Genomic DNA, 56,426 nt, shown 5'->3' on the forward strand with positions numbered 1-56,426 from the left:
CGGGTGCGCGCGATCGTGCTGGCGATCTTCACCGCGGAAGCCGCGGTGCTCGACGATCCCGCGCCATCGGCGTTCGTCGATTCGATCGCGGACGGCCGCATCCTGTTCAACTGCTTCGCGCACGTCGAGACACCGCGGGCCGCCTATCCGACGCGGTCGAGCGTGTTCATGGCGCTGCTGGGGCGGTTCCACGACGAGGGGATCGACATCGGCACGGTGCCGCAGCGGCTGGAGATGGTCGCGGCAGCGCCACGCGACGGGGCACGCGGGCCGGAAAGGGGTGACGCGCGCGATTGATCGGGTAAACAGGCGGCAAAAGAGGGGATTGCTCGATGACCTACCGTGCCGCCACCGCCATCGCCTTGTGCCTGATGGCGGGCCAGCTCTCGGCGCAGATTGCGCCGGCCCAAAATCCGATCGAGCAGACGCAGGCGCCCGAGAACCAGATCACGCAGCCCAACCCCGAGGTCGTCACCGAACGCCCGCCGGTCGCGCCGCCCGCGACGCCGGCGCCGAACGCCAATGCACGCACGGTCGCGGCGACGACGCCGGCCAAGCCCGCGAAGTGGGATGTCAACGCCCCGCCGGGGATGCGGACGCGCGAGGTGGCGATCAACACCGATAATGGCAGCTGGATGAACGTCGACGTCTCGCCCGACGGCCGGTTGATCGCGTTCGACATGCTGGGCGACATCTATACGATGGGAATCGCCGGCGGCACGCCGACGCGGATCGCGCAAGGGTTGGCGTACGAGCATCAGCCGCGCTTCTCGCCCGACGGGCGGCGGATCGCGTTCACCTCCGATCGCGGCGGCGGCGACAACATCTGGGTGATGAACGTCGACGGCAGCGACAAGCGCCAGGTGACGAAGGAGGATTTCCGCCTGCTCAACCAGCCGTCGTGGAGCCCCGACGGACGTTTCATCGCGGCAAAGAAGCATTTCACGACCGGCCGCTCGCTCGGCACCGGCGAGGTGTGGCTGTACCATGTCTCCGGGGGCGGCGGCGTGCAGCTGGTCAAGCGCAAGAGCGAGCAGCTGCAAAAGGAACTGGGCGAGCCGATCTACGCGCCCGACGGCAAGAGCATCTTCTACACGCGCAACGTCACGCCGGGTCCGATCTTCGAATATGCGCAGAATTCGCGTACCGACCTATTTAACATCGAGCGTTACGACATCGACAGCGGTGAGGTGACCACCGCGGTGTCGGGGGTCGGCGGATCGGTGCGCCCGACGCCGTCGCGCGACGGCAAGCGGATCGCGTTCGTGCGGCGCGAGAACAACAAGACCAAGCTGTGGGTCAAGGACCTGTCCACCGGGGTCGAGCGCGTCGTCTACGGTGACCTCGACCGCGACGTGCAGGAAACCTGGGCGGTGACGGGCGTGTACCCCAACATGGCGTGGACGCCCGACAATGCCGCGATCCTGATCTGGGCGGACGGGCATATCCAGCGCGTCGCGGTCGATGGCTCCGGCGCGCGCGTGGTGCCGTTCCGGGTTAACGACACGCGCGTGGTGATCGACGCGACGCACCCGCAGGTCGAGGTCTCTCCCGATCGTATCAAGACGAAGATGCCGCGCTGGGCGAGCGTGTCGCCCGACGGGCGTCAGGTGGTGTTCGAGACGCTGGGCAAATTGTACGTCAAGCCGATGGCGGGCGGTGCGGCGCGGCGGCTGACGCGCGCGACCGACGAGCTGGAGCTCTGGCCGAGCTGGTCGCGGGACGGGCGGCAGATCGTGTTCGTCGGCTGGACCGATGCGGGGCTGGGGCAGATCAAGACGGTCGCGGCGGGGGGCGGCTCGGCCAAGGTCGTGACGAATGCGGCGGGGCTGTATCGCCGTCCGCATTTCTCGCCCGACGCCAAGGTGATCGTGTTCGAGCAGGGCGAGGGCGGCGGGCTGACCGCGTCGCGGGGGGCCGGCGGATCGGGCGCGTACCGCGTCGCGGCGACGGGCGGCGCGCCGGTCAGGATCGCGGAAGGCGCGGCCGAGCCGCAGTTCGGCGACCGGAACGACCGCGTGTTCCTGCTGACGAGCGAGAAGGACAAGCGCCAGCTCGTCAGCACCGACCTGAACGGCGAAGCCAAGCGAGTCCATGCGCAGGGCGAGCTGGTCAGCGATTATCAGGTGTCGCCGACGGGCGAGTTCGTCGCGTTCAAGCAGAATTACCAAGCGTTCGTGATGCCGCTGATGCCCGGCACGCAGGGGGTCGAAACCGACAAGAAGGCCGGGCCGCTGCCCGTCACGCAGGTGAGCGCGGACGGTGCCGACTTCATCAACTGGTCGAACGACGGGCAGGCGCTGCACTGGAGCACCGGGCCGACGCTCTACACCGCGCAGGTCAACGCGTTGTTCCAGCAGGCACCGGCGGGCGAGAACGCGCCGAAGTTCGCTACACCCCGCACCGGCGTGTCGCTGTCGATGGACGTGCCCGCGGCGAAGCCGACGGGGACGGTCGCGCTGACCGGCGCGAGCGTGGTGACGATGGCGCGCGCCGATGGCGGGATCATCGACGATGCGACGATCCTGATCCGCGGCGACCGCATCGTCGCGGTCGGCCCGCGTGCCTCGGTCACGATTCCCGCCGGCACCAAGACGATCGACGTCGCGGGCAAGACGATCATCCCCGGGCTGGTCGACGCGCACGCGCACGGCCCGCAGGGCGACGACGAGCTGGTGCCGCAGCAGAACTGGAACGCGATGGCGAACCTCGCGCTCGGCACCACGACGATCCACGATCCGTCGTCGCGTTCGGCCGAGATCTTCCCCGCGGCCGAGATGCAGCGTGCGGGGCTGATCCTGGCACCGCGCATCTTCTCCACCGGCGAGATCATTTACGGCGCGAAATCGCCCGACGTGTACGCGGAGATCAACAGCTACGATGACGCACTCGCCGACGTGCGGCGGTTGAAGGCGCAGGGCGCGCACAGCGTCAAGAACTACAACCAGCCACGGCGCGAGCAGCGCCAGATGGTCGTCGCCGCCGCGCAGACCGAGGGGATGGAGGTCGTGCCCGAGGGCGGGTCGCTGTTCACGCAGGACGTGACGCTGATCCAGGACGGCAATTCGACCGTCGAGCACAACATTCCGCTGGAGCATTTCTACGACGATCTGGTTCAGTTATGGACGCAGACCAAGACCAACTACACGCCGACGCTGGTCGTCACCTATGGCGGGCCGGCGGGCGATCCGTACTGGCGCGCGCATACCGACGTGTGGCGTCACCCGATCCTGTCGCGCCACGCACCGCAAGCGCTGCTCGCGGCGCAGAACGCGCGGCGCGAACTGGCGCCCGAAGAGGATTACGTCGACGGCGAGAGCGCGCGCGAGGCAAAGAAGCTCGCCGACAAGGGCGTGCAGGTGTCGATCGGCGCGCACGGGCAGCAGGCGGGGCTGGGCGCGCACTGGGAAATGTGGAGCTTTGCCAAGGGCGGCTGGTCGCCGATCGAGGCATTGCGCGCGGGCACGATCATGCCGGCGACGTCGCTCGGATATCAGAAGGACGTCGGCTCGCTCGAGCCGGGCAAGCTCGCCGATCTGGTGGTGCTCGACGCCGATCCAACGGTGAACATCCGCAACACCGACAAGGTGAACCGCGTGATGCTGGGCGGGCATCTGTACGACGCCGCGACGCTCAACGAGGTCGAGACGGGCAACCGCCAGCGGATGCCCTACTGGTTCGAGGGTGCGAATGGCGGCGGCGGTACTGGCACGCGGATGACCACCGGCCACGGTTACGGCGACGCGGATCAGGATTGATCTGACGCGCGGGCGACGGATCTGCTAGGGGCACGCGCGAGCCAGCGTGCCCCCAAGTGGATGAGAATGACCGAGACTTCGCCTCCGCCGCCGATCCTCGTCGCGGCGCTGTATCAATTTACGCACTTCGACGACGTGGCCGCGGTGAAAGCTGCGCTGCTGCCGGTGTGCGAGGAAGCGGGAGTGCAAGGCTCGCTGCTGCTGGCACACGAAGGCGTCAACGGAACGATCGCGGGCAACGACGACGGGATCGCGGCGGTGCTGGCGCACCTGCGCACGCTGCCGGGATGTGCGGCGCTGGAGGTCAAATATTCGCGCACCGACGCGATGCCGTTCGGGCGGATGAAGGTGCGGTTGAAGCGCGAGATCGTGACGATGGGGCAGCCCGACCTCGATCCGGTAGACGGCGTCGGTGCCTATGTCGCGCCGGAGGACTGGAACGCGCTGATCGACGATCCCGACACGATCCTGATCGATACGCGCAACGATTACGAGGTTGCGCTGGGCACCTTCGCGGGGGCGATCGATCCGGGCACGCGCAGCTTCCGCGACTTTCCGGCGTGGTTTCGCGAACGACGCGATGCGTTGCTGGAGGAGGGGCGCGCGCCCAAAATTGCGATGTTCTGCACCGGCGGCATCCGATGCGAGAAGGCGACCGCATTCGTGCGCGCCGAGGGGATCGAGGACGTATTTCACCTGAAGGGCGGCATCCTCAACTATCTGGAGCAGGTGCCCGAGGCCGAGACGCGCTGGCAGGGCGAGTGTTTCGTGTTCGACGAGCGGGTGAGCGTGACGCATGACCTGACGCCAACGCACCGCGCGATGTGCAAGCGGTGCCAGCGGCCGCTGAATGACGAGCGCGGGTGCGGGTGTGCGGTTGAAGCGAAGCGGGACGGGTGGGCCTGACGGCGTCATCCCGGCCTTGAGCCGCGATCTCGCTTCTTCGCCCGCTGACTGGAAGCTAGATTCCGGATCAAGTCCCGGGTGACGGGGAATAATTGGGCAGGCGAAGGGTGCCTTCCGCGCCCACCCACCCCCAATCCCTCCCTTACGGGGAGGGGAAAGGCTGGGGCTTGCGTTCGGCTATCTGGCACTACGAATCCCTTCCCTGACGAGGGAGCGGCTGGCGTAAGACGACGCGGTTCAGCGACAACCAACCCACTCCCTTCCAAGAGGACATAAGCTCAGACGCCCGCGCTGGCGGCCGGGCGCTCGCGCATTGCCTCGATCCAGCGCGTAAGGTGGATGTGTTCTGGCGCGGGGGCGAATTTCACCATGCGCGCGAAGTCGAGGCCGGTGTAGGCGACCACGTCGGCGATGGTGACGCGGTCGGCGGCGATGAAAGGGCTTTCGGCCAAACGCCGGTCGAACACCTTTAATGCGCGCGTCGCTGCGGCAGTGTTGGTGTCCGCAATCGCCGCCACCTGCGTCTCGATCGCGGCGAGCGCGGGGTGGCCGTGGCGGACCGACATCATCAGCGGCGTCGCGAGCAGCATCTCGGCGCGGCGCATCCACATCTCGATCACCGCGATCTCCAGCGGATCGCGGCCGAACAGATTGGGCTCGGGATAGACGCTCTCGAGGTAGCGGCAGATCGCGATCGATTCGGTGATCGTCGTGTCGGCGTCGATCTCGAGCGCGGGGACGTTGGCGAGGCCGGCGCGCGCGAGATAATCGGGGGTGCGGTGCTCGCCCTTGAAGATATCGGTTTGTACGATCTCGATATCCTCGATGCCCTTTTCCGCCATCACCCAGCGCACACGGCGCGGATTGGGCGCGCGGCGGCTGTCGTAGAGGCGCATCATGCCTGCGCGTCCTTGTTTTCGGGCGCGATCTTGTCCTGCGTCTTGGTGTCGAAATCGCTCGCGTCGTGGCGTTCGTAAAGCTGGCTGGCGGGGTCGCCCATCACGCGGTTGACCATGCGGCCGCGTTTGACCGCGGGACGCTCCGCAATCTGGTCAGTCCAGCGCAGCACGTTCTTGTATTCGTGCACCTGGAGGAAGGTGCCGGCCTCGTAGACGAGCCCCTTCACCAGCGCACCGTACCATGGCCAGATCGCCATGTCGGCGATCGTGTAATCGGCACCGGCGATATATTCGCTCTCGCCCAGACGGCGATCGAGCACGTCGAGCTGGCGCTTCACCTCCATCGCGTAGCGGTCGATCGCGTACTCAATCTTGGTCGGGGCGTAGGCGTAGAAGTGGCCGAAGCCGCCACCCAGCAGCGGGCCTGCGCCCATCTGCCAGAACAGCCACGACAGGCATTCCGCGCGCGCGGCGGGTTCGCTGGGGAGAAAGGCACCGAACTTCTCGGCGAGGTACACGAGGATCGAGCCCGATTCGAACACGCGAACGGGCGTATCGCCGCTGTGGTCGACCAGAGCGGGGATCTTGGAATTGGGGTTGGCGGCGACGAATCCGCTGGAGAATTGGTCGCCCTCGTTGATGCGGATCAGCCAGGCGTCATATTCCGCACCGCTGTGCCCGGCGGCGAGCAATTCCTCGAGCATCACCGTCACCTTCACCCCGTTGGGCGTGGCGAGCGAGTAGAGTTGCAGCGGGTGACGCCCGACCGGCAGCTCCTTGTCGTGCGTCGCGCCCGCGGTCGGGCGGTTGATGTTGGCGAAGCGCCCGCCGTTGTCCTTGTTCCAGATCCAGATCTCGGGCGGGGTGTAGGTGTCGGTCACGGCTGCATCCTCTCAGACGACGATCGCCCGAGACTAGCGCCGCGTGCGACGCGGGTCCAATCGCCCCGCGTCGAACCGATCTCGCCGCACGCGGTCGCGCGTCAGGCGGCGATGGCCTCGAGTTGCTCGTTCAGTTCGAGCCAGCTCTGCTCCGACGCGTCGATCTGTTCCTGCACGCTCGCGCGGCGTTTCATCAGTTCGGTCATGCTGAGCTTGGCGAGCGGGCCTTGCGCGGTCGAGGGATCGAACATCGCGCGGTCGAGCGCGCTCCGCTGCTCGGTCAGTTTCGCGAGCGCGGCCTCGGCATCGCGGGCCTGCTTACGCAAAGCCTTGTCCTGTTCGCGCTGTTCGGCCTGCTTGCGCGCGTCGGCCTTCGCCTTGGCCTTCGATTGCTTGCCCGAGCCGTCGCCCGAGAGGATCAGCTTGATGTAATCCTCGATCGCGCCGTCGAAGTCGCGCGCGGTGCCCCCATCGACCAGCACGAGCCGGTCGGCGGTCATCTCGAGCATGTGGCGGTCGTGGCTGACGATGACGACCGCGCCGGTGTAGCCGTTCAGCGCCTGGATCAGCGCCTCGCGCGCGTCGACGTCGAGGTGGTTGGTCGGCTCGTCGAGGATCAGGAGGTGCGGCGCGTCGCGGGTGATGAGCGCGAGCGCGAGCCGCGCGCGCTCGCCGCCCGACAATTTGCCGACCTTGGTGATCGCCTTGTCGCCCTGGAACCCGAAGCGGCCGAGCTGCGCGCGCACCGCCGACGGCGACGAGCCCTCCATCAGCGATGACATGTGCTGGAGCGGGGTTTCGTCGCGGTCGAGTTCCTCGACCTGATACTGGGTGAAATAGCCGACGCGCATCTTGCCGCTCGCCTGCATCGCCCCCTCCATCGGGGTGAGTTGCGCGGCGAGCAGTCGGGCGAGCGTCGTCTTGCCGTTGCCGTTGCGTCCGAGCAGCGCGACGCGCTCGTCGGGGTCGATGCGCAGGTTCAACCGCTTGAGGATCGGCGTCTCGCCATAGCCGACGGTGGCGAGGTCGAGCGTGATGAGCGGCGGGCGCAGCGCGGTCGGATCCGGGAAGTCGAACGACAAGGACGGATCGTCCATCACCTCGGCGATCGGTTGCATCCGCGCCAGCGCCTTGACGCGCGACTGCGCCTGTTTCGCGGTCGAGGCACGCGCGGAGTTGCGCGCGACGAACTCCTTCAGCTTCTCTCGCTCGGCCATCTGCTTCTCGCGCGCGGCGGCTTGCTGTGCCTGCCGCTCGGCACGCTGGCGCTCGAACGCGTCATAGCCGCCGGGGTAGAGCGTCAGCTTGCCGCGGTCGAGGTGGAGGATGTGGTCGACGACGTTGTTGAGGAAATCGCGCTCGTGGCTGACGACGACGATCGTCGCCTGATAGGATTTGAGGAAATCCTCCAGCCACAACACCGCTTCGAGATCGAGGTGGTTCGACGGCTCGTCGAGCAGCAGCAGGTCGGGGGCGGAGAACAGCAAGGAGGCGAGCGCGACGCGCATCCGCCAGCCGCCCGAGAAGCTTTCGAGCGGGCGGTTCTGCATCTCCTCGTCGAAGCCGAGGCCGACGAGGATGCGCGAGGCGCGCGACGGCGCGGACCAGGCGTCGATCGCCATCAACCGCTCGTGGATGTCGCCGAGCCGGTCCATGTCCTCCATGTTCTCGCTCTCGGCGAGCAGCGCGGTACGCTCGACATCGGCGGCGAGCACCGTCTCGATCGGGGTGGAGTCGCCGCCGGGGGCCTCCTGTGCGATGTAGCCCAGGCGCGCGCCGCGCGGCATGTCGGCGCTGCCGGTGTCGGGCTCCAGCATCCCCGCGATCACGCGCACCAGCGTCGACTTGCCAGCACCATTGCGGCCGATCAGCCCGATACGCCCGCGCGGCGGCAGCGCGGCGGTGGCGCGATCAAGGATCGTCCGCCCGCCGAGGCGAACGGTGATGTCGGAAAGATTGAGCATGCGCGCGCGCTTAGCAGATGCAGCACGGGATTTCGAGCGCTTGCCGCCGGGTAGCCGACCGGTTGCCGGAGAGTCCGCGTTTACCTAGATGGGCTGGCATGTCAGGCTACGGCCCCCCCGAACGATTCAACGAAGAAGCCGCCACCTTCACGATCCGCGGCAGCGACGCGCCCGATCTGCAGGCGGGCGTGGCGGCAATCCGCAACGTGCTGAAAACGCTGCCGCTCAAGCCCGGCGTGTACCGGATGCAGGATGCCAAGGGCGAGGTGCTGTACGTCGGCAAGGCGCGCGCGCTGAAGAACCGCGTCGGCAATTACGTCCAGATCGAGCGGCTGTCGAAGCGCATCCAGCGGATGGTGTCGCAGACGCGGTCGATGACGATCGTCACGACCAACAACGAGGCCGAGGCGCTGCTGCTCGAGGCGCAACTGATCAAGCGCTATCGCCCGCCGTACAACGTGCTGCTGCGCGACGATAAGAGCTTCCCGTTCATCCTGCTGCGCGCCGACCACGATTTTCCGCGAGTGCAGAAGCATCGCGGGGCGCGGAAGGCGAAGGGCAATTACTACGGCCCGTTCGCGAGCGCGGGCAGCGTCAACAATACGCTCAACGCGTTGCAGAAGCTGTTCCTGCTGCGAAGCTGCACCGACGTCTTCTTCAAGACGCGCGACCGGCCGTGTCTGCTGTACCAGATCAAGCGCTGCTCGGCGCCGTGCGTCGGCCGCATCTCGCAACCCGACTACGACGAGCTGGTCGGCGACGCGAAGAAGTTCCTCGCCGGGAAAACCACCGACGTGCAGGCGAAGCTCGGCGCGCAGATGCAGGCCGCGGCGGAGAACATGGACTTCGAGCTCGCCGCGGTGCTGCGCGACCGGTTGAAGGCGCTGACCTTCATCCAGGGGACGCAGTTCATCAACGCCGAAGGCGTGGGGGACGCGGACATCTTCGCGCTGGCGTGCCTGGAGGGGGTGATCGGCATCCAGGCGTTCTTTATCCGCGGCGGGCAGAATTGGGGGCACCGCAGCTTTTTCCCGTCGCACACCGCCGAGGTGAGCGAGGAAGAGGTGCTGCAATTGTTCCTGATGCAATTCTACGAGGAGGTGCCGCCGGCGCGGACGATCTTCGTCGATCGCGAGTTGCCCGAGGCGCCGCTGCTGATGGAGGCCTTGACCGAGCAGGCGAAGCGCAAGGTTGAGATCACGGTGCCGCAGCGCGGCACGCGGCGGCGGTTGCTCGATCAGGCGACGCGCAACGCGAAGGAAGCACTGGAGCGGCGGCTGGCGGAGAGCACGACGCAGACGCGGCTCAACCGCGAAGTCGCCGACCTGTTCGAGCTCGCCGAGCCGCCCGAGCGGATCGAGGTGTACGACAACAGCCACATCCAGGGCACGAACGCGGTCGGCGCGATGGTGGTCGCGGGGCCGGAGGGGTTCCGCAAGGGCCAGTATCGCAAGTTCAACATCAAGCAGGCCGCGACCGACGACGATTTCGCGATGATGCGCGAGGTGCTGACCCGCCGCTTCTCGCGCGCGCTGGAGGAGGACCCGGATCGCGACTCCGGCGAATGGCCCGATCTGGTGCTGCTCGACGGCGGGCGCGGGCAGTTGAACGCGGCCAAGGCGGTGCTGGAGGATCTGGGCATCGAGGACGTGTGCCTGGTGGGTGTCGCCAAGGGGCCGCACCACGGGCGCGAGGGGCGCGAGGTGTTCCACCTGATGGACGGGCGCGAACTGACGCTGCCGGTGAACGCGCCGGTGCTGTTCTACCTGCAACGGTTGCGCGACGAGGTGCACCGCTACGTCATCGGCGCGCACCGCGCGAAGCGCGCGAAGGCGATCGGCGCCAGCCCGCTCGACGAGGTGCCGGGCATCGGGCCGGCGCGCAAAAAGGCGCTGTTAATGCATTTCGGCACCGGGCGCGCGGTCAGGAACGCGAGCCTCGAGGATCTGCAAAAAGCGCCGGGCGTATCGGCGAGCGTCGCGCAGACGGTGTACGACTTCTATCACGCGCATTGAGCGCGGAAACTGTAAATTCCGGTCGCTTGTCGGCGATCGCGCGTCCGCTAAGCTGAACCCGGGGATCATCGGGGGATCAGGGATGCGGCGCTCGCCGTTGTTGTTCGCGTTGTTGGGGTCGTGCGGGTTGTGCGTGGCGGGTGCCGCGCAGGCGGGCGACAAGCCGTTGTACCAACCTGCGCCGACGTGGATCGCGCCCGCGCCGTCGATCGACGCGACCAAACTGACCGATGCGTCGCCCGCGCTCGTCCTGCTCGACAGCCAGCAGCGCGTCGAGAACGGACAGGTGTGGTCGTATTTCGACACCGCGACGCGCGCCTCCTCGGCGCAGGCGCTGAGCGAGATCGGCGACGTGAAGCTGCAATGGCAGCCCGCGCAGGGTGACCTGGTCATCCACCGGGCCGAGATCATTCGCGGCGCGCAGCATATCGACCTGCTGGCCAACAAGCCGCCGTTCACCGTGCTGCGTCGCGAGGAGCAGCTCGATCAGCGTCAGCTCGACGGCGCATTGACCGCGATGATGAACGCCGAGGGGTTGAGCGTCGGCGACGTGCTGCACGTGTCCTTCTCGATGACGCGACGCGACCCGACGCTGAAGGGCGACGCGCAGTTGTTCGCCGGACTGCCGACCGCGCCGGCGCAGATCGGTTTCGGGCGCGTTCGGGTGGTGTGGCCGGAGACGACCGACCTCAAATGGCGCAGCTACGCCGATGGCGTGACCGCCAAACCGGTGACGAAGAATGGCTGGCGCGAGCTGACCGTGCCGTTACCGCTCGTTAAACAGCCCGAGGTGCCCGACGACGCGCCGGCGCGGTTTCGGAAGCTTCCGATGCTGGAGGCGACGACCTTCGCCGACTGGGCCGCGGTATCGAAGGTGATGGCGCCGCTGTACACGACCGATGGCGCGATCGCGCCGGGCAGTCCGCTCGCCGCCGAAGTGGCGCGGATCAAGGCGGCGCAGGCGCAACCGCTCGCGCGCGCGGCGCTCGCGCTGCAATCGGTGCAGGACAACATCCGCTACCTCGTGCTCGGGATGGACACGGGCAATTACGTGCCGCAGCCCGCGGCGCAGACGTGGGAGAAGCGATTCGGCGATTGCAAGGCGAAGACGCTGCTGCTGCTCGCGATGCTGCACGCGATGGATATCGAGGCCGAGCCGGTGCTGGCGAGCGCGCGGATGCCGGGTCTGGTCGCCGACCGGCTGGCAAGCGCGGGCGCGTTCGATCACGTGCTGGTTCGCGCGACCATCGACGGCGAGAGCCTATGGCTCGACGGTACCGCATCGGGCGCGCGTCTGGCCGACATTCGCGACACGCCCGCGCTCGGCACCGTGCTGCCGGTGCGTGCGAACGGCGCCACGTTGATGCCGATCGCGCTGCGCCCCGACGCGCGTCCGACGGTGACCGTGTCGGTCGATCTCGACGATCGCGGTGGTGTCGACACGCCGTCGATCGTCAAGGCCGAGGTGCAGCTGCGCAGCCACGGTGCCGACGCGATCGGTGCAGCGGCGGCGCAGGCGACCCCCGACCAGCGCCGCGAGATCGCGCAGCGCATCCTTTCGAGCCAGGCGGGGTCGGGCAGCTACGTCGACCCGAAGATCGTTTACGATCCCGCTGCGGGCATCGCGACGATCAGCGCCACGGGCATCGCGAGCACGCATTGGTCGCAGACGGAGCGGCGTTATCGCCTGCCGCTCGATACCGCGGTGGGCAAGCTGGATTTCACGCCCGATCGCGCGCGCACTGCCTGGTCGGCGGTTCCGGTGCAGCTGCCGGGGCCTGCCGCGATCGTGTATCGCACGACCTTCCACCTGCCCGATGGCGGGCGCGGCTATACGCTGGAAGGCGATCGCACGTTGCCCGCGACCCTGGCGGGCAAGCGTATGGCGCGCCGTGTCTCGATGAACGGCGATACGGTGGTGATCGAGGACCGCGTCGATGAACTGGGGGGCGAGATGGCAGCGGCGGACCTCCCCGCGATGCGCGCGGCACTGGCGCAGGCGCGCAGCCGTTCGCCGGTCGTGATCGCGCCGGCGGGCGTCGGCGGCCGCGCCTATTGGCAGGCCGCGCGTCTGGCAGGACTACACAAGCCCATCGACGCGATGTTCGCGCGCGTGATCGCGGCCGATCCCAAATCGACCGGCAATTACGCGTGGCGCGCGCGCTTTCACAATGGATCGGCCGACCGCGCAGCCGCGGCGGTGGATTATTCGGGCGCGATCGCGATCGAACCGAGCGTGGACCTCTATCTCGCCCGCGCCAACATGTATGAGGAGCTCGGGCAGGGCGCGAAGCAGCTTGCCGACATCGAGGCGGCGCGAAAGCTCGATCCCGAAAACGACGAGGCGCTGGGCGCGCTCGCCATCTATCAGGCGAAACACGGCCAGGGCAGCGCCGCGCTCGCGCTGATCGACGCGCGGCTCGACCGCGCGGGCAGCAAGGAGCGGCCCGACTGGCTGGTCGCCAAGGCCAACGCACAGTCGGATGCGGGGCAGAAGGAGGCGGCGCTCGCCACGCTCGACGGCGCGATCGGCGAGAAGCCCGGCAACCCGACGCTGCTCAACGCGCGCTGCTGGCAACGCGGTGTCGGCAATGTCGCGCTCGAGGCTGCGTTGAAGGATTGCACCCGGTCGATCGAACTGAGCGATTCGACCTACATGGCGCTCGATAGCCGCGCGCTGATCTATTACCGCATGGGCCGGTTCGACGACGCGCTCGCCGATCTGACCGCCGCGCTGGAGGCGGATCCCGACCTGTCGGCGAGCCGCTTCATGCGCGGGGTGGTGCTACACCGCACCGGCAAAATCGCGGAGGGCGACAAGGAACTGGCGCTCGCCCGGTTGATCGACCCGCAGGTTGATGCCGATTACGCACGCTGGGGGATCAAACCGTGACGGCAACGCCGCGGTAAGCCTTGCACGCTAGGAAGGCGGTCATGCCGGCCGTCTTCCTGACCATCGATACCGAATTCGCGTGGCGGCACCATGCCGCCGGGCTCGACGCGGCGACGATCCACGCACGATCGGTCGAGCCCGCGGGCGTGGGGCTGACGTGGCAGCTCGCGGTGCTGGCGCGGGCGGGCTTGAAGGCGACGTTCTTCGTCGATCCGCTGCCCGCGCTGATCTACGGCGAGGAATGGGCGCGGCGGATGGTCGAGCCAGTGCTGGCGGCCGGCCAGGAGGTGCAGCTCCACTGCCACCCGAACTGGATCGGCGCGGTGGCGGGCGACCGGGGCCTGGCGCATGGCGCGTTCGAGTTGATCGACCTGCCCGCCGACCGACAGCGCGCGGTGCTGTCCCGCGCGATCGACCTGCTGGTGGCGGCGGGCGCGCCGCGGCCGGTGGCGTTTCGCGCCGGCAGCTACTCGGCGAACGACGAAACCTTGTGTGCGCTCGCCGCGCTGGGGCTGGCGTATGACAGCAGCCACAACGGCGCGCACCATCCGTGGCCGAGCGCGATTCCGCTCGATCCGGCGCAGATCGCGCCCGTCGTGCGGCGCGGCGTAACCGAGGTGCCGGTGACGGTGATCGAGGACAAGCCCGGTTGCTGGCGAAACTTCCAGATCTGCGCGCTGTCGACGCGCGAAATGCGTGCGGCGATCGACCATGCGGTGGCGCAGGATCACGCCGCGGTGACGATCGTCGGGCACAGTTTCGAGCTCGCCAACCGCGCGGGCACTGCACCCAATCGCGTCCACGTCCACCGGTTCGAGGCACTCTGCGCGATGCTGGCCGAGCGGCGCGACGTGGCGCCGACGTGCCATTTCGCCGACCGCCCCGCGCTGCCGCTGGGGCAGCGCGACCGCCCGCTGGCGCCCGACGCGCTGCGGCTGCGCTGGCGACAGGCGGAGCAATTGTGGTCGACGCTGGTGGCGGAGCGCGCGGCGTGAGTTCGAGCGCGCTGAAGCTGCAGGTCGGCGCACGCACGCTGGTCAGTTTCCCGCGCCGGCTGGTGCGCGTGGCGTGGTCGCTGGAACAGGTGCTGGCGGTGCACGCGCCGGCGTTGCCCGCGTTGACGGAGGCGGATGACGGTTACCTCGTCACCTCGTTGCCCGAGGGGATCGCGCTCGACGCGGGCGGCCTGCGCTTCGTGCGGCAGCGTTACGTGCGCTATTACGTCGATCTCGCGGGCGGGCGGGAGGCTTGGGCGGCGGGGCTATCGGGGCAGGCGCGGTCGGGGTTGAAGCGCAAGGCGAAGAAGCTGGCGGCGGCGAACGGCGGCGTGCTCGACGTGCGGCGCTATCGCAGCGGGGTCGAGATGGCGGCGTTCCACCCGCTGGCGCGGCGCGTGTCGGCGACGACCTATCAGGAGCGGTTGCTGGGCGCCGGTCTGCCGGAGGATGCGGCGGGGCTGGTCGCGGCGGCGGCGGCGGACCGGGCGCGCGCGTGGCTGCTGTTCCTGGGCGACGCACCGATCGCCTATCTGTGGTGCGGCGCTGACGGCGACACGCTGCGTTACGATTACGTCGGGCACGATCCGGCCTATCAGGCGCTGTCACCGGGCAGTGTGTTGATGGGGGAGGCGCTGGGCGACCTGTTCGCCGATCGCTTCCGGTGGTTCGACTTCACCGAAGGCGAGGGACAGCACAAGCGAGGGCTGGCGAGCGGCGGCGTGGCGTGCCACGACGTGCTGCTGCTGCGCCCGACGATCGCCAATCGCGCGGCGGTGGCCGCGGTCGGCGGGTTCGATGCGGCGATGGTGATCGCGAAGAGGTGGAGCGAGACGCCGGCGTTGCGGGGGGTCGCGCAGCGGGTGCGGCGGGCGTGAGCGGCGGGGTACGGCGCTTGCGTCAACGACCGAGCAGGTGACCCGCGGGGCCTGCGACCCTATCTCTCGACCATGCACCTCGTCGCCGATGCCATTGTCCTGTCCGTGCGCGCGCACGGTGAGCATGGCGCGGTGGTGCGTGGCTTCACGCGGCAGGCGGGGGTGTGGCCGGGATACGTACGCGGCGGGCATTCGCGGCGGCTGCGCCCGATCCTGCAACCCGCCAATCTGGTGCGGGCCGAGTGGCGCGCGCGGACCGACGAGCAATTGCCTGCGCTGACCGTCGAGCTGATCCACAGCCGCGCGCCGCTCTACGCCGAGGCGCTGGCGGCGGCGGCGCTCGAATGGCTCGCCGCGCTGACCGCGGCGGCCCTGCCCGAAGCGCAGCCGTATCCGCGCGTGCACGATGCGCTGGCGGGCGCGCTCGACGCGGTCGAGGCAGCGCCGAGTGCCAAGGGCTGGGCGGGGGCGCTGGCGCGCTACGAGCTGCTGCTGCTCGCCGAATTGGGCTTCGGGCTCGATTTGTCGGCGTGCGTCGCGACCGGTCGGGTCGACGATCTCGCCTTCGTCAGCCCCAGGAGCGGCGCGGCGGTGAGCCGGGTGGCGGCGGAGGGGTATGAGGCCAGGCTGCTGCGGCTGCCCACGTTCCTGATCACCGGCGGCGCGGCGACGTGGGACGAGGTGACCGACGCGCTGGCGATCACCGGGCATTTCCTCGAACGCGACGTGCTGGTCGATCGGCGGCGCGAGACGCTGGCGGCGCGCGACCGGCTGGTCGACCGGCTGAAAAGGGCGGTTGCCTGAGCGGGGCGGACGCGCCATTCCGACGGGCATGAGCACGCCCCTGATCGCGATCCTGGCCGGCGACGGCATCGGCCCCGAAGTCACCGCCGAGGCGCGGCGCGTGCTGGAAGCGCTGGGGCTCGATCTCGCGTTCGAGGAAGCAGCGGTCGGCGGCGCGGCGTACCGCGCGAGCGGGCATCCGCTGCCGCCCGAGACGCTCGAGCTGGCCAAGCGCGCCGACGCGATCCTGTTCGGTGCGGTGGGCGATCCGGCGTTCGACGCGCTGGAGCGTGCGTTCCGGCCCGAGCAGGCGATCCTGGGTCTGCGCAAGGCGCTGGAGACGTTCGCCAACCTGCGGCCGGCGAAGATCTTTGCCGGGCTGGAGGATGCCTCGACGCTCAAGCCCGAGGTGGCGTGCGCGATCGACCTCGTCATCGTGCGCGAGCTGAACGGTGACGTCTATTTCGGCGACAAGGGCCGGCGGACGAATGCGGCGGGCCTGCGCGAGGGGCACGACCTGATGCGCTACGACGAGGACGAGGTGCGGCGGATCGCGCGCGTCGGATTCGAGACCGCGGCCAAGCGGCGCGGCAGGCTCTGCTCGGTCGACAAGGCCAACGTGCTCGAAACCTCGCAATTGTGGCGCGACGTGGTGGTGGAGGTTTCGGCGGACTACCCCCAGGTCGAACTCAGCCATATGTACGTCGACAATGCCGCGATGCAGCTGGTGCGTAATCCCGGCGCGTTTGACACGATCGTGACGGGAAATCTGTTCGGTGACATCCTGTCGGATCAGGCGAGCATGTGCGTCGGCTCGATCGGGATGCTGCCGTCCGCCTCGCTCGATGCGAGCGGCAAAGGATTGTACGAACCGATCCACGGTTCCGCGCCCGATATCGCGGGGCAGGGGAAGGCCAATCCGTGCGCGGCGATCCTGTCGGCGGCGATGATGCTGCGCCACTCGCTCGGCGAGCCAGCCGCCGCCGACCGGGTCGAGGCGGCGGTGGCGGCGGCGCTTCGGACCGGGGTGCGCACCCCCGACCTGGGCGGCGACGCGTCGACCGACGCGATGGGCGACGCGGTGGTGGCGGCGCTCTAGACCCAGCGCGCGAACCACGTCCACCGGCGGAAGGCGCCGGCGTCGGTCAACGGCTCGGCGCAGAGCACCGGCAGGAAGTACAGGAACAGCGCGAAACAGGCGAGCAGGTAGAGCTCGTCCCAGCCGCGCAAGGCGGCGCGCTCATGATCGAGCGCGACCGCGACCGCGACGACCAGGAAGATGCCGCTGGGATAATAATAATAATAGAAGCCGAGCGATTTCGGGATCAGCGCCCAGATCAAGAGGCTCGCGACCCACAGCATCGCGGGCGCGAGCAGGCGGGCGGAGCCGGTCTTGACCCACGCCCGGAATAGCACCGCGACCGCGACCAGCCCGCCCCACATGATCGCGGGGTTGCCGATCATCCAGATGCCGCGCTGGATGCCCGCGACGGGTTCGTAGAGGTACCAAATCGGGCGCTGCATCAGCGGCCAGGTCCACCAGTTCGACTGATAGGTGTGCGGCGGCAGGATCTGCGTCTGCCGCGCGTACATCTCGAGCTGGAACGGGAGCAACCGCGCGAGCGTGAGCGGGTCGCTCGCGTAGAAGAACGCCGGCGCGAAGGTGAGGAAATAGGTTCCGACCGAGACGAGGCCGAGCAGCGCGATCGCGACCGCGGGGTTCATGTCCGGCCAGCGATCCGGCCGGCGATGGCGCAGGCGGAGATAGGTCAGCGCGGCGAAGGCGACGTACGGCCCGGCAGTCCATTTGCACGCGGTGGCGAGCCCCAGCAGCGCGGCGCCCGCGCACCAGCGCACATAGCCCGGATGCCGCATCGACCAGGTCAGCACGACGATGCCCCACAGCAGAAACGCGGCGAGGAAGGTATCGAGCATCGCGATCCGCGCCTGCACCAGGATCGTAAACGACATCAGCGCGAGCGCACTGCCGATCAAGCTGGCGCGCAGGCGGCCGGTGAGGAGGTGGACGAGCGCGAACACGCCCGCGACCGTCGCTGAACCCGCGATCGTCGAGGCGAAGCGCCAGCCGAACGGTTCGTCGCCGAACCAGCGAAGCGACAGCGCGATCAATTCCTTGGCGAGCAACGGATGCTCGATGTTGGTCGGCCCCGACAGGTCGCGGATGGCGCGCGCGGCGGGGACGTAATGAACCTCGTCGAACACGAGCTTGTCCGGCACGCCCAGCCGGATCAGGAAGATCAGCTCGCTCAGCAGCGCGACGAGCGTGCCGACGATGAACGGGCGGGCGAACGGTCGCATGGTGTGGGGAGAGGCGGCCACACGGGCTCTCTCACCCGCCGCGCCGCCGGGGGCAAGCGGAAGCTTGGCGGGCCTGCACGAGCCGGGGGTTGAGAATGCCGCCTCGCACGGGCAAAGCATCGGCCATGAAGCGTCGCACCGGCCAGGACCGTTCGATCACCCAGAATTGGCGCCCCGCCACCCAGGCGATCCGCGGCGGCACCGCGCGGTCGGAATGGGGCGAGACGAGCGAGGCGTTGTTTCTCACCTCGGGCTATAGCTACGACCGGGCGGAGGACGCCGCGGCACGTTTCGCGGGCGAGCAGGCCGGCATGACCTATTCGCGGTTGCAGAACCCGACGGTCGAGATGCTGGAAGAACGCATCGCGCTGCTGGAGGGGGCGGAAGCGTGCCGGACGATGGCGACCGGCATGGCGGCGATGACCGCGGTGCTGCTGTGCCAGCTCGAACAGGGCGATCACGTGGTGGCGGGGCGCGCTGCGTTCGGGTCGTGCCGCTGGCTGACCGACACGCTGCTGCCGAAATTCGGCATTCAGACCACGATCGTCGACGCGCGCGACCCGCAGCAATTCGTCGACGCGGTGCGCCCCGAGACCAAGCTGTTCTTCTTCGAGACGCCCGCCAATCCGACGATGGACGTGGTCGACCTGCGCGCAGTTTGCGCGATCGCGCGCGAGCGCGGCATCCGCACCGTGGTCGACAATGCGTTCGCAACGCCCGCGCTGCAGCGCCCGATGGAGCTGGGGGCGGACATCACTGCCTACTCCGCGACCAAGATGATGGACGGGCAGGGTCGCGTGCTGGCGGGCGCGGTGTGCGGGACCGCCGATTTCATCAATAACACGCTGCTGCCGTTCACGCGCAACACCGGCCCGACGCTGTCGGCGTTCAACGCCTGGGTGGTGTTGAAGGGGCTGGAAACGCTCGACCTGCGGATCAGGCGGCAGTCGGCATCGTCGGTTGAGGTCGGTCGCTTCATGGAAAGCCGCGTGCCGCGCATCCTCCATCCAGGTCTCGCCAGCCACCCGCAGCACGAACTGGCGATGAGCCAGATGGAGGCGGCGGGGCCGATCTTCGCGTTCGAGGTCGAGGATCGCGCGCAGGCGCACGCGCTGCTCAATGCGCTGACGCTGATCGACATTTCAAACAACATCGGGGATTCGCGCTCGCTGATGACGCATCCGGCCTCCACCACGCATTACGGCGTCGCAGAGGACAAGCGGCTCGAGATGGGGGTGACCGAGGGTCTGATCCGGTTGAACGTCGGACTGGAAGACCCGCTCGACCTGATCGACGATCTCGACAAGGCGCTCGGCCAGGTCGGCCTGTGAAGTCGCTGTTCGACGTCGCCGAGACGACGCGCGGGGTGACGGTGCGCGTGTCGGTCAGCTACCTTGCCGAACAGTCGGAGCCGGCGCGCGGGCGGTGGTTCTGGGCCTATCACATCCGGATCGAGAACGAATTCCCGGGTTCGGTGCAGCTCCTCACGCGGCACTGGGTCATCACCGACGGCCGTGGGGCTCGCCACAGCGTCGAGGGCGAGGGCGTCGTCGGCGAGCAGCCGGTGATCGCGACCGGCGGCAGCTACGATTACGTGTCGGGCTGTCCGCTCTCCACCCCGACGGGGGCGATGCAGGGCAGCTACCGCATGGTCGACGAGGCGGGGGCGGTGTTCGACGTCGCGATCCCGAAGTTCGCGCTGCACGCGCCCAAGGTGGCGGGATGAAGCGGACGCACCTGCCGCTGAACGGTTTGCGCGTGCTCGACGCGGCGGCGCGGCACCTGTCGTTCACGCGCGCGGCGGACGAGCTCGCGGTGACCCCCGCCGCGGTCGGGCAGCAGGTCCGCGCGCTCGAGGATACGCTGGGCGTCGTCCTGTTCCGCCGCACGACCAAGGGGCTGGAGTTGACCGACGAGGGGGCGGCGGGGCTCGGCCCCTTGCGTGACGGTTTCCTCCACTTTGAGGAAGCGGTGCGCGCGATGCAGGCGGGGCAGTCGTCCAAGTCGTTGACGATCGCGGCGCCGCGCGACCTGACCGAGAAATGGCTGCTGCCGCGGCTCGCCGAGATCGCGAGCGGTGACCCCGATCTGCGTTTCTCGCTGGTGGTGGCGGACGAGGGGCTCGATTTTACCGAGGCGAACCTCGACCTCGCGATCCGTTGGGGCGAGGGGCCCGGCGCACACGAGGGCGAGGCGATCGAGAGTGATGGGCTGATCACGGTCGAGCGGCCGGGCGGCGGCGCGCAGACGCTGATCGCGTGGCCGGGATCGCCCAATGGGGAGACGACCCCGGTGGTGCGCGTCGGCGATGCCGGCCTCGCGATCGACGCCGCGGCGGCGGGGCTGGGGCGCGCGATCGTGCCCGAATTGCTCGCCGCGCGCGATTTGCGCGAGGGGCGCGTCGCGGTGGTCGGCGAAGCGCAGCCGTCGCGACTGGGTTACTGGCTGGTCGCGCCTACCCCGCAATGGCGGCAGCGCAAGGTGCAGGCGCTGGTCGAGGCGCTCGCGGGTTAGGCTGATGACACAGTCGGCGGGGTTAAGTTGACCGGATCGTCCCCATTGCGATCACCCCTTAGGGCTCGATTTGATCGATCGGGCTCGCGATGACAAAAGGGGTGGGGCGAGGTTAAACGCCCTAGCCCTTTCACTTCTTGCGCGCGCGTCGGGGCGGCTGCTTCCGCGGCTTCTTCCTCGTCGTGCTCTTCTTCGCCGGCCTCGGTCAGCGCCTCGCCGAGCGCCCTGAGCTTGTCCTGCGACTTGTCGGCCTTCCCGGCGATCTTGATCGTGGCGGCGCGCAGACGTTGGAGCAGCGCGTGGACGCGGTCCGCGTCAAACGAGGTCGGGCAGCGAAGTCTCGGTCAATTCTTGAGTTTCCATCCGCGCTTGAGCAGCGTGTAGCACAAGACGCCCATCACCACGTCGATCCCGAGGATCACTGCGCTGCCGAGCATCACGGGCGAATCGGCGGTCCCGAGAAAGCCATAGCGGAAGCCCGAAATGACGTAGAAGAACGGGTTGACGTGGCTGAACGCGCGGAAGGCGGGCGCGAGGTGATCGACCGAGTAGAACGTACCAGACAGAAGCGTCAGCGGCGCGATGACGAAGTTGGTCACCGCAGCGGCATGATCAAACTTCTCCGCCCAGATCGAGGTCAGCACGCCCGCGAGGCTAAGGAACAGCGCGCCGAGCAGTCCGAACCACAGGACGGCGAGCGGGTGCTGCGGCGTCACGTGGACGTCGGGCCACAGCGACATCGCCAGCCACACCGCGCCGCCGACACAGAAAGCGCGCGTCACCGCGCCACCGGTCAGCGCCGCGAGCAGTTCGGCGGTCGACAGCGGCGGTTGCAGATAGTCGACGATCGTCCCCTGGATCTTGCCGACGAGCAGCGAGAAGCTCGCATTGGCGAACGCATTCTGCATCATCCCCATGATGATCAGGCCGGGCGCGACGAAATCGGCGAAGGGCACCACGGTGCCGCCGACGCGCACCGGCGCGCGCGCGCCGTTCGCGACCGTGAAGATGACGAGGAACAGCAACGTCGTGATCGCGGGCGCCCACACGGTCTGGAGCTGCACCTTGAAGAAACGGCGCACCTCCTTCACATAGAGGGTTCTAAGGCCGCCCCAATTGACGTTCCGGATGACCGGGACGCCCGGTGCGTTCCTGACTGCCGATTGGACTTGGCCGATTGGGGGCTGGCTGCTCATCCCGCGTGCGGGTAAACGTTGCCGGTGCCGCCCGCAACTGGCACCGCTTGAGGAAACACACGAATGTCCTGGACCGACGAGCGCATCGACACGCTCAAGACCATGTGGGAAGCCGGCCAGACCGCCAGCCAGATCGCCGAGGCGCTGGGTGGCGTGAGCCGCAACGCCGTGATCGGCAAGGCGCACCGGCTGGGGCTGCAATCGCGTCCGTCGCCCGTGGTCAGCAAGGAAGAAGCGCGCGTACAGGCCGCCGCCGCAGCCGCGCAGGACGCGGCCCCGGTTGTCGAGGCGCCGACGCCCCACGTCGAAGAAGCACCCGCCGAGACGGTGGTGATCCCCGCGCCCGAGCCGGTTGTTGCGCCGGCTCCGCGCGAAGAAGTGGCGCCCGAGCCTGTCGCGGAGCAGATTGAGGAAGACGACGAGGATGAGGAAGCCGTGGTTGCGGCCGCTCCTGCCCCGCGCGAGCGTCCGGTCGAGTCGCAGCAGCCGATCCTCCGCTCGGTCGGCCCCGGCGGTTTCGTGCGGCAGGCGCCGGGCGAACAGCAGGCGCCAAGCACGCCCGCGCCGCCGCGCCGGCTGGTTCCCGCGCGTACCGCGCCCGAATATGCGGACAAGACCTCGCTGCTCGATCTGAGCGACAAGGTCTGCAAATGGCCGCTCGGTCATCCCGGCGAGCCTGACTTCCACTTCTGCGGCGAGAAGGTGAACCCCGGTTTTCCATATTGTGTGACGCATTGCGGCCATGCCTATCAGGCGCAGCTGCCGCGCCGCGATCGGCGCGCTGCGCCGCTTCCGTTCGGTGGTCCGCGGATGCGCTGAAGCGCGCACCATCATCCCGCCGCGGTAAGTCCGCGTAACACGAAGGGCCGGTCCGATCTGGATAGATCGATCGGCCCTTTGTCGCGTCAGAGATACGCGATTACCGTAACTTAGCGCCGCTTGGGTGCTTCCGATCATATACCAGGGGTGTGCAACACATGGCTTGAAAGGTCAGGTCATGGTCGGCTTCACATCTTCGCATTTCAATCGCGTCAGGCGGCTCGCCCGCGATATCCGCGGCGCGGCGCTGATCGAATTCGCGATCCTGCTGCCCGCGCTGCTCAGCCTCGTCATGGGGGTGCTGTGCTATGGCCAGTATATCTGGCTCGCGCACAGCGTGCAGGCGGCGGCGAACGACGCGGCGCGCGCGATCGTCGCGGGCGTGACCCCGGCGGAGCGACTGTCGCTCGCGCAAGCCGCGGTGGCGGTCGACATGGCGAGCGTGCCCGAGTTGCGGAGCAACCAGATCTCGGTCGCGATCGACGAAGCGAATGCGCGCGCGACGGTGCGGCTGCGCGTCGACGCGCGCGCGCTGACGCTGCTCTCGACCGGCATGGTGCCGCTGCCCGACCCGGTGATCGAGCGTCAGGCCGTCGCCGCGGTTAATGCGGCATGGTGATGCGCGGGCTATGGGGCGACGCGCGTGCCGGCGTCGGGGTGTTCGTCGCGCTCGCGATGCCGCTCCTCGCGGGGTTCGCCGCCTTCGCGGTCGACCTCGGCACGATCCAGCTGGACGCGCGACGATTGCAGGGGGTCGCGGATGCGGCGGCGCTCGCGGCGGCGAGCGATCCGGCGAGGGCGGACGCGGTGGCGCGCGGACTGGTCGCTGCCAGTTGGTCGGGTGCGTCGATCCTGCGGGTTGCCCCCGGGCGCTACCGTGCCGACCCCGCGGTCCCCGTCGCGCAGCGGTTCGTCGCCGACGCGTCGGGCGATGCCGCGCAAGTGCAGGTGTCCGCGCAGTCCCCCACCTTCTTCGCCAAGATATTCGGTATCCAGACGGTGCAGATCGTGCGGCAGGCGACCGCGCAGCGCCGCGCGGTGGCGAGCTTCTCGATCGGGTCGCGCTTGGTCGGGCTGGACGGCGGCGTGCTCAACGCTCTGCTCTCCGCGCTGACGGGTCGCACGGTGACGCTGGGCGTGCTCGATCAAAATGCGCTCGTCTCGTCCAACGTCGACCTCGTGCAACTGCTCGATCGCGTCCGCGTACGCGCGCGCCTCTCGACGTCCGATTACGCGACGCTGCTCTCGAGCGAGGTACAGGTCGGCGACGTGCTCGCCGCGCTGGGCGACACGCTCAACGCCAGCGGGCAGGGGGCCGCGGCAGGCGCGATCGGGCGGATCGGTGCGGCGGTCGGCGGGCAGATGATCAGGCTCGGCGCGCTGATCGACGCCGGGCCCCTCGCGCGGCAGGCGGGGGCGGGCGGGCTGAGCGCGCGCCTGCCCGTGCTGGCGTTCACGACCGCGGTGCTGGAGACGGGCGGGGCGCGGCGGCTGGCGCTCGATCTGGGTACGAGCGTGCCCGGTGTGGCGTCGCTCAAGCTGGTGGTGGCGATCGGGGAACGCGCGCAATCGTCACCGTGGCTCGCCATCAGCGACAAGGGGGAAACGATCGTCCGGACTGCGCAGGCGCGCATCTACGCGCGCGCGCGACTCGCCCCGACGCTGTTGCCGGGGCTGTCGAGTCTCGCGTCGGTCGATCTGCCGCTGTTCGTCGAGGCGGCGGGTGCCGAGGCGCGGCTGAAAAGCATCGATTGCGGCGCGACCCCGCGCAGTGTCACGCTGGAGGGGCGCGTCAGCCCGGTGCAGGCCGCGATCGGCAACGTCGACGAGGCGTCGCTGGGCGACTTCTCGCGCGCGGTGACACCATCGACCGCGCGCATCGTCGATACCTTGCTTGTCGACGTCACGGGAAGCAGCCGCGTGGCGCTGGGCGCTGCCGAGCCGTGGCAAGCGCGTCGGTTCACGCAGACGATGATCGATGCCGGCAGCACCGAAACGATCCGGTCGACCACGCCGGTGCAGGGTATTGCGGCCTCGCTGATCCAGCAAGCGACACTCAAGGGGTCGTTGATCGGGCTTTCGATCCCGATCGATCCGCTGCTGCGCGCCGTGGGGGCGTTGTTGTCGGGGGTGGCGGCGCCGATCGACGCGGTGCTGGCCGCCGTAACGGGGACGCTGGGTGTCGGGATCGGTGAAGGCGATCTGCAGGTCAACGGCCTGCGGTGCGGCAACGTCGTGCTGGTCGGGTGAGGGCCCGGGCCGACGCGCGAACGCCGGCCCGGTGATCGGTCAGAAGCGGAATGCCGCGGTGGCGCGCAGCGAGTGCCAGCGGAAGTTGTTGTCGCTGCGCGCGAAATCGGTGCCGCCCGTATTGGGCGCGAGGATGAACGGATTCGTCGCGGGCGTGGTGCCGGTCGAACCTGCGCGCACGCGGTAATCGCTGTCGTCATACTGGTGGAACAGATATTCGAGCCCGATCGAGAAGTTGTTCCCGATCCGCTGCTCGACGCCGCCGCCGCCCTGGATGCCGAACTGGTTGCGCTTGCCGCGCTGCGCGAACGAATTGGCAGTGTTGGTGGTGAAGAACTCGCGATCGATCCGCGCATAGCCGGGGCCGAACGTGCCGTAGAACAGCGTCGAATCGTTGGGCGTATAGCCGGCGCGCGCGCGGATGCCCGCTTCCCAGCTGATCTCGCGGTACATCACGTAATTGGCAGGCGTGGTCGAATAGGCCGAGACGCTGTCGTTGATCTCGGTCTTGCCGAATTCGCCGACGACGCCGACGACGAAGCGGCCCATCTGCTGGTCGGCGCCGATGCGACCATAATAGGACCAGCCGTCCTTGTCGTTGCGGCAACCGGTACCCGCGGCAACCGTCGGCGCGGCGGTCGCGGTGCGGCCCGGCGCGTTCACGCTTGTCGCGCGGCCGTTGCAGAAACCGGGCGAGAACGCGTTGGCGCCCGCCGCGGTCGTCACCGTGTCGCCGAAACGGCCGTCGAGGTTGCGATCGAACAGGATCGACGATCCGCGATCGTTGCCCTGTACGTCATACCCGCCTGCCACCCCGACGTAGACGCCGCTGAAACCGGTGGTGACCTCCTGTGCGGCCGCAGGCGTCGCGACCAGCGCCGCGGCGGCGCCGACGATGAGATTGATCTTCATTAAATCCTCCCGTGAACTTGGCCGCTGAACCACCCGATCCGGCATTATGTTGCGTGACGTTTGATTGCTGCGCTGTGCCCCTTCTGTTCACGGTCGCGCTGTCGTATACCGCGGCATGGCAGACGATCTCTTTGCATCCTCCACCGCGACTGCCGGCAGCTACGACGCGTCATCGATCGAGGTGCTCGAGGGGCTGGAGCCGGTACGCCGCCGCCCCGGCATGTACGTCGGCGGCACCGACGAGCGCGCGCTGCACCATCTGGCGGCGGAGGTGCTCGACAATGCGATGGACGAGGCGGTCGCGGGCCACGCGACGCGGATCGAGGTGACGCTGGAGCCGGGCAACCGGTTGACGATCACCGACAACGGCCGCGGCATCCCGGTCGACCCGCACCCGAAATTTCCCGACAAGTCGGCGCTGGAGGTGATCCTGTCGACGCTGCACTCGGGCGGCAAGTTCGCAGGGAAAGCCTATGCGACCAGCGGCGGTTTGCACGGCGTCGGCGTGTCGGTCGTAAACGCCTTGACGGCGGAAACGGTGGTCGAGGTCGCGCGCGAACGGCAATTGTACCGTCAGCGGTTCAGTCGCGGCCAGACGGTCGGCGCATTGGAGCACGTCGGTGCTGCACCCAACCGGCGCGGGACGAGCGTATCGTTCGTGCCCGACCACGAGATTTTCGGGCCCGAGCTGAGCTTCAAGCCGGCGCGGCTGTACAAGCTGGCGCGGTCGAAGGCGTATCTGTTCGCGGGCGTCGAAATCCGCTGGAAATGCGCGGCCTCACTGATCTCCGACGAGACGCCCGCGGAGGCGGTATTCCAGTTTCCGGGCGGGCTCGCCGATCACTTGCGCGAGCAGCTGGGCAGGCGTGAGTGCGCGACCGCGGACGCGTTCGCGGGCACGCAGGACTTCGCCGATGGCCCCGGCGGCATGAAGATGGGGAAGGTCGAATGGGCGGTCGCGTGGCCGCTGTGGAGCGACGGCAGCTACAGCTGGTATTGCAACACGATCCCGACCCCCGACGGCGGCACGCACGAACAGGGTTTGCGCCAGGCGCTGGTCCGCGGGCTGCGCCAGTTCGGTGAGCTGGTGAACAACAAGCGCGCCAAGGAGCTGACCGCGGACGACGTGATGGTCGGCAGCGAGCTGATGCTGTCGGTGTTCATCCGCGATCCGCAGTTCCAGAGCCAAACCAAGGACCGGCTGACCTCGCCCGAAGCCGCCGGGCTGGTCGAGAAGGCGGTCCGCGACCATTTCGACCATTGGTTGAGCCATAACATGGACCGCGGGCGCGCGCTGCTCGGCTACGTGCTCGAGCGGATGGACGAGCGGCTTCGGCGCAAGCAGGAGCGCGAGGTCAAACGCAAGACCGCGACCAGCGCGCGGAAACTGCGCCTGCCGGGCAAGCTGACCGACTGTTCGGCCGATGCGCCGGGCGGGACCGAATTATTCATCGTCGAGGGCGATTCGGCGGGCGGCAGCGCGAAACAGGCGCGCGACCGCAAGACGCAGGCGATCCTGCCGATCCGCGGCAAGATCCTGAACGTCGCGAGCGCGACCAGCGCGAAGATCCTCGCCAATCAGGAGATTGCCGACCTCGGCCTCGCGCTGGGTTGCGGGACGCGCAAGGACTGCGTCGCGGACAATCTGCGCTACGAGAAGGTCATCATCATGACCGACGCCGACGTCGACGGCGCGCATATCGCGACGTTGCTGATGACGTTCTTCTTTCAGGAGATGCCCGATATCGTACGGCGCGGACACCTCTATCTCGCGCAACCGCCGCTCTACCGGCTGACGCATGGCGCCAAGAGCCTGTACGCGCGCGACGATGCGCACCGTGCCGAATTGGAGCGGACCGCGTTCAAGGGCAAGAAGGTCGAGGTGGCGCGGTTCAAGGGGCTGGGCGAGATGAACCCGGGTCAGTTGCGCGAGACGACGATGGACCCTGGCTCCCGTTCGCTGATCCGCATCACGCTGCCGCAGGAATATGAGGAGCGCGCGGGCGTGAAGGATCTGGTTGACCGATTGATGGGGACCAATCCGGCACACCGGTTCGCCTTCATCCAGGAGAATGCGGCGCGGCTCGATGAGGAGGCGATCGACGCGTGAGCGCGGCGGGTTGTGGGACAGCTCGGTGAGGGCGGGGCGGCGTGGGCCGGTTGTGTGTCGCCAGCGGGCTTTGTAGTAGCCGCGAACGCGGTGCTGCTGCGGCCGGTGTTCCCGGTGCCCTGCACCGGCTGCTAGGAGCCGTCGAGTGAGCCTGTTGCTTTGGACCAGCGTGTCGGTCGCCGCGATGACGCCGGGCGCGTTCGAGACGGCATTGTTCGCCGACCAGCCCGTGATGGTCGAGGCGGCGGTCGCGCCCTCAGCCATGCCGATGCAGGCAGCCACGACCCCCGACGCGGTCGAACCCGAAATCGTGCCGCCGCCCGTCGTGCGCACGCTGCCCCAGACGACATCGTCCACGGCCCCGTCCACCAGCACGCCGGCGAGTAACGACATCGTCGTCACGGGGGAACGCCGCGGGATCGCACCCGACCCGTTCCGCTCGGTCAACGAAACCGCGTTCAAGGCGACGCAGGCGGTCGACGATGCGATCACCGCGCCGGTCGCGCGCGCGTACAAGAAGACGCTGCCGCGCGAGGTGCGCAACGGCATTCACAACTTCCTGTACAATTTCCGCGAGCCGGTGGTGTTCGTGAACTTCCTGCTCCAGCACAAGATCGGCAAGGCGGCGGAGACCTTCGCGCGTTTCGCGATCAACACGACCGCGGGCGTCGCGGGGCTGTTCGATGTCGCGAAGAAAAAACCGTTCAAGCTGCCGCGACGCAGCAACGGGTTCGCGAACACGCTGGGCTTCTACGGCGTGCCGAATGGGCCGTTCCTGTTCCTGCCGATCACCGGGCCGACGACGGTGCGCGACCTGTTCGGTGGCGCGATCGACCGGCTGATCCTGCCGTTCACCTACGGCAGCCGCGTCACCAAGCCCGAGGTGGTTGTGCCGTTCGCGGTGCTGAGCGTGCTCGATCACCGGTCCGAGTTCGACGACACGCTGAAGCAGCTGCACGACAAGACCGACGATCCGTACGGCAACACGCGCACCTTCTACCTGCAACGCCGCCAGGCCGAGATCGACGCGCTGAAGCGCGGCAAGCCGCTGGTCGGGGGAATGTCCGAGCCGCCGAAGGGCGGGGTCGACGAGCGCGGGCGTCCGCTGCCGGCGAAGCCGCCCGAAGCCGTGCCGTCGGAGACGCCGGGGGCGCAGCCCGTGACGGGCGGTGCGACCCCGAATGGTACGAGCGGCGCCGACAACGTCGTGCCCGCCCCGTCACCTGCGCCTAGTGCTTCGACTAATCCCGGTGACAAGACGACGGTTTCGACGCCGCAACTCGAGCTGGTCCCGGCAGGCTGATCGCGCGCCACCACCGTCTCTCCGGCTGAACGTAGGGTTCAGGCGAGCGCCTCGCGCTTCGTTCCCCGGTAGAGCCACCACACCAGCGCGACGAACAACACCGTCCCGCCCACCAGCGCGGCGTGGGTGAAGCCGGCGCCGACGACCGCGAGCGGTGCATCGCTGCCCGTCGCGGCGACGATGCCGGCGAACACGACCTGCCACAGCGACTCGCCGACAATCATGCCGGTGGCGACCAGCACGCCGAGGCGGCGCGCGAACTCGGCATCGCGGGTGCGATCGGCCCAGCGGTCATAGAGATGACCGACGACCGCGCCGATCGTGACGGGCAGGATCACCGCCATCGGCAGATAAATGCCGATCCCGATCGCGAGCGGGGGTAGCCTAAGCCGCCCGGCGCGCCCGAGCAGCGCATCCATCGCGATGAAGATCACGCCCGCGACCGCGCCCCAGCCGAGCATCGACCAGTTGAGATTGCCGCCGAGCACGCCCTGCGCCAGCGCCGAGATCAGCCCGGCCTGCGGTGCGGCGAGCGCGTTGGGGCCGGCACCGGGCGCGCCCGCGAAGCCGAACGCGGTCTGGAGCAGGTCGAGCACCGGCGCGATCACGATCGATCCGAACACGACGCCGATAATGAGCGCGACCTGCTGCTTCCACGGCGTCGCGCCGACCAGTTGCCCGGTCTTCAGATCCTGCAGGTTGTCGTTGGCGATCGTCGCGATGCCGAACACGATGCCGGTGACGATCAGCGCGTAGGCGACGAGCGCCTGCGTCTGTTCGGGTGCCACGTCGCGCCCGACCAGCCCGACGAGCAGCAGCGAGGCGGCAAGCACCGCGAGGATGCCGATCCCCGAAACCGGCGAATTCGACGCACCGATCAACCCCGCCATATAGCCCGTCACCGCGGCGATCATCAGCCCGACGACGACGACGAAGACGAGCGCCCCCGCGATCAGTAGCGCCGCCGACCCGGCGAGCGGCCCGCCCGCCAGCACGCTCCACAACAGCCACGCGATCGGCAGCAGGACCGCGAGCGCACCGCCTGCGACGATGCCGATCGGCAGATCGCGTTCCTCCAGCGCGAGCGTTTCGCCACCGGCACGCGCGGCGCTGGCGGCGAGTGCGCTGCGGATGCCGCCGACGACGGGCCCGGCGATCTTCAGCAGGGTCCAGATCGCGGCGACGCCGATCACGCCCGCGCCGAAGAAACGCACGTCCTGCCGGAAGATCGTGCTCGCCCATTCCTCAATGCCGAGCGTCGAGGGCGCCTGCGCGGTCAGGAACGGCAGCAGGATGAACCAGCCGGTGACGAGCCCGACCGCCTGCGCCAGGCCCACCGACAGGCCGACGAGGTGCCCGACGCCGAACAGTGCGAACGACAACCCGCCCGCGATCCCCGTCGCGCCCGCGCCGACACGGAACCAGGTCGCGGCCTCGGCGGCGGCGAGCTTCATCTGCGTCAGGATCGCGAACAGCGCCGAGACGACCGAGCCGCGCACGAGGACGCGCAAGCCCGCCTCGCTCTCCTTCGCCCCGACTTGCGTGTTCGATCCCGCCTGTAGCACCTCAGCCGCGGCGCGACCCTCGGGATAGGGCAGGTCGCCGCCGACGACGAGCGCGCGGCGCAGCGGCACCGAGAACATGACGCCCAGAATGCCGCCGGTCGCGGTGATCGCGCTCGTCGTCCAGAACGGGAAACCGCTCCACCAGCCGATCATGACGAGCCCGGGCAGCACGAACACGATCGCGGCGAGCGTGCCCGCGGCCGACGCGATCGTCTGAACGATGTTGTTCTCGAGCATGTTGCTGCCCGGCAGAAGCCGCAGCACCGCCATCGAGATTACCGCGGCGGGGATCGAGGTGGCGAAGGTCAACCCGACCTTCAGCCCCAGATACGCATTGGCGGCGGTGAAAAGCAGCGTGATAACGCCGCCCAGCACGATGCCGCGCAGCGTCAGTTCGGGGACGCCGGTATGGCCGGCGTCGTGGCCGGCTGGTTCGGTGGTCGGGGTGGCGCTGGTACGGGTCATGCCCCCGTCATCGCGGGCGAGGCGCCGCAATGCAACCGCGTGGGGCCACGGGCGGGACGATCATCCGCGGCAGTAATCGGCCTCGCTGACGGGTTCGAGCCACGTCACCGCGCTGCCGTCGACGCTTTCCTGCACCGCGATGTGCGACATCGCGCTGTCGGCGCTCGCACCGTGCCAGTGGCGTTCGTCGGGGGCGAAGCGGACGACGTCGCCGGCGCGGATCTCCTCGACCGGCGCCCCCTCGCGCTAACCCAGCCACGCCCGCAAGTGACGATCAACGTCTGGCCGAGCGGGTGCGTGTGCCAGTTGGTGCGCGCGGCGGGCTCAAAGGTGACGTGTGCGCCGGCGACCTGCGACGGCGGCTCGGCGGCGAACAACGGGTCGATGCGGACGGTGCCGGTGAACCAGTCGGCCGGCCCCTCCGTCGAAGGCTGCGTTCCGCTGCGGGTGATCTGCATAACCGTTCCTCCGGGGGTGACCGGCGACGAACGCTTGGGCGCCGCGAAGGTGCACGCGCTCGACACCCGCGCGGCGCTCGCTTAGTCGGCGGGACTGACAAGGGGCGTGGCAAAAGGGGCGAAGCGAATGGCGGATACGCTGAAAGTGGCGCTGGCGGGGCTGGGTACGGTCGGCGGTGGCGTGATCCGCCTGCTCGACGAGAACCGCGACCTGATCGCGCGCCGCGCCGGGCGGCCGATCGAGGTGGTCGCGGTATCGGCACGCGACCGCAGCAAGGACCGTGGCCTCGACCTGTCGCGCTTCGCCTGGGTCGACGACACGACGCAATTGGCCGGGACCGACGCCGACGTCGTGGTCGAGCTGGTCGGCGGGGCGGATGGTCCGGCACTGGCGCTCGCGCGCGCGACGCTGGCGGCGGGGAAGGGCTTCGTCACCGCGAACAAGGCGATGCTCGCGCATCACGGGCTCGAGCTAGGCGCGGCGGCGGAGCAGGCCGGCGTCGCGCTCAAGTTCGAGGCGGCGGTCGCGGGCGGCATCCCGGTCATCAAGGGCCTGCGCGAGGGCGCGGCGGCGAACGCGATCGGCCGCGTGACCGGTATCCTGAACGGCACGTGCAATTTCATCCTCAGCCGGATGGAAGCCGAGGGCCGCGACTTCGCCGACGTGCTCGCCGAGGCGCAGGCGCTGGGCTTCGCCGAGGCCGATCCGTCGTTCGACATCGACGGGGTCGATGCGGCGCACAAATTGTCGATTTTGGCGAGCATCGCGTTCGGCACCCGCCCGGCGTTCCCGGCGGTGGCGGTCAGCGGCATCCGCCACGTGCTCGCCGCCGACATCGCGGAGGCAGCGGCACTCGGTTACCGCGTGCGCCTCGTCGGGGTAGCCGAAGCGGGCGCTGACGGGCTGTTCCAGCGTGTCCACGCGCATCTGGTGCCCGCCGATCATCCGCTGGCGCACGTGACGGGCGCGACCAATGCAGTCGTCGCGGAAGGCAATTACGTCGGCCGCCTGCTGTTCCAGGGCGCGGGTGCCGGCGAGGGGCCGACCGCGAGCGCGGTGGTCGCCGACCTGATCGACATCGCGCGCGGCGAGTTCGGCCCCGCCTTCGCGATGCCGGTCGACGCGCTGGCCGCCGCTGAGGCTGCCGACAGCGGTGAGCGGCGCGGTCGCGCCTATCTGCGCTTCACGGTCGCCGACCGCGTCGGCGTGCTCGCCGAGATCGCGGCGGCGATGCGGGACGCAGGCGTGTCGATCGAGAGCCTGATCCAGCGCGGCGCCAACCCGGGCGGGGCGGTGCTGGTCGCGATCGTGACGCACGAGGGGCCGGAGCGCTGCGTGGCCGCGGCACTGGAGCGGTTGCGCGGATCGCAGAGCCTGGTCGGCGAACCGCTGTGGATGCACATCCTGGGATAAGGCAGATACGAAAAGGCCGCGGTGCCCCCCGGTGCCGCGGCCTTCGTGTCCGAAAACGCCGGAACAAACTGGTTCGTCAGGCGACCTCGGCCGCCAGCACCTCGTCGGGCTCGCGCAGCACGTAGCCGCGGCCCCACACGGTCTCGATATAATTCTCGCCGTCGCACGCCATGCTGAGCTTCTTGCGCAGCTTGCAGATGAATACGTCGATGATCTTGAGTTCGGGTTCGTCCATCCCGCCGTACAGGTGGTTGAGGAACATTTCCTTGGTCAGCGTCGTGCCCTTGCGCAGCGAGAGCAGCTCCAGCATCGCATACTCCTTGCCGGTCAGGTGCACCCGCGCGCCGTCGACCTCGACCGTCTTCGCGTCGAGATTGACCGCGAGCTTGCCGGTCTTGATCACCGACTGCGAATGGCCCTTCGAGCGGCGGACGACGGCGTGAATGCGCGCGATCAGTTCCTCGCGGTGGAACGGCTTGGTGACGTAATCGTCGGCGCCGAAGCCGAACGAGCGCACCTTCGAGTCCATCTCGTTGACGCCCGACAGGATCAGCACCGGGGTCGACACGCGCGCCACCCGCAGCTTCTTCAGCACGTCGTAGCCGTGCATGTCGGGCAGGTTGAGGTCGAGCAGGATGATGTCGTAATCGTACAGCTTGCCGAGGTCCAAGCCCTCCTCGCCGAGATCGGTCGAGTAGACGTTGAAGCCCTCGGTCGACAGCATCAGTTCGATTGCCTTGGCAGTGGTCGGCTCGTCTTCGATCAAGAGTACGCGCATCTGCTATTCCCCGGTTTCCCGACCTGCGGCTGCCCTGTTCGCTCGCGAGTCTGCCAGATAAATTAACTATCCGGGTTCTGAACGCAAAAGGTTAATTCCCACTTAAGCGCGCTCGTTCACTCATCTTTTTCACGCGGGCTCGCGAAACGCGGTTTGCCCATCGCGGTGAACAGCCGTCGCTCGCGCGTCGTGGGGATGTCCTCACCCAGCATCTCACGCAGGTAGAGGCTGCGCGTCAGCGTGAAGGCGACGACGAGGATACCGCCCGAGAAGAACAGGCCGAACAGGCCGAACACCGCGCCAGTCCCGATGATCGCGAACAGGCTGAGCGCGGGCGGGATCGAGATCACGCGGTTGGTGACGAAGGGGGTAACGAAATTGGTCTGCACCACGCGGACGATCGCGAACACGGCGAGCGCCCACAGCAATTGATCGGTGCCCGCGGTCGCGGCGAGACCGAGTGCAGGCAGCATCGCCCCGAGCGGCCCGACATAGGGAATGAATTCGCTGATCCCGGTCAGCAGCCCGAGCAGGGCGGGCGAGGGTACGCCCGCGATCCACAGGCCGATGCCGACCATCGCGCCCATCGCGGTCATCTGAATCAATTGTGCGCGCAGCCACAGCAGCAGCGTCGAGCCGACGTCGCCGAGCGCATCCTCGGCCGCGGCCCGCTTGGTCGGGGGCACAAGCAGCAGCGCGCCGCGCTCGTATATCTTGGGGTCGACCGCGAAGAAGATCGCGCCGAACAGCACCAGCACCGCGTTCAGCAGCAATTCGCCCGCCCCGCGCGCGAGGCTGCCGATGTCCTGCGCGACGCGGCTGCCCGCGAAGGCGGCGCGCGCGGCATCGGCGACCTTCGCGCCGACGGGCGACTGCGACATATAGTCCTGCAGCTTCTGCAGCAGCCCCGGCAGCGAGACGACAAGCGTGTTGACCTGCTGCCGGAACTCGACCCCGAACAGCCAGCCAAGCAACCCGAGGAAGCCGAGCACCGAGGCGACGCCGAACCCCAGCGCCACCTTTTTTCGCATGTGCAGGTGCGTTTCGTACAGTTCGGCGATCGCGTGAATGACGATCGCGATCAGCATCGACCCGAACGCGAGGATCAGCAGATGCCGGGCGAGATACAGCGCGGCGATGACCGAGATGATGGCGATCAGCCACAGCACGCGGCGGATGAAGCGCGCGTCGTCCGCGTCGGGGCTGAGACGGTTCACGCGGCGCGCTGTGGTCGTTGCATGTGCGGCACAACGTGCGTTGGCCAAAAAGGTGACGCGGCGTGAACGCGAAACGGATCAATCGCGCAGCAGCGCAAGCGCCCCGGCATCCCACGCCAGCATCGCCTGATAGCTTGCCGGCGCATGAGCCAACATCGCGCGCGCAAACACGCCCGGCAGGACGATGATGAGGGCCGTGACGCCCGCTATTGCTACGGCCCGCCGGCTGTTCTCGATCCGCGGCGCGACTAAAGCGGCGAGGCCGGTCGCGAGCATCGGCCAGAGATGGTAGCGCAGATCGGACGCGATCGACACGACAAGGAAGCTTGCCTCAAGCGCGATCGCCGAGGCGAGCAGCCCGAGTGCGAGGCGTCGCCGTGTCCGATCATCAGCCACGACCTCGGGCGCGGCGGCAATCGTCGCGACTAGCACCACGGCGGCGGCGAGCCATGCGATCGGCCAGCCAAGCGGCGTCTCGGCGACCACCGCCGCGACGCGCTGCCACTGCGCTGCGAGGTGGCCGGGGGACATGAGACCGAGATCGTTCGGCTCGTTGCCGGCCGGTGGCGCGGTGCCGGTCAGCCCGGCGGGCACCAGCCAGCGCTCGGTCATGTTCCAGTGCGACAGGCGCTGCTCTGCATAAGCGATCGGGTGGTGCAGCACCGCGCCGGCCAGCCGGACGTACAATCGTCCGCCCGGAAGCGCGCGGAGCGGCGCCATCACGCCGGCGCAGCGAGCCGGCTCGCCGAGCGGATCCCAGAAGAACGGCGATAGGCAGTGACGCTCGCGAAGCTGCGCGACTGCGTCGGGCGACAGTCCGGTCGACGCTGCCGCATCGCTGCGTGCGGCGATGCCGGCGAGATCGAACAGCGGCTGCGTCTTCTCGACCCCGCTCGCCGATGCGCCGAGCAGGCGATGATTGACCGCGCCCGACGTGGCGAGCACAGCGGCGATGACCGCAATCGCAACCGCTGCGCGCCGGACAATGCCGCCGGTCGGTAGCAGCGCTGCGATCAGCGGCGCGAGCGCGAAGACGGCGTTCGCACGCAGCAGCAGCGCGTAAAGGAACAGCGGCACCGCGATCGCCGCAGCGAGCAGCGGTACCGGGCGGCCGCGTAGCTGAAAGGCGGCGACGATCGCGAAGGCAGCGACGGCGGCCGCGATCATCTGCGCGTCCTTGAGCACGACAACCTGCCAGCCGAGGAACAAGGGCGACGCGCCGAGCGCGAGCACGCCTGCACGTCGCAGATTGCCATGCAGCGCGGCGGCGATCAGGCCGAGCCCGGTCCAGTAGAGCAACACCTGCGTGGTGAACATCGGCGCGGCGCCGGCGGCGAGGGGGTGCAGCCATGCCCACATCCACACCATGACGGGCGGGTGCCAGTCGTCGATCTGGCCCGACAGTACCTGGTTGAACTGCGCAACCGTGTCATATTGCGCGTAGCCGGGCGCGAACACCAAAAGCGTCGCGGCGGCGAGCATGCCTGCGACGATCAACGGCGTTCTGGACAGTCGGGGGGCGGGAACGGACGACATCACGCCGGATCATCATCGCTGCGTGCTGCAGCGTCCAGTACCACTCGACCAGACGCAAGGACGCGCACCCGCGTTGCGGCAGGTGCGCCCCAGAGTCAGATGTGGATCGGCCGATCGTAGGCGGCGAGGACGCTCTCGTGCATCATCTCGCTGAGCGTCGGGTGCGCGAACACCGTTTCCTGCAGCTCGGCCTCGGTGGTCTCGAGCTGGCGTGCGATGACATAGCCTTGGATCAGCTCGGTCACCTCCGCGCCGACCATGTGCGCGCCGAGCAGCTCGCCGGTCTTCGCATCGAACACCGTCTTAACGAAGCCGTCGGCCTCGCCGAGCGCGATCGCCTTGCCGTTGCCGATGAAGGGGAACTTGCCGACCTTCACGTCGTGGCCGGCTTCCTTTGCCTTCGCCTCGGTCAGCCCCACGCTCGCGACCTGCGGGCGCGAATAGGTGCAGCCGGGGATGTTCCACGTCTCGAACGGGTGCGGCTTCTCGCCCGCGATCGCCTCGACACAGACGATGCCCTCGTGGCTCGCCTTGTGCGCGAGCCACGGTGCGCCGGTCACGTCGCCGATCGCGTAGACGCCCTCGACGTTGGTGCGGCCGTAGCCATCGACCTTGATCTGGCCGCGCTCGGTCGCGACGCCGAGTTCCTCGAGCCCGATGTTCTCGGTGTTGGGGACGATGCCGATCGCGACGATGACGTGGCTGTAATCCTCCGCGGTCGACTTGCCGTCCTTCCCCTTGATCGTCGCCTTGACGCCGCTGGCCGACGTGTCGATCTTCTCGACGCCCGCGCCCGTCACGATGCGGATGCCTTCCTTGGTCAGCCGCTTCTCCATGAAGGCGCTGACCTCCTCGTCCTCTACGGGGAGGATGCGCGGCAGCATCTCGACCACGGTCACGTCGGCGCCCATGTCGTTGTAGAAGCTGGCGAACTCGATCCCGATCGCGCCCGACCCGATGACCAGCAGCTTGGTCGGCATGACCTCGGGCACCATCGCGTGACGGTAGGTCCAGATGCGCTTGCCGTCGGCCTTGGCGAACGGCAGGTCGCGCGCGCGCGCGCCGGTGGCGATCATGATGTGCGTCGCGGTCAGCTCGGTCGTCTTGTCGCCCTGCGTGACCGTCAGTTTGCCTTTTCCGGTCAGCTTGCCGACGCCCTCGTGGACGGCGATCTTGTGCTTCTTCATCAGGCCCTTGACGCCCGCGTTCAGCTGTCCCGCGACCTTGCGGCTGCGATCGACGATTTTGCCGAGGTCGAACCCGATATTGTCCGCCTTCAACCCGTAGTCGGCGGCGTGGGTCATGTAGTGATAGACCTCCGACGTGCGCAGCAGCGCCTTGGTCGGGATGCAGCCCCAGTTGAGGCAGATGCCGCCCAGCCGCTCGCGCTCGACGATCGCAACCTTCATGCCCAACTGGCTCGCGCGGATCGCGGACACGTAACCGCCCGGACCCGAGCCGAGTACGATGAGGTCGTATTGGTCAGCCATTTACGTCAACTCCCGGGCTTGTCGCCCTGTTCGCTCGCACCGCCCGTGCGAGCGATGCCGTTTGATCCGATATAGGTGCGTGCGGCGCGAGATCAGGCGTCCACGGGGCGCGGACGGCGGTCGCGGTCGATCGCGACGAAGGTGAAATGCGCCTCGGTCACCTTGCGCGTGGTTTCGCGGTGGCGGTCGCGCGCGTGCGCCTCGACCGCGATCGTCAGCGAGGTGCGCCCGACTTTGACGACGTCGGCGAACACGCTGACCTCGTCGCCGACGTGGACGGGGGCATGGAACTTCATCCCCTCCATCGCGATCGTGACCGCGCGCCCCTTCGCCCGGCGCGCGGCGACGAGCCCGGCAGCCGAGTCCATCAGGCTCATCAGCCATCCGCCGAAGATGTCGCCGTAGGCGTTGGTGTCCGCGGGCATCGCGGTGACGCGCATCGCCGGATCGCGGAACGTCGGCCCCGCCACGGAGGTCTCGTCACTCACCGCGCACCCTCCATACTTCGCGCGCACTCAACACGCCCATCGCCAGCATCGTGCCCGCGCCGACGAGCCAGATCGTGTCATACCCCTGCGGATAGCTCCACGCCGCGCCCCAGAAGACGAGCGCGGTGAACCCCAGCCCGAGCAGACCCCAGGCAACCTCGCGGATGACCGGGTCGAGCTCGAGCGGAGTGGCGTGACGGCGCGACATCGCAGCTGCTCAGGCGAGCATGCCCAGCGGGTTCTCGACCAGCGTCTTGAACGCCTGCATCAGCTCCGCGCCGTCCGCACCGTCGATCGCGCGGTGGTCGAAGCTGCCCGTCGCCGACATGATCGTCGCGACGCCGAGTGTGCCGTCCTCCATCACCCACGGACGCTTCTCGCCCGCGCCGACCGCCAGGATCATGCCCTGCGGCGGATTGATCACCGCCTCGAACTGCTTGATTCCGAACATGCCCATGTTGCTGATCGATGCGGTGCCGCCGGTGAACTCCTCGGGCTTGAGCTTCTTGTCGCGCGCGCGGGCGGCCAGGTCCTTCATCCGGGTCGAGATGCTCGACAGCGAGGCGGTGTCGGCCTCGGTGATGACGGGGGTGATCAACCCCTCGGGCGTCGAGACGGCGACCGAGATGTCGGCGCGCTTGAACGACACGAGCTCGTTCGGCGTGAACATCACGTTGCACTTGGGCACCTGGATCAATGCTGCGGCGAGCGCCTTGATCATCAGGTCGTTGACCGACAGCTTGACCCCGCGCGCCGACAGGCTGGCGTTGAGGTCGCCGCGCAGTGCCAGCAGCTTGTCGAGGCGCACGTCGACCGTCAGGTAGATGTGCGGCACCTGCTGCTTCGACTCGGTCAGGCGGCGCGCGATCGTCTTGCGCATGTTGCTGAGCTTGGTCGTCTCGTGCGGCACATCGGGGAGCTGCGCTGCCGCCGCGGCGGGTGCCGGCGAAGGCGCGGCGGAAGCGGGCGCGGCGGCAGCTTGCGCTGCTTCGGCCTTGGGCGCGAGAGCCGCGCCGGGCTTCGCCTGCTCGACATCGGCCTTGACGATGCGGCCGTTCGGACCGCTGCCGGTCAGTTGCGACAGGTCGAGCCCCTTGTCGGCGGCGATGCGTCGCGCGAGCGGGCTCGCCTTCACGCGGTCGCCGTCGTGCTGCGCGGTGGGTGCGGGCGCCGCGGCGTCGCTGCGAGCGGCTTCAGTGTCGGCGGGCTTGCCGTGATCCTCGACATTCTCGGGCGCGGGCTTCGCCTCGCTCCCGGTCTTGTTGGGGTCCTCGGGAGAGGGGCGCGGTTCGCTTTCCTTCGCGGCGGGCTCGGGCGTCGACTCGCCCGCTTCCTCGCCGTCGCCGTTCAAGAGCGCGATCACCGCGCCGACCTTCACGCCGTCGGTCCCCTCGGGCACGGTGATCTTCGCGATCGTGCCCTCGTCGACCGCCTCGAACTCCATCGTCGCCTTGTCGGTCTCGATCTCGGCCATGATGTCGCCGGACTTCACCGTATCGCCTTCCTTCACCAGCCATTTGGCGAGCGTGCCTTCCTCCATCGTCGGGGAAAGGGCAGGCATCTTGATCTCGATCGGCATGGCAAACCTTTGCGCGAATGCTTTCCTGGGGATGCGCGCGTCTCTCGCCCCCAGACACCGTAGCGTCAAGCCCGCGGCGTGATGCAGGTCGCTTGGCGCGGGTCGTAAAGCCTATTAGCTTGGTAGGAGAGAAAGGCCCCGCTCCATGCGCATCTACCTGACCGTCATCGACGACACGCCCGAGGCGCAAATCGCGCTGCGCTTCGCTGCCCGCCGGGCGGTCAAGACGGGCGGGGGGGTCGAGATCCTCGCGCTGATCCCGCCGCAGGAGTTCATCGCGTTCGGCGGCGTGCAGGCGACGATCGAGGACGACCAGCGCCGCCATGCCGAGGGGCTGGTGCAGCGCGCGGCGGGAACGCTGCTGGAGGAATCGGGACTGCGCCCGTCGCTCACCGTGCGCGGCGGCGATGGCCCCAAGGTGATCCGCGAACTGATCGCGGCCAACCCGCAGATCGCGGCGCTGGTACTGGGCGCGGCGGCGAGTGGGGCGCCGGGCGAACTCGTCGGGCATTTTGCCGAGTGCGCGGGCAGCCTGACCGTGCCGCTGATGATCGTGCCGGGCGGGCTCGACCGCGAGGCGATCGACCGGCTCAGCTGAACGCGGCGCAGCCGTTGGCCAAGCCTCGAGCGGGGGCTTGAGCGAGGGGGCGTTCGCGGCCACAACCGGCGACCATGAACCGCAAGCCACTGCTCGCCAGCCTGTGCGCCGCCGCGCCGCTCATCCTCGTGCATCCCGCCGCCGCCGCGCCGCGCAAGCTTGCACCGGCGACGCCCGCGCTCCGGGAGATGCCGTCGAAGGAGCGGATGCGCGCCAGCGTCGAGAAGCTCGTCTCGTTCGGCACGCGCCATTCTCTGTCGTCGGCGAGCGATCCGGTGCGCGGGATCGGCGCGGCACGTACCTGGACCGCGGCGCAGTTCGCGTCGCTGTCGCAGGCCTGCGGCGGATGCATTACGACCGAGCGGCTGTCGCGCCGCTTCACCGGGCCTCGCGCGCCACAAGGCGTGGTGATCGAGGACGTGCTCGGCATGCAGGCGGGGACCGAGCCCGGCCGCTACGTCATCGTCGGCGCACACATCGATTCGCGCGTCACCGATGTCATGAACGTGACCAGCGATGCGCCCGGCGCGAACGACGACGCCTCGGGCGTCGCGTTGGTGCTGGAGGCGGCGCGCATCCTGTCGAAGCAGAAGTTCCGCGCGACGATCGTCTACGCGGTCTTCTCGGGTGAGGAGCAGGGGCTGTGGGGCGCGACGCTGCTCGCCGACACCGCCAAGGCCCGCGGGTGGCAGGTCGACGCGATGCTCAACAACGATATCGTCGGCAACTCGCTCGGGCAGGGCGGGGTGGTCGACGCCAATCGCGTCCGCGTCTTCTCCGAGGGGATCCGCTCGAGCGAATCGCTCGCCGAGGATCAGGAACGCCGTGCGATCGGCGGCGAGGACGACGGGCCGAGCCGCGCGCTCGCCAAGGCGATCGACGGCGTGGCGGACGCGCTGCCGGGGAAGTTCGACGTGGTGCTCGACCGGCGGCCCGACCGATTCGGGCGCGGCGGGGATCACGAACCGTTCCTAAAGCTCGGTTTCCCCGCGGTCCGCTTCTCGGTGGGGGCGGAGAATTGGGATCGCCAGCATCAGGACGTACGGACCGAGAACGGACGCGTCTTCGCCGACACGGTCGATGGCATGGACTTCGACTATCTGGCGAAGGTCACCGCGATCAACGTCGCGACGATCGCGCGGCTGGCGGCGGCGCCCGCGGCTCCAGCGACCGTGTCGGTCGCGGGTGCGCTGACGCGTGACACGACGGTGAAGTGGGACCCGGTGCCGGGCGCGCAATCCTACCGCGTGCGGTGGCGCGCCAACGACCGGCAGGACTGGAGCGACGCGCAGACGGTGACGGGGGCAACGACGACCCTGCTCAGGAACGTGCCGGTCGACGACAATTTCGTCGGGGTCAGCGCGGTCGGCGCCGATGGCGCGGAAAGTCTGGTGACGTTCGCGGGGCGCGATCGCGGCTGAGCGTAAGAGGCAGCGACGTCGGGGTGGGGGCCGCGGTCGACGTGCCTGCGCCGCGCGACGTGTCGGCGAGGGCAGGCCAGCCCGTGCTCGCTCGTTGTCGCTGACGTACTGCAAAGAAAAACGCCGCCCCGCCGGTGGTCGGCGAGGCGGCGCTCGTGATGCTCGCGGCCGTGCTGCTCAGCAGCGGCACTTGCCCTTGTATCGATAGCCCTTGGCATGGCCGTAGGAGGCGTCCTCGTACACTTCTTCCTCGACCACGTTCGCGCCCGCGCCGCCGCTGACGGTCACCGTGGTCACGGTCGTGCCGGGATAATACCAGCCGTTGGCGTAGTAACCCGGCGAGCCCGCGGTGCTCGACGTCGTCACGACGGTGCCGTTGCCCGCGACGACCGACGGTGCGGGATAGGCGATCTGCGGACCCGGCACGTAGCCGCGTGGCGGCGCGTAACCCGCGCCATCGGTGCCGTAATAGGTCACGCCCGAATAGGTCGTCCCGGCATAGTCGCCGCCGTAGCGACCCTCCTGATAGGCGACACCCGGCGCGCCCGCGGGCGGATACGCGCCACCGCGCGCACCCGGCGCGGGATAAGGCGCGCCATACGGGCCGGGTCCGGGCCCGACCGGCGGGGCGACGGGAACGCGACCGGCGGAGTCGTTGCGGTCGATCTCGCGACCGACCAGCGCGCCTGCGCCCGCACCGACCACGGTCCCGAGCAGACGATTGCCACGCCCGGCGATGACGTTGCCGGCGACACCGCCCGCGACACCGCCGATCACCGCGCCGCCCACACCGTTGTCGCGGTCGCGCGTCGCGTAGGGCGCGCCGTAACTCGCGCCATAGCCGCCGTCGTCGCGGTACGTGTAGTCGACGCCGTCGCCGTCATACTGATCCCAGCCGATCCCGCCGACGCTGTCGTAGACCGACCCGCGCCCGTCGACGAGCACCGCATCGTCGTAATAGCGCGACCAGCTGTAACCCGCGGGCGGCGCGTAGAGGCCGTAGGTCGACCAGTCGCTGATGTACCAGTTGGGCGACACCCAATATCCCGGCAGCACGTAGCCGCGCACCGGACGACGATAGGCGCCCCAGCCGCCGGGCGCGCGCATGCCGCCCCACCAGCGGTTGTTGATGTGCCCGCCCCAGCGCGGACGGCAACCGCCGAGGCATGCGTTGCCGCCGATCGGACGCGGGCCGTTCCACCCGCCGGGGCGTGGACCATTCCAGCCGCCTGGGCGCGGTCCGTTCCATCCGCCGGGGCGCGGAGCGTTCCATCCGCCGGGGCGCGGAGCGTTCCATCCGCCCGGCCGTGGGCCGTTCCAACCGCCGGGATGGGCGGGTGCCAAGCCGCCGCGCGGACCTGCCTCGGCGGGTGCGGCGAGGACCGTGGCGGCAGTGGCGGCGATCATCAGCATGCGCATGGCCGTTCATTCCCCAGTAAGGTGCTGCGCGCTCGAACGCGCATCGCGTTTACCGGTTGCTTACCAAGACGCCTGTCGTGCCGCCACTGCAACGACCGTCCCGAAGTGGAGCAGCCGCCGTCGGGGTGCCGCGTGCAATCGTCAGCCGGTGACGGCCGCGATCCGCGGCGCGAGCAATGCCATCAGCCGCTCGCATCCCGCCGCGTCGTCTTCGTCGAACCGGCCGGGCGAGGGGCTGTCGAGATCGAGCACGCCGATCAGCCGGTCCTCGTGGACGATCGGCACGACCAGCTCGGATGCGCTGGCGGCGTCGCATGCAATATGCCCCGGAAAAGCGTGCACGTCGTCGACGCGCTGCGTCTGCCGCGTCGCCGCCGCCGTACCGCAGACGCCCGTACCGACCGCGATGCGGATGCACGCCGCCTTGCCCTGAAACGGGCCAAGGACCAGCCCGTCGCCGACCATGCGGTAGAAGCCGGACCAGTTCAGGTCGGGCAGATACTGCCCGATCAGCGCTGCGGCATTCGCCATGTTGGCGATGGCGTCGGGCTCGTCCGCGGTCAGTGCGTCGAGTGCCGCGTACAGATCGTGATAAAGCTCGGCCTTAGAGCCGGCCGCGATGTCGAAATGGTACATGGCGGCGCAGGTAGGACGACGCGACCCCTAGCGCCAGTGTGTCGCCCAAGCGACGCATCGCGGAACCGATTGACCGGCGCGGGACGGCGGCTAGGCTGCGCGTCGGGGGTGCAGCATGTACAGCGACGGTGAACTACAATCGGCGGTGGACGCCGGCGCGATCAGCCCGGCCGCCGCCGCGGCGCTGCGCGATCATGTGGCGGGACTGCGCGCGACCTCGATGGTCGACGAGGAGCAGTTCCGGCTCATTACCGGGTTCAACGACATCTTCGTCTCGATCGCGTGCGTGCTGGTCGTCTTCGCCGCGGGGGCGGTCGGCGGCACACTCGTCGGCGGGATCGCGGCGGGGGTGCTCGTCGCGATCGCCTCGTGGATCATGGCGGAGGTGTTCACGCGCCGCCGCCGCATGGCGCTTCCCTCGATCATCCTGCTGCTGACTTTCGTCACCGCGTGCGGCAGCGCGACGGCGCTGTTGGCCGCGAAGATCATGGGTGACGGCAATTTCTCGCAGCGACAGGTGGCGGGGATCATGGTGGCGGCGGCGATCGGGGCCGGGCTCGCCGCGCTGGCGCACTGGCGGCGGTTCCGCGTCGCGATAACCGTCGCGGCGGCGGTCGGCGCGCTGGTGCTGCTCGTCCTCGCGCTGGTCGGCGCGGTACGCAATGCGCCCACGGCCGATGCGGGGCTGATCGCGGGTGTCGCGCTGGTGTGCGGGATCGGTGTGTTCGCCTATGCGATGCGCTGGGACATGTCCGACCGCACACGCACGACGCAGCGTGCCGACATCGCCTTCTGGCTGCATCTGGTCGCCGCGCCCTTGATCGCGCATCCGTTGTTCTACTGGATGGGCGTGACGACCGGTGGGACGGTCGGCGTCGCGGCCGCAATCGGGGTGATCGCGGTGTATCTGGTGTTCGCGTTGGTCGCGCTCGCTGTCGACCGGCGGGCTTTGCTGGTGTCGGCGCTCGCCTATGTCCTCGTCGCGCTCGCGCAACTGTTCCGATCCTATGGCGCGATCAAGCTCAACGTCGCGCTGACCGCGCTGGTGATCGGAACGGCGCTCTTGTGCCTGTCGGCGTGGTGGCACGCGATCCGCACGCACCTGCTCGCGCGCCTGCCCGACGATTTGCGGGCGCGTCTGCCCGAGAGTGCGCGGCCGACGCTCCGCTGAGACGCGTCAGTCGAGCCGGACCTTGCCGCGGCCGGCCTTGACCACGCTGCGGCCCTTTTTCTCGTCGACGCGGCGTGCTTTCGCGGCGCGGGTGGGCTTGGTTTTCACGCGGCGCGCCTCGCGCTTCTCCGCTTCCGCGAGCAGATCGGCTAGGCGGGCCCGCGCATCCTGGCGGTTCGCCTCCTGCGTGCGGAACCGCCGCGCGACGAGCACCAGCGTACCCGAGGCGGTCAGGCGGCTGCCCGCGAGCAGCTTCAGCCGGCGATAGGTTTCGGGCGACAGGCCGAGGCGGAACACGTCGACGCGCAACTGGCACGCGGTCGCGACCTTGTTGACGTTCTGTCCGCCGGGGCCGGTGGCGGCGAGGAAACGCTCGTCCAGCGCGTCCTCGGGTATCTCAACCATCGAAGCCCAGCGCGCGGAACCGCTCCGGCCACGGCGCCTCGGCGACGATCGGCTCCTTCGTCCCGCGCGGAACGGTGAGCTTGGCGGCGTGGAGCATCGTGCCGCCCTTGTGCGCGGTGCCGTAGGTCGGGTCCCCGGTCACGGGAAGCCCCAGCCCCTCGAGCGCGTGGACGCGGATCTGATGCGTACGCCCGGTTTCGGGTCGGAACTCGACCAGTGCGCGACCGTCGTGGGTGCCGAGCAATGTCCAGGCGGTGCGCGCCGACTTTCCCTTGGCGTCGGCCGTCATCCACCAGCCGCGCTCGACCGTCGACACCTTGGCGAGCGGCAGGTCGATCACGCCACTTTCCCCCTCGGGCACGCCGTCGAGAATCGCGACGTAGCGTTTTTCCACCGTCCCGGCCTCGAACGCCTGCTGGAACCGCGCGTGCGCCTTGGGGTTGCGCGACAGGAGCAGGCAACCGCTGGTGTCGCGGTCGAGCCGGTGCACGGCCTGCGGCCAGCGCTGGAAGCCGAAGGTTAGGGAGTTCAAGTGATTTTCCAGGCTGATCGCGCCGTCGCGCGGGCGATCGACGGGAAGCCCGGCGGGCTTGTCGATCACCAGCGCCTCACCGTCCAGAAACAATACGCGTTCGCCAAGCATGGCACGCGCTCTGCCACTACGCGGGCCCGGCGGCTAGTGCTGGCAGCATCGGCGATGCTGATCGCACTGCCGGCAAGCGCCGAGGTATGTACCGGCGCGCCGCCGCCGGTCGAGGCGGACGGGCGCGTGCTGGGGCATCTCCCCTACGGCGATGCGCCGCCGGCAGAACTGGTGCCGGTGCCGGGCGGCATGGCGGTGAACGGCTGTACGCTGAGACGCGAGGTGCTTCCCGATCTCGAACGGCTGCTGGCGACCGCGGCGGCGAGCCCCGCGATCGGCGGTCGCGTGCTCGCGCTGTCGTGCCACCGCTCGCAGGGACGGCAGAGCGGCGTCTTCTGCCGCGAACCGGGTGCCAGTTCGGATACGCGCGCGGTATCGGTCGCGCCGCCGGGACACAGCGAGCACGCGACCGGCTACGCGCTCGACTTCGCGTTTCGGCCGCGCGAGAACGGCTGCCCCGACGCCGAGGCGTGCGTGGCGGCGACCCCCGCGTTCCGCTGGCTGCGCGAGAATGCACCGCGGTTCGGATTCGAGATGTCGTTCCCGGTCAGCAATGCCCAGGGGGTGAAATGGGAGCCGTGGCACTGGCGCTGGGTCGGCACGAGCGCGACCTCGCTGGGCGCGGCGCGCGCGCGATCGCTGTTCGCGACCGCCCGGCGGCGCTTTCCCGCGTCGCCGGGCGTCGACACCGCCGTGGAGGTCGCGAACGTCACACCGCCACCGGTGTATCTCGCGCTGCCCGCATGGGTGGACCCCAAGAGGAAGCGGCGGCGCTGATGTTTGCTCGAATGGTACGGCGGCGAACGGCGCAGGAGGAGCGGGCCGTGCCGCTCCTCCCCGCGATTACTTGAGCTTGGCTGCCAGTTCGGCGATGCGCTTGCCCTGGTAGCGGGCGCCGGCCAGTTCCTGTTCGTGCGGCTGGCGGCTGCCGTCGCCGTCGGCGATCGTCGATGCGCCGTAGGGCGTCCCGCCCAGCACGTCGCTGACGCCCATCTGGCCCTTGAAGCCGTAGTCGAGCCCGACGATCGTCATGCCGTGGTGGAGCAGGTTGGTCAGGATCGAGAACAGGGTCGTCTCCTGCCCGCCGTGCTGGCTGGCGGTCGAGGTGAACGCGCCGCCGACCTTGCCGACCAGCGCACCCTTCATCCAGAGGCCGCCGGTGGTGTCCCAGAATGCCGCCATCTGCGCAGGCATCCGGCCGTAGCGGGTGGGGGCGCCGACGACGATTGCGTCGTAGTTGGCGAGCGCGTCGGGGCCCTCGATCTCTGGGTGCGCAGTGTCGGTCTTGAAATGCGCGGCCTTCACCACCTCGGCGGGCGCGGTTTCGGCGACGCGGCGGATGTCGACCTCGGCCCCGCCGGCGCGCGCGCCTTCAGCGACCGCGGCGGCCATCTGCTCGATATGGCCGTAGGAGGAATAATAGAGAACGAGGACTTTGGTCATCGGGCGTTCCTTGATGCAGGTTGGTTGAAACCGTCCCGGCGAGAATGCCGGGGCGGCGGTTCGGTTCAGTCGCTGCGTGCGATCAGAGCGAGTCGACGAGCACCAGCTCGGCGTCGGCGAGCGCGGTGATCGTCACCGTCTGTCCGCCGGTCAGCGCGATGCCATCGCGCGCTTCGTAGCGCTCGCCGTCGATCTCGACCGCGCCGGTGGCAGGGACGAGGTAAGCGTGGCGCCCGGCGCCGACCTCGTGGCTGATCTGCTCGCCTGCTTTCACGGTCGCTGCGAGCACGCGCGCCTCGGCGCGGATCGGCAGCGCGTCGCCGTCGTCGGCGAACCCGCTGGCGAGCGTCACGAAGCGGCCCGAGCGCTCACCCTTGGGGAAGGGCTTCGCACCCCAGGACGGGCTGCCGCCGGTGCGGGTCGGCTCGATCCAGATCTGAAACAGCGTCGTGGGTTCGCTCTCAAGATTATATTCGGCGTGACGGACGCCTGAGCCCGCGCTCATCACCTGCACGTCGCCAGCAGCAGTGCGGCCGGTGTTGCCCATCGAGTCCTTGTGCGTGATCGCGCCCGAGCGGACATAGGTGATGATCTCCATGTCGCGGTGCGGGTGCGGCGGGAAACCGCTGTTCGGCGCGATCGTGTCGTCGTTCCAGACGCGGATCGCGCCCCAGCTCATCCGGTCGGGGTCGTAGTAATTGGCGAAGGAAAAATGATGCCGCGCGTCGAGCCAGCCGTGGTCGGCATGGCCGAGCGAGGCGAAGGGGCGGCGCTCAATGCGGGCATTCTGGGCAATACGGGTCGCGACTGCGGTGTCGGTCATGATAGCCTCCGTTGTTGCCACAGAGATAAGCGAGTGAGTGGTGCGCGAAAATGGAAACGATTGAAACGCATCGTTTCACGAGCTAGCGAGGGGGCATGCGACTACCTGATCTGGAAGCATGGGCGATCTTCGCCGCGGTGGCGGAACATCGCTCGTTCAGCGGCGCGGCCGACGCGATCGGGCTGAGCAAGGCGACGGTGTCGAAGGCGGTGTCGCGGCTGGAGGCGCATCTGGGGCAATCGCTGTTTCACCGCACCTCGCGCCGGCTCGCGCTGACCGAGGTGGGGCGCTCGCTCGCAGAGCGCGCGGCGCGGATGGTGGCGGAGGCGCAGGGCGCGGAGGAATTGGCGCGCGATGCGGCCTCGGCGCCGGTCGGGCGGGTGCGGATGGCGGCACCGATGTCGTTCGGCATCTCGAACGTCGCGCCGCTGGTGGCGGAGTTTCTGGCGGCGCATCCGGGTATCGAGATCGAGCTTCATCTGTCCGATGCGCGCGTCGACATCGTCGCGGAAGGGTTCGACGTGGCGCTCAGGATCGCCGACCTGCCCGATTCATCGTTGCGCGCGCGGCGGTTGTGCACGGTGGCGGCGCATCTGGTCGCCGCACCGGCGTATCTCGCCCAGCATGGAACGCCGACCCATCCCGCGCAATTGGGCGAGCATCGGCTGCTCGGTTACACCAACCTGACGGGGCCGTGGCGTTTCCGCGGGCCGGGCGGGGCGGAGGTGTCGGTCAAGGCGGAAGGGCCGCTGTCGGCGAATTCGGGCGATGCGCTGGTGCCCGCACTCGTCGCCGGGCTCGGGATCGCGCGGTTGCCGGCGTTCATCCTGGGCGAGGCGCTGACCTCGGGCAAGGTGGTGCCGATCCTCGCCGACTGGACCCCGCCCGGCGTCGCGCTCCATCTGCTCACCCCGCCGAGCGCGCTGCGCCCCGCGCGGGTCGAGGCGCTGATCGCGTTCCTCGCCGAGCGCCTGCGCGACTAGCCGCGCCGGGCGGCGTGCGCGGCGACGGTGCGGAACAGCAGATCGAGATCGTCGCGCGACACGTCGAAGGTCTCGCCCAGATCCTCGAGCGCGCGGTCGATGTCCTCGGGATGGGGCACGCCTGTTGTCGCGGGCGTGTGCCCCGCGGCGGGCACCGCACGGTGCGGATAGCTGTGTCCCGACAGGCGGTGGAACAGCACTCCGGTCGCGGCAAGGACGACCGCGTTGGCGGCGACGGGCACGAATGCGAAGGCCCATCCCTGCGCCTGAACCGCGCTCCAGCCCAGTACCGCCAGCAATGAAGCCGCGCCGCCCGGCGGATGGAGCGAGCGCGTGAGCGACATCACCGCGATCGAAGCCCCGACCGCGACGCCGGCGGCGATCGCCGGCTGCGGCACGACCCGCGCGACGGCAATCCCGACCAGCGCGGAAAGCATGTTGCCGCCGATCACGGGCCAGGGCTGCGCGAGCGGGCTCGCGGGGACGGCGAAGACGAGCACGGCCGACGCGCCCATCGGTGCGACGAGCAGCAGCGCGGGTCCGTGCGGCAGGAGCGCGGTACACAGCGCGGCGGTGAGCGCGATCCCGACCAGCGCGCCGCCCGCAGCGATCATCCGGTCGCCGAGATGTGCGCCCGCGAGCATGGGTTTGAACGAGAGCATGTGCGCCGCGCTAGGCGAGCGACCCGCGGCGCACAATCCACGCGCGGCGGCGAAACCGCACGCGCAGCCGCGGCGTTGGCCGCGCGTAAGGAGAAATCACCGTGGCCGACACGTCCGACGAGCAGCAGAAGATCTACGAGGAGTTCAACGATGCAGTGAACATGGCCCCGGCCGCGCTCGAGAAATTCCTCGACAGCGACGACAGCAAGCGCGTCGGCTGGAAGGGTGACGACGGCGATGGCGCAGGCGAGAGCGTCGGGCACAAGGCGGGCAAGCGGATCGTCGAGATCAAGCGCAAGAAGAAGGCCGACCTGACCGACGACGACTACAAGCACATGAAAAAGGTGACGGGCTACGTCCACCGGCATCTGGCGCAGGGCGGGCCGTCGAAGGACAGCGAGGATTCGGACTGGCGCTATTCGCTGATGAACTGGGGACATGATCCGAAGAAGGACTGACGCGCAGCGATCTGCCGCTTGATCCGCGCGAGAGCATGACGACTTTCGCGCCCGTCACCGATCATCTAGCCGACATGCCGCCCGCCCGCACCGCTCCCCCGCGGGTGCACGTGGCAATTTAGTCGCACGCTGCCACGCCGACGACCCGGCGCGGCGGGTAGGGCATCGATGCTGGGGTGACGAGCGCGCGGCTCCCCGCGTGATTGTCGTTCGCAGCGCTTGGATACGCTCTTACCGGCGCGGCAAGCCGGCAGCCGAGCGCGATCAGCAGTGCGGGCAACGGCGACCAAGGCGATGCCGCGATGGCGAGTAGTGCGGCGGCGCGGAGCAACGCGCCACCCTCGCGCCGCTGCGATATCGCCCAGGCGGCCAACGTCGCCATCGCCGCCGTCAGCAACGTGACCCACGGCCCGGTCAACATGGGCGAATAGGCGGTCACCGCGCGCGGATCGATGATCGCGACTCCGACCACTACCCATATCACGCTCGCCAGCACCGCTGCCCGTTCCGCCCGCACCCGCCACGCCTGCGCCGCGGCCAGCGGCAGCAGAGCCCACGCGATCGGCGTCAGCGTGCCGGCGAGCGCGACGACGAGCGCGATCAGCCCGGCCTGTCGCCGAACCTGCCGATGTCGCCGCGCTACCGGCGCGGGTATAAGGCTGAGAGCGTCCACCCCGGGGGCGATGCCACGGCGGGGGTTGTCGCGGGGTTAAGGCGCGGGTCGCGGTCGCGGCATTGACGCTTCGGCCCCCCATGCGTATAGGCGCCGTCGTCCGACCGGAGGCGACTCCACGCCGGGCAAGCTTGAACATTGCTGGATGCTTGAAGGACCGCGAGGGCCGTTGTCGGCTGCTCGGAAGGTCCTTTTCGTATTCCAAGTGCTGTTATGGCTCCAGCAAAGTAACCTATGGAAAGGTGAAGGCTTCAATGCCGACGATCAACCAGCTGGTCCGCAAGGGCCGCGACCCGCAGAAGGCCAAGTCGAAGGTCCCTGCGATGGAGCAGAACCCGCAGAAGCGCGGCGTCTGCACCCGTGTCTATACCACGACCCCGAAGAAGCCGAACTCGGCGCTGCGCAAGGTGGCCAAGGTCCGCCTGACCAATCAGCGCGAAGTCATCAGCTACATCCCGGGCGAAGGCCACAACCTGCAGGAGCACTCGGTGGTGCTGATCCGCGGCGGGCGTGTGCGCGATCTTCCCGGTGTGCGCTACCACGTGCTGCGCGGCGTGCTCGACACGCAGGGCGTCAAGGACCGCAAGCAGTCGCGGTCGAAGTACGGTGCGAAGCGGCCGAAGTAAGCCGCGCCTACCGTATCCTCCAAGCTGTTTGAAAGGTTTCTGTTATGGCGCGTCGTCGTCGTCCCGAGAAGCGCGAGATCCTGCCGGACCCCAAGTTCGGAGACATCACGCTCTCGAAGTTCATGAATTCGGTGATGCTTGACGGCAAGAAGTCCGTCGCTGAAGGCATCGTCTATGGTGCAATGGAAACCGTCGAGACCCGCGCGAAGCGCGAGCCGATCGGCGTGTTCCACGATGCACTCAACAACATCAAGCCGGGCATCGAGGTCCGTTCGCGCCGCGTCGGCGGTGCGACCTACCAGGTGCCGGTCGAGGTGCGCCCGGAGCGCGCGCAGGCGCTGGCGATCCGCTGGCTGATCGCCGCGGCCCGTGCACGCAGCGAGAACACCATGGCCGCGCGCCTGTCGGGTGAACTGCTCGACGCGTCGAACAACCGCGGCAATGCGGTGAAGAAGCGCGAAGACACGCACCGCATGGCGGAAGCGAACCGCGCGTTCAGCCACTACCGCTGGTAATGGCGACGGAGCGCCGGCCGGTCGGTTGGCGCTCGCGGTCACATACACTATATGGGGAGGGCGGGTTCGCCCGCACTCCCGATAGCCGTTTTCCTCTGATCGCAGAGGCGTAGGGTCGAGCTTGGACAAGCTCGGCCCGAACGGCTAGGGGGCGACCTCGCAAACGTTGGCATCGCCGGGCTGATCCGGCACAGGAGTGAAGCATCATGGCCCGCAGCCATCCGCTCGAACTTTATCGCAACATCGGCATCATGGCGCACATCGATGCCGGCAAGACGACGACCACCGAGCGTATCCTTTATTACACCGGCAAGTCCTACAAGATCGGCGAGGTCCACGAGGGCACCGCGACGATGGACTGGATGGAGCAGGAGCAGGAGCGCGGCATCACGATCACGTCGGCCGCGACGACGTGCAAGTGGCGCGCCGAAGAGGGCAAGGGCCCCGAGCACCTGATCAACATCATCGACACCCCGGGTCACGTCGACTTCACGATCGAGGTCGAGCGTTCGCTGCGCGTGCTCGACGGCGCGGTTGCGTGCTTCGACGGCGTCGCCGGCGTTGAGCCGCAGTCGGAGACCGTGTGGCGCCAGGCCGACAAGTACGGCGTGCCGCGCATGTGCTTCGTCAACAAGCTCGACCGCACCGGCGCCGACTTCTATTTCTGCGTGCAGTCGATCATCGATCGTCTGGGTGCGAAGCCTGCGGTGCTCTATCTCCCGATCGGTATCGAGGGTCAGTTCAAGGGCCTGGTCGACCTGGTTGAGAACCGCGCGATCATCTGGCTCGAGGAGTCGCTCGGCGCGAAGTTCGAATATCAGGACATCCCCGCCGACTTGGCCGACAAGGCCGCGAAGTATCGCAGCGACCTGATCGAGCTCGCGGTCGAGCAGGACGACGACGCGATGGAGGCGTATCTGGAGGGCAACGAGCCCGACACCGCCACGCTCAAGAAGCTGATCCGCAAGGGCACGCTCAACATGTCGTTCGTGCCGGTCGTCTGCGGCTCGGCGTTCAAGAACAAGGGCGTTCAGCCGCTGCTCGACGCGGTGGTCGACTATCTGCCGAGCCCGCTCGACGTGCCGGCGATCAAGGGCGTCAAGCTCGACGGCGAGACGCCGGACGAGCGTCCGTCGTCGGACGAGGCGCCGTTCTCGGCGCTCGCGTTCAAGATCATGAACGATCCCTTCGTCGGCTCGCTCACCTTCGCCCGCATCTACTCGGGCGTCCTCACCAAGGGTGGTTACCTGAACTCGGTGAAGGACAAGAAGGAGAAGATCGGCCGTATGCTCCTGATGCACGCGAACTCGCGTGAGGACATCGACGAGGCACGCGCGGGCGACATCGTCGCGATCGCGGGTCTCAAGGAGACGACAACGGGCGATACGCTGTGCGATCCGGCACACCCGATCATCCTCGAGCGGATGGAATTCCCCGAGCCGGTGATCGAGCTGTCGGTGGAACCGAAGACCAAGGCCGACCAGGAGAAGATGGGCATCGCGCTCAATCGCCTCGCCGCCGAGGATCCCTCGTTCCGCGTGTCGACCGATCACGAATCGGGCCAGACCATCATCAAGGGGATGGGCGAGCTCCACCTCGAGATCCTGGTCGATCGCATGAAGCGCGAGTTCAAGGTCGAGGCGAACGTCGGTGCGCCGCAGGTCGCGTATCGCGAGTATCTGAAGAAGCCGGTCGACATCGACTACACGCACAAGAAGCAGTCGGGTGGTACCGGCCAGTTCGGACGCGTGAAGGTAAAGCTGACGCCGGGCGAGCGCGGCCAGGGCATCGTCTTCAAGGACGAGATCAAGGGCGGCAACATCCCGCGCGAGTACATCCCCGCGATCGAGAAGGGTTTCCGCGAGACCGCGGCGACCGGCTCGCTGGTCGGCTTCCCGATCATCGACTTCGACATCGTGCTGTATGACGGCGCGTACCACGACGTCGACTCGTCCGCGCTCGCGTTCGAAATCACCGCCCGCGGCGCGATGCGCGAAGCGGCGCAGAAGGCCGGCATCACGCTGCTCGAGCCGGTGATGCGCGTCGAGGTCGTGACGCCCGAGGATTACCTCGGCGACGTGATCGGCGACATGAACAGCCGTCGTGGCCAGATCCAGGGCACCGACACGCGCGGCAACGCGCAGACGGTCGAGGCGATGGTCCCGCTGGCGAACATGTTCGGCTACGTGAACGCGCTCCGTTCGTTCACGCAGGGTCGCGCCAGCTACTCGATGCAGTTCTCGCACTACGACGAAGTGCCGCAGAACGTCGCCGACGAGGTGAAGGCTAAGTTGGCCTGAACCGACGGCGGGAGGAGCCAGGGTCACCTGGCTCCACCTCGCCGCTAGGCCGGCCGGCGATCCGGCGAACGCCGGTTCGTTCGACGACGCGGGATTTACTCCCGCGGCGGCCAATAAGCCCCGGACGCTTCGGCCAAGGGGTTTGCGCAACACGAATTCAGCCGCTATGGGGCCGCCTTCACGGCGAGTCCTGCGTGCGGCTCAAGTGACATCCAGAAGGTAGGGAAACAATGGCTAAGGCTAAGTTTGAGCGGACCAAGCCGCACCTGAACATCGGCACCATCGGTCACGTCGACCATGGCAAGACCTCGCTGACGGCGGCGATCACGAAGGTGCTGGCGGAGAACGTTGCGGGTAACGCAGCGGTTGACTTCGCGAACATCGACAAGGCTCCCGAAGAGCGCGAGCGCGGCATCACGATCTCGACCGCGCACGTCGAGTACGAGACGGCGAACCGCCACTACGCGCACGTCGACTGCCCGGGTCACGCCGACTACGTGAAGAACATGATCACCGGTGCCGCCCAGATGGACGGCGCAATCCTGGTCGTGTCGGCGACCGACGGCCCGATGCCGCAGACCCGTGAGCACATCCTGCTCGCGCGTCAGGTCGGCGTGCCGGCAATGGTCGTGTTCATGAACAAGGTCGACCTCGTCGACGACGAGGAAATCCTCGAGCTCGTTGAGCTGGAAATCCGCGAGCTGCTGAGCTCGTACGAGTTCCCGGGCGACGACATTCCGATCATCAAGGGTTCGGCGACGTGCGCGCTGTCGGGTTCGGACACGAAGCTCGGCCAGGACGCGGTCCTCGAGCTGATGAAGAACGTCGACGAGTACATCCCGCAGCCCGAGCGTCCGCTCGACAAGCCGTTCATGATGCCGATCGAGGACGTGTTCTCGATCTCGGGTCGCGGCACCGTCGTCACCGGCCGCGTCGAGACCGGCGTGGTGAAGGTCGGCGAGGAAGTCGAGATCGTCGGTATCCACCCGACCGTCCGCAAGACCACGGTCACGGGCGTCGAGATGTTCCGCAAGCTGCTCGACCAGGGCCAGGCCGGCGACAACGTCGGTGCGCTGATCCGCGGCGTGGCGCGTGACGAGGTGGAGCGCGGCCAGGTGCTGTGCAAGCCGGGCTCGATCAAGCCGCACACCGACTTCGCGTCGGAAGTGTACGTGCTGTCGAAGGACGAGGGCGGCCGTCACACGCCGTTCTTCGCCAACTATCGTCCGCAGTTCTACTTCCGCACGACCGACGTGACCGGCACC

General features: G+C 68.6%; 51 protein-coding genes (2 of these 51 only partly in view). 29 read left to right on the forward strand and 22 right to left on the reverse strand.

Annotated elements, in window-relative coordinates:
• The 3 genes from KZ810_RS06400 to trhO form a co-directional block, all read left to right on the forward strand.
• Positions 1-297 carry the end of a DUF3772 domain-containing protein gene (locus KZ810_RS06400; RefSeq protein WP_219768154.1) on the forward strand. The gene continues 2,136 nt to the left of window position 1, outside the view, so only the last 297 of its 2,433 coding nucleotides appear in the window; its start codon lies beyond the left edge, outside the window; its stop codon occupies positions 295-297.
• A 35-nt stretch (positions 298-332) separates the two neighbouring features.
• Positions 333-3,758 (forward strand): amidohydrolase family protein, encoded by a 3,426-nt coding sequence (locus tag KZ810_RS06405; protein WP_219768155.1) that lies wholly within the window; start codon positions 333-335, stop codon positions 3,756-3,758.
• Positions 3,759-3,824: 66 nt separating this feature from the next.
• The gene (gene trhO, locus KZ810_RS06410; RefSeq protein WP_219768156.1) at positions 3,825-4,664 is read left to right on the forward strand and encodes an oxygen-dependent tRNA uridine(34) hydroxylase TrhO; all 840 of its coding nucleotides are present in this window, start codon (positions 3,825-3,827) and stop codon (positions 4,662-4,664) included.
• Positions 4,665-4,942: 278 nt separating this feature from the next.
• Here trhO and KZ810_RS06415 read toward each other — a convergent pair whose 3' ends face one another.
• The 3 genes from KZ810_RS06415 to KZ810_RS06425 all read right to left on the reverse strand — a co-directional run bounded on the left by KZ810_RS06415 (position 4,943) and on the right by KZ810_RS06425 (position 8,408).
• Positions 4,943-5,563 (reverse strand): glutathione S-transferase family protein, encoded by a 621-nt coding sequence (locus KZ810_RS06415; protein WP_258044503.1) that lies wholly within the window; start codon positions 5,561-5,563, stop codon positions 4,943-4,945.
• Positions 5,560-6,444, reverse strand: coding sequence for a glutathione-dependent disulfide-bond oxidoreductase (yghU, locus tag KZ810_RS06420; protein WP_219768157.1), 885 nt, complete (start codon positions 6,442-6,444; stop codon positions 5,560-5,562). Before yghU ends, KZ810_RS06415 begins: the two co-directional genes overlap by 4 nt.
• Positions 6,445-6,545: 101 nt before the next feature.
• Complete coding sequence (locus KZ810_RS06425; protein ID WP_219768158.1) at positions 6,546-8,408, reverse strand: ABC-F family ATP-binding cassette domain-containing protein; 1,863 nt, start codon at positions 8,406-8,408, stop codon at positions 6,546-6,548.
• A gap of 98 nt (positions 8,409-8,506) precedes the next feature.
• Between KZ810_RS06425 and uvrC the strand changes: the two genes are divergently transcribed.
• The 6 genes from uvrC (at position 8,507) to leuB (ending at position 17,071) form a co-directional block, all read left to right on the forward strand.
• The gene (uvrC, locus tag KZ810_RS06430) at positions 8,507-10,423 is read left to right on the forward strand and encodes an excinuclease ABC subunit UvrC (protein ID WP_219768159.1); all 1,917 of its coding nucleotides are present in this window, start codon (positions 8,507-8,509) and stop codon (positions 10,421-10,423) included.
• Between the two features lie 82 nt (positions 10,424-10,505).
• Positions 10,506-13,316 carry a DUF3857 domain-containing protein gene (locus KZ810_RS06435; RefSeq protein WP_219768160.1) on the forward strand — a complete coding sequence of 937 codons (2,811 nt, stop codon included), beginning with the start codon at positions 10,506-10,508 and terminating at the stop codon, positions 13,314-13,316.
• Between the two features lie 41 nt (positions 13,317-13,357).
• Positions 13,358-14,311 (forward strand): polysaccharide deacetylase family protein, encoded by a 954-nt coding sequence (locus KZ810_RS06440; protein ID WP_219768161.1) that lies wholly within the window; start codon positions 13,358-13,360, stop codon positions 14,309-14,311.
• Positions 14,308-15,189, forward strand: a complete 882-nt coding sequence (locus KZ810_RS06445; protein ID WP_308461504.1) for a GNAT family N-acetyltransferase — start codon at positions 14,308-14,310, stop codon at positions 15,187-15,189. Before KZ810_RS06440 ends, KZ810_RS06445 begins: the two co-directional genes overlap by 4 nt.
• Before the next feature lie 72 nt (positions 15,190-15,261).
• The gene (recO, locus tag KZ810_RS06450; RefSeq protein WP_219768163.1) at positions 15,262-15,993 is read left to right on the forward strand and encodes a DNA repair protein RecO; all 732 of its coding nucleotides are present in this window, start codon (positions 15,262-15,264) and stop codon (positions 15,991-15,993) included.
• A 28-nt stretch (positions 15,994-16,021) separates the two neighbouring features.
• The gene (leuB, locus tag KZ810_RS06455) at positions 16,022-17,071 is read left to right on the forward strand and encodes a 3-isopropylmalate dehydrogenase (RefSeq protein WP_219768164.1); all 1,050 of its coding nucleotides are present in this window, start codon (positions 16,022-16,024) and stop codon (positions 17,069-17,071) included.
• On the opposite strand, the gene KZ810_RS06460 is transcribed toward leuB, so the two are convergent.
• Positions 17,068-18,312: a glycosyltransferase family 39 protein gene (locus tag KZ810_RS06460; protein WP_308461505.1), complete on the reverse strand. Its 1,245-nt coding sequence runs from the start codon at positions 18,310-18,312 to the stop codon at positions 17,068-17,070. The two genes, leuB and KZ810_RS06460, sit on opposite strands and share 4 nt — an antisense overlap.
• Before the next feature lie 104 nt (positions 18,313-18,416).
• Here KZ810_RS06460 and KZ810_RS06465 point away from each other — a divergent pair, with 104 nt between their 5' ends.
• From KZ810_RS06465 to KZ810_RS06475, 3 genes are read left to right on the forward strand one after another with little or no spacing between them, the layout of a single operon-like run.
• A complete protein-coding gene (locus KZ810_RS06465) occupies positions 18,417-19,622 on the forward strand; it encodes a trans-sulfuration enzyme family protein (RefSeq protein ID WP_219768165.1) in 1,206 nt (401 codons plus the stop codon).
• Complete coding sequence (gene apaG, locus KZ810_RS06470) at positions 19,619-20,017, forward strand: Co2+/Mg2+ efflux facilitator ApaG/CorD (RefSeq protein WP_219768166.1); 399 nt, start codon at positions 19,619-19,621, stop codon at positions 20,015-20,017. Before KZ810_RS06465 ends, apaG begins: the two co-directional genes overlap by 4 nt.
• On the forward strand, positions 20,014-20,805 hold the full coding sequence (locus tag KZ810_RS06475; protein ID WP_219768167.1) for a LysR substrate-binding domain-containing protein: 792 nt from the start codon (positions 20,014-20,016) through the stop codon (positions 20,803-20,805). Before apaG ends, KZ810_RS06475 begins: the two co-directional genes overlap by 4 nt.
• A gap of 344 nt (positions 20,806-21,149) precedes the next feature.
• Here KZ810_RS06475 and KZ810_RS06480 read toward each other — a convergent pair whose 3' ends face one another.
• Positions 21,150-22,001, reverse strand: coding sequence for an ABC transporter permease (locus tag KZ810_RS06480; protein ID WP_219768168.1), 852 nt, complete (start codon positions 21,999-22,001; stop codon positions 21,150-21,152).
• Positions 22,002-22,064: 63 nt separating this feature from the next.
• On the opposite strand from KZ810_RS06480, the gene KZ810_RS06485 reads away from it, so the two are divergent.
• From KZ810_RS06485 to KZ810_RS06495, 3 genes are all read left to right on the forward strand, one after another.
• Positions 22,065-22,820, forward strand: a complete 756-nt coding sequence (locus KZ810_RS06485) for a GcrA family cell cycle regulator (RefSeq protein WP_219768169.1) — start codon at positions 22,065-22,067, stop codon at positions 22,818-22,820.
• A gap of 178 nt (positions 22,821-22,998) precedes the next feature.
• Positions 22,999-23,439: a TadE/TadG family type IV pilus assembly protein gene (locus KZ810_RS06490; RefSeq protein ID WP_219768170.1), complete on the forward strand. Its 441-nt coding sequence runs from the start codon at positions 22,999-23,001 to the stop codon at positions 23,437-23,439.
• The gene (locus KZ810_RS06495; protein ID WP_219768171.1) at positions 23,439-25,070 is read left to right on the forward strand and encodes a pilus assembly protein TadG-related protein; all 1,632 of its coding nucleotides are present in this window, start codon (positions 23,439-23,441) and stop codon (positions 25,068-25,070) included. The genes KZ810_RS06490 and KZ810_RS06495 overlap by 1 nt, the downstream gene beginning before the upstream one ends.
• A 39-nt stretch (positions 25,071-25,109) precedes the next feature.
• Here the strand turns inward: KZ810_RS06495 and KZ810_RS06500 are convergent, their stop codons facing one another.
• A complete protein-coding gene (locus KZ810_RS06500; RefSeq protein ID WP_219768172.1) occupies positions 25,110-25,982 on the reverse strand; it encodes an outer membrane protein in 873 nt (290 codons plus the stop codon).
• A 115-nt stretch (positions 25,983-26,097) separates the two neighbouring features.
• Here KZ810_RS06500 and parE point away from each other — a divergent pair, with 115 nt between their 5' ends.
• Together parE and KZ810_RS06510 are read left to right on the forward strand one after the other, a co-directional pair.
• On the forward strand, positions 26,098-28,092 hold the full coding sequence (gene parE / locus KZ810_RS06505; RefSeq protein ID WP_219768173.1) for a DNA topoisomerase IV subunit B: 1,995 nt from the start codon (positions 26,098-26,100) through the stop codon (positions 28,090-28,092).
• 145 nt (positions 28,093-28,237) lie between these two features.
• On the forward strand, positions 28,238-29,395 hold the full coding sequence (locus tag KZ810_RS06510) for an MlaA family lipoprotein (RefSeq protein WP_308461506.1): 1,158 nt from the start codon (positions 28,238-28,240) through the stop codon (positions 29,393-29,395).
• A 38-nt stretch (positions 29,396-29,433) separates the two neighbouring features.
• Here KZ810_RS06510 and KZ810_RS06515 read toward each other — a convergent pair whose 3' ends face one another.
• On the reverse strand, positions 29,434-31,425 hold the full coding sequence (locus tag KZ810_RS06515) for an OPT family oligopeptide transporter (RefSeq protein ID WP_258044504.1): 1,992 nt from the start codon (positions 31,423-31,425) through the stop codon (positions 29,434-29,436).
• Between the two features lie 171 nt (positions 31,426-31,596).
• Here KZ810_RS06515 and KZ810_RS17355 point away from each other — a divergent pair, with 171 nt between their 5' ends.
• Positions 31,597-31,968: a hypothetical protein gene (locus KZ810_RS17355; RefSeq protein WP_308461507.1), complete on the forward strand. Its 372-nt coding sequence runs from the start codon at positions 31,597-31,599 to the stop codon at positions 31,966-31,968.
• A gap of 42 nt (positions 31,969-32,010) precedes the next feature.
• A complete protein-coding gene (locus tag KZ810_RS06525; protein WP_219768174.1) occupies positions 32,011-33,297 on the forward strand; it encodes a homoserine dehydrogenase in 1,287 nt (428 codons plus the stop codon).
• A 76-nt stretch (positions 33,298-33,373) separates the two neighbouring features.
• Here KZ810_RS06525 and ctrA read toward each other — a convergent pair whose 3' ends face one another.
• The 7 genes from ctrA to KZ810_RS06560 all read right to left on the reverse strand — a co-directional run bounded on the left by ctrA (position 33,374) and on the right by KZ810_RS06560 (position 40,385).
• Entirely contained in the window at positions 33,374-34,075 is a 702-nt protein-coding gene (ctrA, locus tag KZ810_RS06530) for a response regulator transcription factor CtrA (protein ID WP_219768175.1), read from the reverse strand.
• 116 nt (positions 34,076-34,191) lie between these two features.
• Positions 34,192-35,292: an AI-2E family transporter gene (locus KZ810_RS06535; RefSeq protein ID WP_219768176.1), complete on the reverse strand. Its 1,101-nt coding sequence runs from the start codon at positions 35,290-35,292 to the stop codon at positions 34,192-34,194.
• A gap of 78 nt (positions 35,293-35,370) precedes the next feature.
• Entirely contained in the window at positions 35,371-36,828 is a 1,458-nt protein-coding gene (locus KZ810_RS06540; protein WP_219768177.1) for a hypothetical protein, read from the reverse strand.
• Between the two features lie 95 nt (positions 36,829-36,923).
• Positions 36,924-38,318 carry a dihydrolipoyl dehydrogenase gene (lpdA, locus tag KZ810_RS06545; RefSeq protein ID WP_219768178.1) on the reverse strand — a complete coding sequence of 465 codons (1,395 nt, stop codon included), beginning with the start codon at positions 38,316-38,318 and terminating at the stop codon, positions 36,924-36,926.
• A gap of 92 nt (positions 38,319-38,410) precedes the next feature.
• A complete protein-coding gene (locus tag KZ810_RS06550; RefSeq protein WP_219768395.1) occupies positions 38,411-38,758 on the reverse strand; it encodes an acyl-CoA thioesterase in 348 nt (115 codons plus the stop codon).
• Between the two features lie 40 nt (positions 38,759-38,798).
• On the reverse strand, positions 38,799-39,014 hold the full coding sequence (locus KZ810_RS06555) for a hypothetical protein (RefSeq protein ID WP_219768179.1): 216 nt from the start codon (positions 39,012-39,014) through the stop codon (positions 38,799-38,801).
• A 9-nt stretch (positions 39,015-39,023) separates the two neighbouring features.
• Positions 39,024-40,385, reverse strand: coding sequence for a pyruvate dehydrogenase complex dihydrolipoamide acetyltransferase (locus KZ810_RS06560; protein ID WP_219768180.1), 1,362 nt, complete (start codon positions 40,383-40,385; stop codon positions 39,024-39,026).
• Positions 40,386-40,530: 145 nt separating this feature from the next.
• Between KZ810_RS06560 and KZ810_RS06565 the strand changes: the two genes are divergently transcribed.
• Both KZ810_RS06565 and KZ810_RS06570 read left to right on the forward strand, forming a co-directional pair.
• Complete coding sequence (locus KZ810_RS06565) at positions 40,531-40,983, forward strand: universal stress protein (protein WP_219768181.1); 453 nt, start codon at positions 40,531-40,533, stop codon at positions 40,981-40,983.
• 74 nt (positions 40,984-41,057) lie between these two features.
• A complete protein-coding gene (locus tag KZ810_RS06570; protein ID WP_219768182.1) occupies positions 41,058-42,404 on the forward strand; it encodes a M20/M25/M40 family metallo-hydrolase in 1,347 nt (448 codons plus the stop codon).
• A gap of 177 nt (positions 42,405-42,581) precedes the next feature.
• Here KZ810_RS06570 and KZ810_RS06575 read toward each other — a convergent pair whose 3' ends face one another.
• Positions 42,582-43,823, reverse strand: coding sequence for an RcnB family protein (locus tag KZ810_RS06575; RefSeq protein WP_258044505.1), 1,242 nt, complete (start codon positions 43,821-43,823; stop codon positions 42,582-42,584).
• A 141-nt stretch (positions 43,824-43,964) separates the two neighbouring features.
• A complete protein-coding gene (gene msrC / locus KZ810_RS06580) occupies positions 43,965-44,459 on the reverse strand; it encodes a free L-methionine (R)-S-oxide reductase MsrC (protein ID WP_258044506.1) in 495 nt (164 codons plus the stop codon).
• A gap of 115 nt (positions 44,460-44,574) precedes the next feature.
• Here msrC and KZ810_RS06585 point away from each other — a divergent pair, with 115 nt between their 5' ends.
• The gene (locus KZ810_RS06585; RefSeq protein ID WP_219768183.1) at positions 44,575-45,630 is read left to right on the forward strand and encodes a hypothetical protein; all 1,056 of its coding nucleotides are present in this window, start codon (positions 44,575-44,577) and stop codon (positions 45,628-45,630) included.
• A 6-nt stretch (positions 45,631-45,636) separates the two neighbouring features.
• On the opposite strand, the gene arfB is transcribed toward KZ810_RS06585, so the two are convergent.
• Together arfB and KZ810_RS06595 are read right to left on the reverse strand one after the other, a co-directional pair.
• The gene (gene arfB / locus KZ810_RS06590) at positions 45,637-46,035 is read right to left on the reverse strand and encodes an alternative ribosome rescue aminoacyl-tRNA hydrolase ArfB (RefSeq protein ID WP_219768184.1); all 399 of its coding nucleotides are present in this window, start codon (positions 46,033-46,035) and stop codon (positions 45,637-45,639) included.
• A complete protein-coding gene (locus KZ810_RS06595; protein WP_219768185.1) occupies positions 46,028-46,678 on the reverse strand; it encodes an RluA family pseudouridine synthase in 651 nt (216 codons plus the stop codon). The genes arfB and KZ810_RS06595 overlap by 8 nt, the downstream gene beginning before the upstream one ends.
• A 54-nt stretch (positions 46,679-46,732) precedes the next feature.
• Here KZ810_RS06595 and KZ810_RS06600 point away from each other — a divergent pair, with 54 nt between their 5' ends.
• Positions 46,733-47,455 (forward strand): M15 family metallopeptidase, encoded by a 723-nt coding sequence (locus KZ810_RS06600; protein ID WP_219768186.1) that lies wholly within the window; start codon positions 46,733-46,735, stop codon positions 47,453-47,455.
• Between the two features lie 66 nt (positions 47,456-47,521).
• On the opposite strand, the gene wrbA is transcribed toward KZ810_RS06600, so the two are convergent.
• On the reverse strand, positions 47,522-48,121 hold the full coding sequence (gene wrbA, locus KZ810_RS06605; RefSeq protein WP_219768187.1) for an NAD(P)H:quinone oxidoreductase: 600 nt from the start codon (positions 48,119-48,121) through the stop codon (positions 47,522-47,524).
• 82 nt (positions 48,122-48,203) lie between these two features.
• Complete coding sequence (locus KZ810_RS06610) at positions 48,204-48,944, reverse strand: pirin family protein (RefSeq protein WP_219768188.1); 741 nt, start codon at positions 48,942-48,944, stop codon at positions 48,204-48,206.
• Positions 48,945-49,039: 95 nt separating this feature from the next.
• Here KZ810_RS06610 and KZ810_RS06615 point away from each other — a divergent pair, with 95 nt between their 5' ends.
• Positions 49,040-49,927, forward strand: coding sequence for a LysR family transcriptional regulator (locus tag KZ810_RS06615; protein WP_219768189.1), 888 nt, complete (start codon positions 49,040-49,042; stop codon positions 49,925-49,927).
• Here the strand turns inward: KZ810_RS06615 and KZ810_RS06620 are convergent.
• On the reverse strand, positions 49,924-50,589 hold the full coding sequence (locus KZ810_RS06620; RefSeq protein ID WP_219768190.1) for an HPP family protein: 666 nt from the start codon (positions 50,587-50,589) through the stop codon (positions 49,924-49,926). The two genes, KZ810_RS06615 and KZ810_RS06620, sit on opposite strands and share 4 nt — an antisense overlap.
• Positions 50,590-50,690: 101 nt before the next feature.
• On the opposite strand from KZ810_RS06620, the gene KZ810_RS06625 reads away from it, so the two are divergent.
• Complete coding sequence (locus KZ810_RS06625) at positions 50,691-51,047, forward strand: DUF3140 domain-containing protein (protein ID WP_219768191.1); 357 nt, start codon at positions 50,691-50,693, stop codon at positions 51,045-51,047.
• 118 nt (positions 51,048-51,165) lie between these two features.
• Here the strand turns inward: KZ810_RS06625 and KZ810_RS06630 are convergent, their stop codons facing one another.
• Entirely contained in the window at positions 51,166-51,720 is a 555-nt protein-coding gene (locus tag KZ810_RS06630) for a hypothetical protein (protein WP_219768192.1), read from the reverse strand.
• 254 nt (positions 51,721-51,974) lie between these two features.
• Here KZ810_RS06630 and rpsL point away from each other — a divergent pair, with 254 nt between their 5' ends.
• The 4 genes from rpsL to tuf all read left to right on the forward strand — a co-directional run.
• Positions 51,975-52,346 (forward strand): 30S ribosomal protein S12, encoded by a 372-nt coding sequence (rpsL, locus tag KZ810_RS06635; protein ID WP_022691828.1) that lies wholly within the window; start codon positions 51,975-51,977, stop codon positions 52,344-52,346.
• Between the two features lie 44 nt (positions 52,347-52,390).
• Entirely contained in the window at positions 52,391-52,861 is a 471-nt protein-coding gene (gene rpsG, locus KZ810_RS06640; RefSeq protein WP_019516008.1) for a 30S ribosomal protein S7, read from the forward strand.
• 206 nt (positions 52,862-53,067) lie between these two features.
• Positions 53,068-55,161: an elongation factor G gene (gene fusA / locus KZ810_RS06645; protein WP_219768193.1), complete on the forward strand. Its 2,094-nt coding sequence runs from the start codon at positions 53,068-53,070 to the stop codon at positions 55,159-55,161.
• A 230-nt stretch (positions 55,162-55,391) separates the two neighbouring features.
• Positions 55,392-56,426 carry the 5' portion of an elongation factor Tu gene (gene tuf, locus KZ810_RS06650; RefSeq protein ID WP_219768194.1) on the forward strand. The gene runs 162 nt beyond the window's last position, so only the first 1,035 of its 1,197 coding nucleotides appear in the window; it begins with the start codon at positions 55,392-55,394; its stop codon lies off the right edge, out of view.

This window comes from Sphingomonas citricola, assembly GCF_019429535.1.
Lineage (GTDB): Bacteria > Pseudomonadota > Alphaproteobacteria > Sphingomonadales > Sphingomonadaceae > Sphingomonas > Sphingomonas citricola.

What these genes read in the sequence shown, in the direction of transcription:
- KZ810_RS06480 (WP_219768168.1), bottom strand. Translation starts at nt 22,001, where the DNA reads ATGAGCAGCCAGCCCCCAATCGGCCAAGTCCAATCGGCAGTCAGGAAC.
- KZ810_RS06610 (WP_219768188.1), bottom strand. Translation starts at nt 48,944, where the DNA reads ATGACCGACACCGCAGTCGCGACCCGTATTGCCCAGAATGCCCGCATT.
- KZ810_RS06575 (WP_258044505.1), bottom strand. Translation starts at nt 43,823, where the DNA reads ATGCGCATGCTGATGATCGCCGCCACTGCCGCCACGGTCCTCGCCGCA.
- KZ810_RS06515 (WP_258044504.1), bottom strand. Translation starts at nt 31,425, where the DNA reads ATGACCCGTACCAGCGCCACCCCGACCACCGAACCAGCCGGCCACGAC.
- KZ810_RS06500 (WP_219768172.1), bottom strand. Translation starts at nt 25,982, where the DNA reads ATGAAGATCAATCTCATCGTCGGCGCCGCCGCGGCGCTGGTCGCGACG.
- KZ810_RS06475 (WP_219768167.1), top strand. Translation starts at nt 20,014, where the DNA reads ATGAAGCGGACGCACCTGCCGCTGAACGGTTTGCGCGTGCTCGACGCG.
- KZ810_RS06490 (WP_219768170.1), top strand. Translation starts at nt 22,999, where the DNA reads ATGGTCGGCTTCACATCTTCGCATTTCAATCGCGTCAGGCGGCTCGCC.
- KZ810_RS06485 (WP_219768169.1), top strand. Translation starts at nt 22,065, where the DNA reads ATGTCCTGGACCGACGAGCGCATCGACACGCTCAAGACCATGTGGGAA.
- parE (WP_219768173.1), top strand. Translation starts at nt 26,098, where the DNA reads ATGGCAGACGATCTCTTTGCATCCTCCACCGCGACTGCCGGCAGCTAC.
- KZ810_RS06620 (WP_219768190.1), bottom strand. Translation starts at nt 50,589, where the DNA reads ATGCTCTCGTTCAAACCCATGCTCGCGGGCGCACATCTCGGCGACCGG.
- rpsL (WP_022691828.1), top strand. Translation starts at nt 51,975, where the DNA reads ATGCCGACGATCAACCAGCTGGTCCGCAAGGGCCGCGACCCGCAGAAG.
- lpdA (WP_219768178.1), bottom strand. Translation starts at nt 38,318, where the DNA reads ATGGCTGACCAATACGACCTCATCGTACTCGGCTCGGGTCCGGGCGGT.
- KZ810_RS06525 (WP_219768174.1), top strand. Translation starts at nt 32,011, where the DNA reads ATGGCGGATACGCTGAAAGTGGCGCTGGCGGGGCTGGGTACGGTCGGC.
- KZ810_RS06405 (WP_219768155.1), top strand. Translation starts at nt 333, where the DNA reads ATGACCTACCGTGCCGCCACCGCCATCGCCTTGTGCCTGATGGCGGGC.
- arfB (WP_219768184.1), bottom strand. Translation starts at nt 46,035, where the DNA reads ATGGTTGAGATACCCGAGGACGCGCTGGACGAGCGTTTCCTCGCCGCC.
- msrC (WP_258044506.1), bottom strand. Translation starts at nt 44,459, where the DNA reads ATGTACCATTTCGACATCGCGGCCGGCTCTAAGGCCGAGCTTTATCAC.
- wrbA (WP_219768187.1), bottom strand. Translation starts at nt 48,121, where the DNA reads ATGACCAAAGTCCTCGTTCTCTATTATTCCTCCTACGGCCATATCGAG.
- KZ810_RS06495 (WP_219768171.1), top strand. Translation starts at nt 23,439, where the DNA reads ATGCGCGGGCTATGGGGCGACGCGCGTGCCGGCGTCGGGGTGTTCGTC.
- KZ810_RS06565 (WP_219768181.1), top strand. Translation starts at nt 40,531, where the DNA reads ATGCGCATCTACCTGACCGTCATCGACGACACGCCCGAGGCGCAAATC.
- recO (WP_219768163.1), top strand. Translation starts at nt 15,262, where the DNA reads ATGCACCTCGTCGCCGATGCCATTGTCCTGTCCGTGCGCGCGCACGGT.
- KZ810_RS06560 (WP_219768180.1), bottom strand. Translation starts at nt 40,385, where the DNA reads ATGCCGATCGAGATCAAGATGCCTGCCCTTTCCCCGACGATGGAGGAA.
- KZ810_RS06550 (WP_219768395.1), bottom strand. Translation starts at nt 38,758, where the DNA reads ATGCGCGTCACCGCGATGCCCGCGGACACCAACGCCTACGGCGACATC.
- KZ810_RS06415 (WP_258044503.1), bottom strand. Translation starts at nt 5,563, where the DNA reads ATGATGCGCCTCTACGACAGCCGCCGCGCGCCCAATCCGCGCCGTGTG.
- KZ810_RS06440 (WP_219768161.1), top strand. Translation starts at nt 13,358, where the DNA reads ATGCCGGCCGTCTTCCTGACCATCGATACCGAATTCGCGTGGCGGCAC.
- KZ810_RS06570 (WP_219768182.1), top strand. Translation starts at nt 41,058, where the DNA reads ATGAACCGCAAGCCACTGCTCGCCAGCCTGTGCGCCGCCGCGCCGCTC.
- KZ810_RS06425 (WP_219768158.1), bottom strand. Translation starts at nt 8,408, where the DNA reads ATGCTCAATCTTTCCGACATCACCGTTCGCCTCGGCGGGCGGACGATC.
- KZ810_RS06465 (WP_219768165.1), top strand. Translation starts at nt 18,417, where the DNA reads ATGAAGCGTCGCACCGGCCAGGACCGTTCGATCACCCAGAATTGGCGC.
- KZ810_RS06555 (WP_219768179.1), bottom strand. Translation starts at nt 39,014, where the DNA reads ATGTCGCGCCGTCACGCCACTCCGCTCGAGCTCGACCCGGTCATCCGC.
- uvrC (WP_219768159.1), top strand. Translation starts at nt 8,507, where the DNA reads ATGTCAGGCTACGGCCCCCCCGAACGATTCAACGAAGAAGCCGCCACC.
- KZ810_RS06435 (WP_219768160.1), top strand. Translation starts at nt 10,506, where the DNA reads ATGCGGCGCTCGCCGTTGTTGTTCGCGTTGTTGGGGTCGTGCGGGTTG.
- KZ810_RS06600 (WP_219768186.1), top strand. Translation starts at nt 46,733, where the DNA reads ATGCTGATCGCACTGCCGGCAAGCGCCGAGGTATGTACCGGCGCGCCG.
- ctrA (WP_219768175.1), bottom strand. Translation starts at nt 34,075, where the DNA reads ATGCGCGTACTCTTGATCGAAGACGAGCCGACCACTGCCAAGGCAATC.
- leuB (WP_219768164.1), top strand. Translation starts at nt 16,022, where the DNA reads ATGAGCACGCCCCTGATCGCGATCCTGGCCGGCGACGGCATCGGCCCC.
- KZ810_RS06595 (WP_219768185.1), bottom strand. Translation starts at nt 46,678, where the DNA reads ATGCTTGGCGAACGCGTATTGTTTCTGGACGGTGAGGCGCTGGTGATC.
- trhO (WP_219768156.1), top strand. Translation starts at nt 3,825, where the DNA reads ATGACCGAGACTTCGCCTCCGCCGCCGATCCTCGTCGCGGCGCTGTAT.
- fusA (WP_219768193.1), top strand. Translation starts at nt 53,068, where the DNA reads ATGGCCCGCAGCCATCCGCTCGAACTTTATCGCAACATCGGCATCATG.
- rpsG (WP_019516008.1), top strand. Translation starts at nt 52,391, where the DNA reads ATGGCGCGTCGTCGTCGTCCCGAGAAGCGCGAGATCCTGCCGGACCCC.
- KZ810_RS06585 (WP_219768183.1), top strand. Translation starts at nt 44,575, where the DNA reads ATGTACAGCGACGGTGAACTACAATCGGCGGTGGACGCCGGCGCGATC.
- KZ810_RS06540 (WP_219768177.1), bottom strand. Translation starts at nt 36,828, where the DNA reads ATGTCGTCCGTTCCCGCCCCCCGACTGTCCAGAACGCCGTTGATCGTC.
- KZ810_RS06615 (WP_219768189.1), top strand. Translation starts at nt 49,040, where the DNA reads ATGCGACTACCTGATCTGGAAGCATGGGCGATCTTCGCCGCGGTGGCG.